We start from the raw sequence: 57,671 nt of genomic DNA on the forward strand, positions 1-57,671 counted from the left end.
TGCCAATAAATGCCATTGCTTTTGTTCGATTCTGCTCACGAGTCAAGTCTGAAAGCAATGCCATGATAGCGGCGGATATGGCTCCTGTACCTTGTAAGGCCCGACCGATAATAATCCCCCAAATAGAGTCGCTTAAGGCAGCAATAATGCTGCCTAAGACAAAAATGAAAAGTCCACCAATGATTAAAGGTTTTCTGCCAATTTTGTCTGAAAGAAGCCCAAATGGGATCTGGAATATTGCCTGGGTCAAACCGTAGATGCCAATGGCAATTCCGATAAGAGCTTCAGTGGCATCACGTAATTCTAAGCCATAGGTTGTCAGAACAGGTAAGACCATGAACATGCCTAACATGCGCAGAGAGAAAACTGAACCTAAGCCCCATGTCGCTCGAAGTTCAAGCGGAGTCATTTTATTATCGTTCATGGATACCTCAAAAAATCTGATATGACATTTCACTTAGGTGAAAACAAACGAACAAGCAGTGTTTGTAACCGAATAAGTTGTCATTGAATAAAGAGATAAAAGAAAGGAAAAAGATGACAGGGTTGACCCTGTCATCTAAATATTACCAGACGTAAGTCAGTAGGTTTTCTGGAGATGCTGATGAATCTACAGACATCATGACGCTTAATGACATGATAGCGACGATAGAAAACAGAAATAACCTACGGGCCCAGATACGGTCATTAGAGGTTTTATAACCTGATAATGCCATACCTAGCCACCAGATACTCACTGCAGTAGCTACGATGAGGTATTTATAACCCGCATAACCACTGATGGTCAGCATCAAAGTGGCAACCATAAAGGCCAGAATATATAGAGTGATGTGGTTTTTCGCGACGGAAATACCTTTAATCACTGGTAATACTGGGATGTTAGCCGCTTGATAATCTTTGAACCGAAAAATAGCAATGGCGTAAGAGTGGGGCATTTGCCACAAGCTGAAGATCAACAACAAGATCAACGCGCCTGTATCAAAATGTCCCGTTACTGCACAGTAACCAATCACGGGAGGTGCTGCACCTGACAAGCTACCAACCAGCGTGCCATAAACAGATTTTCTTTTCATGTAGAGGCTATAAACCCCAACATAAATGATAAACCCGATGAGAGCTAACTGCATTGCTAAGGCATTGGCTGCTACATAGAGCAGCACTATGCCGGCAATACCTAACACTGAGGCGTAAATCAGGCTGATTTTCGGATTGATAAGCCCTTTTACAAGGACCCTTTCTTTCGTTCTTTCCATGATACGGTCGATATCGCGGTCGATATAGTTGTTGAATACACAACCTGATGCGACTACCAGCGATACCCCAACCATCGTTGCAAAGAACAAGGGGTAATCTATTACGCCCTTGGAAGCGAGTAGAAAACCACCAATCACAGAAATTAGATTTCCGAAAATAATTCCTGGTTTGGTCACTTGCAGGTATTGCTTAATCATTCAAATCAACCCTTAATCAACCATCATATTGATGTTCAGGTTGTACATAATCCACAGGGAGCCAACAACAACGATAGCGATGACCAGTAATGTGAATATTAAGGCAACTAGGTTCCAACGCTCTTCAGATGATGTATTCATATGCAGGAAGCAGATGAAATGAACAAAGATCTGAATAACAGCCATAACGACTACTGTTATTAGGATTGTACTGTGTGAAGCAGTACCTTCCATCACCATCCAGAATGGGATCACGGTCAGTATGACTGACAGAACAAAACCAATCATATAGGTTTTGAAACTACCGTGGCTGGCGCCGGAATGAGAAGTATTTGGATGACTCATTACATCGCTCCCATCAGATAAACGACAGTAAATACACAGATCCATACAACGTCAAGGAAGTGCCAGAACAGGCTCAGGCAGTTCAGACGCATACGGTTCACATCAGTTATGCCACGGCGTGAAACTTGAATCATCAGGATGATGATCCAAATTAAACCGAAGGTTACGTGCAGACCGTGAGTAGCAACCAGTGCAAAGAAGGCAGACAGGAATGCACTCGTTTGAGGACCGGCACCTTCTACAATCAGTTTATGGAATTCATAAACTTCCATCGAAACGAAGCCAAGGCCGAGCAGGAAGGTAATGAACAGCCACAGGTTAACCTGTGCAACTTTACCCTTGTTCATGCCCAACATAGCGAAACCGTAGGTGATACTACTAAACAGCAGCAGGAAGGTTTCTACCAATACAAATGGCAGTTCGAAAATTTCTTTACCTGTCGGGCCCTTGTCAGTGCCATTGACCAGCACTGCATAGGTAGCGAACAGACTTGCAAACAGGATCAAGTCACTCATCAGGTAGACCCAGAAGCCAAATACCTTGTTGGCTCCTGTATCGTGGTGCCCATGAGCGTCATGGGCGGCTGTGTTATTAAGGGTTTGAGTCGACATTATTTCACACCTGCCTTTCTCAGTTCTTCGTAACGCTGATTTTCAACTTTCTCGACTTCAGCTACAGGAACGTAATAATCAACGTCTTCGTCAAAGCTTTTCACGATGCAACTGATGATGATGCCAGCGAAGCTTGCAATAGCCATCCACCAGATATGCCATATCAGAGCAAAGCCTAAGGTCAGACAGAAAGCACTGATAATCACACCTGCACTGGTATTTTTAGGCATATGAATTTCTTCATATTTTGCTGGGCGCTTATATTCAGTACCTTTTTCTTTCATATCCCACCACGCATCACGAGTCTGGATGTGTGGAACTTCAGCGAAGTTATAGAATGGAGGTGGGGATGAAGTTGCCCATTCCAGAGTACGGCCACCCCACGGGTCACCAGTCAAATCGCGGTTTTGGTCACGGTCACGGATACTGACGTAGAACTGGATAACCTGACACAGAATACCCAAGGCAATTAAGACAACGCCGCCAGTTGCAACAACCAGCAATGGGTGGAATTCTGGATTGATATCTTGGCTCAGACGACGGGTCATACCCATGAAGCCCAGTGCGTACAGCGGCATAAAGGCAACAAAGAAACCAGTGATCCAGAACCAGAATGCACGAACACCCCATTTTTCATTCAGAGTGAAACCGAATGCTTTCGGGAACCAGTAAGTTGTACCTGCGAAGCAGCCAAATACCACACCGCCAATGATGACGTTATGGAAGTGGGCAATCAGGAACAGACTGTTGTGCAGAACGAAGTTTGCGCCAGGTACTGCTAACAGAACACCAGTCATACCACCAATGGAGAAGGTGACCAAGAAGCCTACAGTCCACAGCATTGGGGTTTTGAATTCAATACGACCATGGTACATGGTGAACAGCCAGTTGAAGATCTTAACCCCAGTTGGGATAGAGATAATCATCGTGGCGATACCAAAGAAGGCGTTGACGTTCGCGCCAGAGCCCATGGTAAAGAAGTGGTGCAACCATACGATGAACGACAGGATGGTAATAACGATTGTCGCCCACACCAGAGAGGTATAACCAAACAGGCGTTTTTTCGAGAAGGTTGCGGTAACTTCAGAGAAGATACCAAAGACAGGCAGAACCAGAATGTAAACTTCAGGATGGCCCCAAGCCCAGATCAGGTTGATGTACATCATCATGTTGCCGCCCATATCGTTGGTAAAGAAATGGGTGCCCAGATAACGATCCAGAGTTAACAACGCAATAGTAACTGTCAGGATTGGGAACGCGGCAATGATCAGAACGTTGGTACACAGTGAAGCCCATGTAAATACAGGGAGTTTCATCATGGACATGCCTGGTGCACGCATGCGCAGGATAGTCACGAAGAAGTTAACACCGGTCAGCAATGTACCTACACCGGAGAGCTGGAGACTCCATATCCAGTAATCGACACCGACTCCCGGGTTGTACTCCAGACCAGATAGAGGCGGGTATGCCAACCAACCAGTTTGAGCAAACTCACCAATTCCCAGAGAGATGTTAATCAGCGCAACACCGACAACAAATAACCAGAAGCTCAAAGAGTTCAGGAATGGAAATGCAACGTCGCGTGCGCCGATTTGCAGAGGAACAACAATGTTCATCAGGCCGACAACGAAAGGCATCGCCATAAAGAAGATCATGATAACGCCGTGAGCGGTGAAGATCTGATCATAATGGTGCGGGGGCAGGAAGCCAGCTTCGCCAGCGGAGGCCAGGGCTTGCTGTCCACGCATCATGATGGCGTCAGCAAAACCACGGAGCATCATTACCATGGCAACAACGATGTACATGACACCAATTTTTTTATGGTCAACGCTGGTTAACCATTCAGTCCAGAGCCATTTCCATTTACGGAAATAAGTCAAGGAACCAACAACTACCAGTCCCCCGAGCAGGATCCCCAACAATGTCACCACAATAATGGGTTCATGTAATGGGATCGCATCCAGTGTTAATTTTCCCCACATGCCTTTATTCCTCAACACCTGAATGAGCCGGCTGACTCATATTCATATTATGATCCGCAGCTTTACCATGTTCTGTTTTGCCGTGACCAGACATACCAAACATACCGGCATGGCCCATGTCACCCATGAATTTGGTGATAGTTTCTTGGAACAGTTTTGGTTTCACGCTTGAGAAGTATTCAACAGGGTTGTTTTGGCTTTGTTCAGCCAATTTATTGAATGCTTGTACAGTATCCAGGGTTTTAGGTGATGCTTTAACTTTCTGCACCCACTCTTCAAAACCTGTGCGATCATCAGTTGCTGTTGCAGTGAATTTCATGCCTGAGAAGCCATGACCACTGTAACTTGCTGAGAATCCATCGTATTTACCTGCTGAGTTAGCAATCAGGTGCAGTTTTGTCTGCATACCTGCCATTGCATAAATCTGACCACCCAACTGTGGGATGAAGAAAGAGTTCATCACAGAGTCTGAGGTGATTTTAAAGTTAATTGGAACATCTTTAGGGAATACAATTTCATTTATAGTTGCGATGCCCTGTTCCGGGTAGATGAACAGCCATTTCCAGTCAAGGGAAATAACTTCAATCGTCACCGGTTTTACATCACTGTCCAATGGCTTATATGGATCGAGCTGATGCGTCGTTTTCCATGTAATAGTTGCCAAAGTGATGATAATCAGGATAGGCACTGTCCAAACGACAAGCTCAATTTTATTTGAGTGTGCCCAGTTTGGACGATAAGTTGCAGATTTATTGGCTTCCCGGTAACGTAAGGCAAAAATGATTGCCATTACAATAGCCGGAATAACAACGATCAGCATCAAGCCAAACGCCGTTAGTATCAGCGTTTTTTGTTCAACGCCGATCGCCCCTTTGGGATTCATCAATACCATATCGCAACCACTTAGCATTAAAGTGGCTGCGAATAGTGATGATAACCCAATAGTTTTTTTGTATTTCATAAGTCTCATTGAGCGACCCCAGATAACAAAAGCTTTATTGTCGTTTCATCAGTGGGGGCATTCTACGGTATGGTTACCGGAGTGTAAACAATTGTAATAGAAGCAGGTTGGCTTGTAGGCTTTTTATGCTAGAGGGATCACATGTGATTCTAAATTTAACAAAACGTTAATTTCGGATAGTTATCTTAACCAAAAAATCAAAATAGACAATTGATTTCAAATAACCCTCTATTTTAAAAAGAAAAACTTTGATTAAAATAAAAGAAAAAACTCTGAAATACGCTTTGTTATCAGTGGGGTAACTATTATTTATTGGTCCTAGTGAGCAGCCTTAGGCTGCCCACTCACTAAACTAGTTGTTAGAAATTATATTTTATACTGTAAACAATACCATCCTGCAAGAAATCTTCTCCCAGTTTGTTATCTGCATAGCGGTATTGAACACCAGTTGTAAATGAAGTATGCGGTGTCCACCATAATCCGATGGCTCCATTAATGCCTTCGCGTCCGCCGTTGCCGTAACGTTTATTGCGATTTAATTCAATTTCATTCCAGTTTGTGACACTGAATTTTTGTTCCCAAAGGTTGAAATCGTATCCTGCAACCCAGCCTACGACATAACCGTTGTTTCCTGAATAGAAAGTTTGGTCAACATAATGCAGTGCGACGAAAGGTTTAAACCACAGGCCAGCAATATTGGCATTGTAACCTAATCCATAGAGTGTATTAACTTCATGGAAGTTTCCACCGTTTGCTTTGCCTGGTAATGAATAGGTTCCGTAAACATGACCATAAAGGTTGAAACCAGTATCACCCAGATAGAAACGGCCTGTTGTCTTGAAAGTGTAACGTTGGTTATCACCAGGTTGAGCTGTTTTACTGTTAAAAGTATTCTCTAAATCAGCGAAACCATATAATTCACCCCAGCTAAATCCTGCTCCCCCTTCCAGTTCTAAGTAAGCAAAATCGTCCTTATGGGAAGTTTGTCCGGTTTTATGAGTGGTATGTTTATTCCAGTCAAGGTAGTTCATGCTGACATTGCCAAACCCCCACTGGTATTCCGCGTTAGCTGAAGCAGAAACTAAGGCTGCGGCAACGGCGGTGAGTGTCAAAATATGTCTTTTCATAAATTCCCTTTATATGGTTTTAAAGTGATTAACGATATTTCGAATAGTTCGAAATAAAATAGGTTCAAATAATAATATTTGTTAGTGTGAATATAAATAATACCGTCTTGAAAAAGATGTCTTTCAAGTCACATAATTGTGGTTTTTATTCTTTTTGTGATATTCATCACCATAAAATTACAACAAAAGACTGAACTTTGTCAGTCTTTTGTTGTAATGCAGAAGTGAAAAAGGGATTGAATGGAAAAATAGGTTAAGTGAATTTACTTTTCTTCAAAGCCAAATAATCCAACATTCCTCCTAAAAGAAGGCCTAGGATTCCAATGATTATACTTAAGGATAATAGTGGGGATACCCAGTCACTGACTTTATGGAGATATAGAATATATTCTGGAGATATGGCGTATATCAGGGAAACTAAATGAATTATGACAAACACTATGCTGCTGATAACTAACCAAACCATGAACATCAGAGCGGCCAATATCATGATAATGAAGGCAGATTTATAAGCGTTCTTGAATAATGTTCGGGGGATAAAGCTATCATTTTTTTGAGTATAAGCCAGTGTCTTACGGCAGGCTAACAATAATACAAGTCCCGGTAATCCAATAACAATAGAAAATAAATAAAACAGTGGCCAACCATATGCTTCTGCAAACCATCCTGCTACCGGGCCAACATACACTCGACCAACTGCTGATAATGCAGAAAGCAAAGCAAACTGTGTTGCCGAAAATGATTTATTACATAAGGTCATCAGAAGGGCGACAAAAGCTGCTGTTCCCATGCCACCACAGATATTTTCCAGAAAAACCACGGCTCCCATTGAGTAGATGTCTTTAGGGGTGATAGCAAGTATCCAATAACCGAAGTTTGATACGGTTTGAAGAATGCCAAAGATCATCAGGGCGCGGAACAGGCTCATCTTATGCATCAAATAACCGCCGTACAATGCCCCAACAATGGTTGCAGCGAGTCCGAGGGTTTTATTGATCATACCGACTTCGGCTGGATTGAAACCAATACCACGAATAAGGAAAGGAGTGCTGAGTGAGATAGCAAAAGCATCAGCCAGTTTGTACAGTATAATCAGCAGCAGGATAAGCCAGGCATTGTTTCGGTTGAAAAAATCAGATAATGGCTCGAACACCGCTTGACTCAATGTTTTTGGCGGTGCTGTATTAAGCTCCGGTTCTTTGGCTGTCAGTGTGGCATAAACGCCAATCAGCATCAGGCCAGCCATAACCCAATACATACTTTGCCAGCCAATATAGGTGGCCAGCAATAAGGCTAATCCACCAGAGACTAGCATGGCCAGCCGATAGCCCAGTACGGAAATAGCGGCACCTGATCCTCGTTCTTCCTGTGACAGCAAGTCGGTTTTATAGGCGTCAAAAATAATATCTTGGGAAGCTGAGAAAAATGCCACAGAAACAGCCAGTGCAGCGAGCCACCATAAATGTTGGGAAGGTTGAAGGAACCCCATGGCCGCAATACTGACGATCAGTAAAAGTTGAGTAACAAGCATCCACCCCCGTCGACGCCCTAAAAAGGAGGGGGTATATCGATCCATTGTGGGTGCCCAGAGAAACTTAAAAACATAGGCTTGACCAACTAAAGTGAAAAAACCGATAGTTCGGATATCGACATTTTCGACAGTCATCCATGCTTGTAACGTTCCAGCTGTGAGCGCAAGAGGTAGACCTGAGGCAAAGCCCAGCAATAGAAGGGTACGATAGTTGCGTAATGCAGATAGGTTGAAATAATGATGGTTAATCATGGGCCTCCCAAAACTTTCTGCATGTCATCTAGCTTTGTCAGAATCAGGCAGAAAGTTTATTTATTATCCTGTTAGTGGACGTTTTGTTTGATGAAGGTACTGATAGAGGCATCTTGAGCCATATCTGCGATCACGTCAGATAAGACTGTGTTAACTGCATCAGAAATTTTTGCGTTTGTCGCTGCTAATGGCCCTTGAACATTGTAGCTGGTACGATAATTTTTAATTTGTTTACTACCGTCTTGTGCATAAGCAATGATGGATATTTCAGCTTTTGCTGAAATATCGTGACGAAGGCTACCTTCTTTCACGTTGGCATAGAGTTGATTCACAATGACTTGCAAATTGGCATTGGCGGGAGAACCAATCATATAGCCGCGAGCTACCATTTGCTTTTCCAGCGCTTCTTGCAATAAAAAACGTAAATCGCGGGAAGGAACTAATGTGACTAATCGCGCATCACGGTTAATTTGGGCTAGGGCTTGAGATTGACGATGATCGGCCCCACTAATACTAATTGTAATCGCTTTCATGGTTGGATCTGTTGGGGGCAGAGTAATTTTTGGCTGAATGGCTAAAGTATTGCCTGAGTCTGCACAACCAGATAATCCAGCTAAAAAGAAAAGCGTAATCAATGGAATAAATATTTTCTTTAGCATTTAGGTTTTCTCAATTCAAGATTCGGATATTCGATATATTAATACTTGGATATATAAGTACTGATAGTATAAACCGCCGTAATCATAGCATCGCCATTGGTAGCGGCATATCCCTGATGATTGAAACACAGAGAGAAATGCTTTACGTAAATTTGATTAAAGGGATTTGGTTATCCCGATGTTATAAATCATGGGAAATAAAATAGAATCAATTACTTGGTTGATAAGTAATCTTTGGTGATTTAGGAGAATGAGATGGTTCGTCAAGAAATAGAAGCAAAATTACAGGCGGCATTTAAGCCTTCTCATCTGGAAGTGATCGATGAAAGTTATCGTCACAATGTGCCAGCGGGTTCTGAAAGCCATTTTAAAATCATTGTGGTAAGCAATGATTTTGTTGAACAAAGAATGCTTAATCGCCACCGCTCAATATATAGTGCCTTGGCTAAAGAACTAGAGGAAGGAGTGCATGCATTGGCGCTTCATACTTATACGGAAAAGGAATGGGCAGAACTGGGAGATACCGTTCTGGCTTCTCCGGAGTGTCGCGGTGGGAGTGCAACGACGTCAATCTTATGATTTTTCGGGATAATCTAATAGATTGTTTGTCTTTATTTTATTAATCTAGCTTTAATTTTGAAAACAGCCTTCGGGCTGTATTTTTGTTTATGTAGCAAGTGCATAAACAATAAAGTGATGTAATCATTGAGCAACGTTTATTGCATATGTCGACGAATCATGCATGCTTTTGTCTGCAATTCTCGACTCATACTGTCTGCGTCGCTATAATGTTCCGTCTAAATTTTTAGAATGGTTTCGGGACGCTTCTGATCACAGGGATTCTCGGTTTTTAAATGCGACCGCCCCGGTTCTTAAAGAGTGCTGCAATTAGCTTGTTTTTAAGCATTGCAGCCATTCTGAAGTTGACCGAGCACTATGATTTTTTTGAGGTAACAAGATGCAAGTTTCTGTTGAAACCACTCAAGGCCTTGGGCGTCGTGTGTCAATCACCGTTCCTGCTGCCGATATCGAAAAAGCAGTTAACAGTGAACTGGTTAATGTAGCAAAGAAAGCCCGTATCGACGGCTTCCGTAAGGGAAAAGTGCCAATGAAGATCGTTCAGCAGCGTTATGGCGCTTCTGTTCTTCAGGATGTTCTGGGTGATTTGATGCAGCGCAATTTCATCAATGCGATCATTGAGCAGAAAATCAATCCAGCAGGCGCACCAAGCTACAAACCTGAACAGTTTAAAGAAGGTGAAGACTTCACTTATGCAGTTGAATTTGAAGTTTATCCAGAAATTGAACTGAAAGGTCTGGAAGAAATCGAAGTTGAAAAACCTGTTGTTGAAGTTAAAGATGCAGACGTTGACAACATGCTGGACACTTTGCGTAAGCAGCAGGCAAATTGGAAAGAAACTGATGAAGCAGCCACTGCTGAAGATCGCGTAACTGTTGATTTCATTGGTTCTATTGATGGTGAAGAGTTCGAAGGCGGTAAATCAACTGATTTCGTTCTGGCAATGGGTCAGGGTCGTATGATCCCAGGTTTTGAAGACGGTGTCGTTGGCCACAAAGCTGGTGAAGAGTTTACCATTGATGTGACATTCCCTGAAGATTACCATGCAGAAAATCTGAAAGGTAAAGCTGCGAAGTTCGTGATCAATCTGAAAAAAATTGAACAGCGTGAACTGCCAGAGTTAACTGAAGAGTTCATCAAGCGTTTTGGTATTGCTGACGGTACTGTTGAAGGTCTGCGTGCTGAAGTTCGCAAGAATATGGAACGTGAACTGAAAAATACTGTTCGTAATAACATCAAAACTCAGGTTCTTGATGGTTTGGTTAAGGCTAACGAAGTTGAAGTTCCTGCGACAGTTGTTGATGGTGAAATCGATGTACTGCGTCGTCAGGCTGCTCAGCGTTTTGGTGGCAACGAACAACAAGCTCTGGAACTGCCACGTGAACTGTTTGAAGAGCAGGCTAAACGCCGCGTTGTTGTTGGTTTGTTGTTAGGCGAAGTTATCAGCAGCAATGAGCTGAAAGTCGAAGAAGAGCGCGTTATCGCGTTGATCGAAGAGATGGCAGCTGCTTACGAAGATCCAAAAGAAGTTGTTGATTACTACAGCAAAAACAAAGAAATGATGAACAATATTCGCAACATTGCTTTAGAAGAGCAGGCTGTGGAACTTGTTTTGAGCAAAGCGAAAGTTTCTGAAAAAGAAACTGGCTTCAATGATCTTATGAACCAAAATCAAATGGCATAAGTTTCATTTATTGATTGCCTGAGATGATAAAATCTCGCTCTCAATAAAGTAAACCCGCAGGCTATGCTTGCGGGTTTTTTATTGTCCTTGAAAAAAACAGATTTAACCTCATATCCTTTCTTACTATTATGTAAGAGCTTACTACTTTTTAGAGGGGGAAAATCCCCTTGTTAGTTAACTTTGGATCATAGTCATCATTGCTTATCTCGAGTAGAATCAGTTATGAATGGCACCAGCGTGAGTTCTATTAGGAGACGGAAATGTCATACAGTGGCAAGCAAGATAAAGATGCACCTAACATGTCTTTGGTGCCGATGGTGGTTGAACAAACGGCGCGTGGAGAACGTGCATTTGATATCTACTCCCGCTTATTAAAAGATCGTATTATTTTTATGACTGGGCCTGTTGAAGATCATATGGCGAACTTGATTGTTGCCCAAATGTTATTCTTGGAAGCAGAAAATCCAGAAAAAGATATTCATTTATATATCAACTCACCGGGTGGGGTTATTACGGCGGGCATGTCTATTTATGACACGATGCAGTTTATCAAACCAGATGTGAGTACTATTTGTATGGGGCAGGCTTGTTCAATGGGGGCATTCCTGCTGACCGCTGGAGCAAAAGGTAAGCGTTTCTGTCTACCAAATTCCAGAGTTATGATTCACCAGCCATTAGGTGGTTTCCAAGGGCAGGCGACTGACATTGAAATCCATGCGCAGGAAATACTCAAAGTTAAAGCTCGTATGAACGAATTGATGGCGAAGCATACCGGGCAATCACTTGAGAAGATTGTTGAGGATACAGAACGTGATCGTTTCTTGTCAGCCGAGGAGGCCGTAGGATACGGACTGGTTGATAGTGTATTCACCCAGCGCAACTAATTATTAATAATTACTTTATTACTCCGATACTAGCGTTTCTTGACGTTGACGCCAAAAACCAGACGGAGTAATAACAGCGTTTTTTCTGTTATGCCGGATAAACGGGATAACAGCTCATAAAGTGAGGTTGACTGATGACAGATAAGCGCAAAGACGGTTCAGGAAAGCTGCTGTATTGCTCTTTCTGCGGGAAAAGCCAACATGAAGTACGGAAATTAATAGCCGGCCCGTCAGTGTATATCTGCGATGATTGTATCGGTTACTGTAATGATATCATTCGCGAAGAAATTAAAGAGGTAGTACCACATCGTGAGCGTAGCGCATTGCCTACTCCTCATGAAATTCGCCAGCATCTGGATGATTACGTCATTGGTCAGGAAGCAGCGAAAAAGGTGTTAGCAGTTGCTGTCTATAACCATTACAAGAGACTACGTAATGGTGACTCCAGTAACGGTGTGGAACTTGGTAAAAGTAATATTCTGTTGGTTGGCCCGACAGGTAGCGGTAAGACGTTGTTAGCAGAGACATTGGCTCGCTATTTAGATGTTCCGTTTACTATGGCTGATGCCACGACATTGACCGAAGCAGGTTATGTTGGGGAAGACGTAGAAAATATTATTCAGAAACTTCTGCAAAAATGTGATTACGATGTGCAGAAAGCACAACGTGGTATCGTATATATTGATGAAATAGATAAAATTTCCCGTAAGTCTGATAACCCTTCAATTACTCGTGATGTATCGGGAGAAGGTGTTCAGCAGGCTCTGTTGAAACTGGTTGAAGGTACTGTGGCTGCAGTTCCACCTCAAGGTGGTCGTAAACATCCACAACAGGAATTTTTGCAAGTTGATACTTCCAAGATCCTGTTTATTTGTGGGGGAGCGTTCGCAGGTTTGGACAAAGTTGTTAGCCAGCGTTTGAATGTCAGTTCAGGTATTGGTTTTAGTGCTACAGTTAAAGGCGAATCGGAGAAAGCAACAGAAGGTGAATTGCTGGCTCAGGTTGAACCGGAAGATTTGATCAAATTTGGGTTAATTCCTGAATTTATTGGTCGTCTTCCAGTCGTGGCATCGCTGACTGAACTCAATGAAGAAGCACTGATTCAAATTCTACAGGAACCGAAAAATGCGCTGACCAAACAGTATCAGGCCCTGTTTAATCTTGAGGGTGTTGAACTTGAGTTCAGAAAAGAAGCATTGACTGCTATAGCGAAAAAAGCAATGGCGCGTAAAACTGGTGCCCGTGGTCTTCGTTCAATTGTTGAAGGAGTCCTGCTGGATACAATGTACGACCTGCCATCAATGGAACACGTAGAGAAAGTTGTCGTTGATAAAACGGTTGTTGAAGATAGTTCCGCACCATTATTGATATATAGCAAGCCGGATGCCCAAGTTTCTGGTGAGTGAGGAAAATAGGGTAGGAAGTGCTGATTATCAATATGCATTGAAAAAACAAAATGAGGGATTCTCCCTCATTTTGTTTTTTGCAGGTATAGGCTATTGAATGTCAGATTCCTGTCCCCATATATTTTGTATTCTTTGAAGTGAAACTCGTGAAAACCGTGTTTCACGAGATTCCTAAAAACTGGCGAAAGCTAAACGAAGAGAGAGCTCTATGAATCCTGAGCGTTCCGAACGCATAGAAATCCCTGTATTGCCTTTGCGCGATGTAGTGGTTTACCCACATATGGTGATCCCTCTGTTTGTTGGGCGTGAGAAGTCGATTCATTGCCTAGAAGCAGCAATGGAGCATGACAAACAAGTCATGTTGGTCGCGCAAAAAGAAGCATCTACTGATGAGCCGGGAGTCAATGATCTTTTCTCCGTAGGTACAGTAGCTTCTGTTTTACAGATGCTAAAATTGCCGGATGGTACAGTAAAAGTTCTGGTTGAAGGTTTGCAGCGTGCCCGTATTACCACGTTGACGGATAATGGCGAATATTTTTATGCGCAAGTTGAATATCTTGAATCCCCTGAAGTTGATGAACGTGAGCAAGAAGTTCTGGTAAGAACAGCTATTAATCAGTTTGAAGGCTATGTCAAACTGAATAAAAAGATCCCACCAGAAGTATTGACATCGTTGCACAGTATTGAAGATGCGGCAAAGTTGGCAGATACCATCGCTGCACATATGCCTTTGAAAATCAATGATAAGCAGGCAGTTTTAGAAATGTCTGATATTATTGAGCGCATTGAATATCTGATTGCAATGATGGAATCAGAAATCGATCTGCTACAGGTAGAAAAACGTATCCGTAATCGCGTTAAAAAACAGATGGAAAAAAGCCAGCGCGAGTATTACCTGAATGAGCAAATGAAAGCGATCCAGAAAGAATTGGGTGAGATGGATGATGCGCCTGATGAACATGAGACGCTAAGACGCAAGATCGAAGACGCGAAAATGCCGAAAGAGGCACGTGAAAAAGCCGAAGCTGAGTTGCAGAAATTAAAAATGATGTCTCCTATGTCAGCTGAAGCAACGGTTGTTCGTAGTTATATTGATTGGATGGTGCAAGTTCCTTGGGTTTCACGTAGCAAGGTAAAAAAAGATTTAGTAAAAGCTCAGGAAGTGCTGGATATAGACCATTATGGTTTGGAACGCGTCAAAGAGCGTATTCTTGAATATCTCGCGGTACAGAGCCGTGTTAGCAAGATCAAGGGGCCAATACTCTGTCTGGTAGGGCCTCCTGGAGTAGGTAAAACCTCATTAGGTCGCTCTATCGCACGCGCAACTGGGCGTAAATATGTGCGTATGGCATTAGGTGGAGTACGTGATGAAGCGGAAATCCGTGGGCATCGCCGCACCTATATTGGCTCGATGCCGGGCAAATTAATCCAGAAAATGTCCAAAATAGGGGTTAAAAATCCACTGTTCTTATTGGATGAAATTGACAAAATGTCATCCGACATGCGTGGCGATCCAGCTTCAGCGTTGTTGGAAGTACTTGATCCTGAACAAAACGTGGCATTTAACGATCATTATCTTGAAGTTGATTATGATCTCTCCGATGTCATGTTCGTGGCAACATCTAACTCTATGAATATCCCGGCTCCATTGCTGGATCGTATGGAAGTCATTCGTCTATCGGGTTATACCGAAGATGAGAAATTAAATATTGCCAAACGTCATTTGTTACCAAAACAGATTGAGCGTAACGCTTTGAAAAAAGGCGAATTGACTATAGATGATGGCGCAATTATTGGCATTATCCGTTACTACACTCGTGAGGCTGGCGTTCGTAGTTTGGAACGTGAAATCTCTAAATTGTGTCGTAAAGCAGTCAAAGCATTATTGATGGATAAGAAACTTAAGCACATCGAAATCAACGCGGAAAATTTGAAAGATTATCTGGGTGTGCAGCGAGTGGATTATGGTCGTGCTGATACAGAAAATCGAGTTGGTCAAGTAACAGGTCTGGCGTGGACAGAAGTCGGTGGTGATTTGCTGACGATTGAAACAGCCAGTGTACCGGGTAAAGGTAAGTTAACTTATACCGGTTCATTGGGTGAAGTGATGCAGGAATCTATCCAAGCGGCATTAACTGTTGTTCGGGCTCGTGCTGATAAGCTGGGGATCAGTTCTGATTTCCATGAAAAACGTGATATTCATGTCCATGTACCGGAAGGTGCGACACCAAAAGATGGCCCAAGTGCGGGGATTGGAATGTGCACGGCATTGGTTTCTTGCCTGACGGGTAATCCAGTTCGTGCTGATGTAGCCATGACGGGGGAAATTACTCTGCGTGGTTTAGTTTTGCCAATCGGTGGCCTAAAAGAGAAACTACTGGCGGCGCATCGTGGGGGAATTAAAACGGTAGTGATCCCAGATGATAATAAGCGAGATTTGGAAGAAATCCCACAGAATGTGATCCAAGATTTGGAGATCCATCCGGTTAAGCGTATAGAAGATGTTTTATCTATCGCTTTGCAAGAATCAGTATTTGGTGCAGAAGTAGTATCACTAAAGTAGTACAAAAATAGTGGGCTAACTCAAGAACTATATATAAAATATAGGTTGGTGAGTAAATTCAGACTTGCCAGCCTTTTTTTGTGTCACTAAGTTAGATTAGTCTGATTATCTGATTATCTGATTATCTGATTATCTGATTATCTGATTAAATATTTTGCTGTTCGATGATTTCTTGCTAATACTGGAAAGGATTAATATGACGGCATAACAGCTGTGTTATCTGTTATAAATCGGTTTTCGTTACTATAGTAAAACTAAAATGGGGATGATAAGAGTGAATAAATCACAACTGATCGATAAAATTGCTGCTGATGTAAACATTTCTAAAGCAGCAGCAGGACGTGTAGTAGATGCATTCATTTCTTCAGTATCTGGTGCATTGAAAGACGGTGATGATGTCGCTTTAGTGGGGTTCGGTACATTTACTGTGCGTGAACGCGCTGCACGTACAGGACGCAACCCTCAGACAGGCAAGGAAATTGAGATTGCAGCAGCAAAAGTACCTTCTTTCCGATCTGGAAAGAGTTTAAAAGATGCTGTTAATAGTTAATGAGCAGAAAACAGGCTCTGGTTTTTTGTTATCGCGGTAAACTTCAACTGACTAGGCCGTGTTGATAGTCTAGAATATAAGCGCATCAATTGATTGGTGCGCTTTTTTTCTCTTAGCGTTTGAATTAGCGTAATATGACAGTTTCTTTTTCACTAAAGCGGAGTTTTACGTCTTTATGATGGACAACCTACGCACGGCGGCGAACGGTCCTGTGCTCAAAATTGTGTTGGCTCTAATTATCCTGACTTTTTTGTTGACTGGTGTAACAGGTTACCTGTCAAGTGAAAGTGGTAGTTATGCTGCCAAAGTGAATGGCCAAACCATTAGTCGTGCTCAGCTGGAGCAGGCATTTTTACAAGAAAAAAATGCTCAGCAGGAGAAGCTGGGAGATAAGTTCTCAACTTTGTTAAGCGATGAACAGAGGCTACAGCAGCTTCGTCGCCATTCATTGGAGAAACTCATTAATGCTACTTTGATTGAGCAATATGTCCATAAGCTGGGTTTATCAGCAAGTGATGAGCAGGTTGCACAGGAGATACGTAATCTACCGTTTCTCCAAATTGATGGTAAATTTGACAACAACAAATATCAGGATTATTTAAACTTGCTTGCCCGTTCAAACATCAGCCCTGATAGTTTTGCGGAACAGATTCGTCAGGAGCTGATTAATCGTCAATTGGAGCAAGTCCTTATCGGTGCAGAAATTGCATTACCGACAGAAATAAAACAGGAAGCAGCACTACTTTTTCAAGAAAGAACAGTACATTTTGCTACCCTTGAGTTGAAATCAATTGAAGCAAAGCAAACTGTGACGGATGAAGAGCTGAAAAATTACTATGATGCAAATAGTAAGCATTTCACTGTGCCAGAAAAAGTTAAAGTCAGTTACATCAAAATGGATGCTGCCAATGAGCTGAAGAACGTAACTGTATCTGACACTGATATTGAAAAGTACTATAAAGACAATTTGTCGCAATACACAAAGCTTGAACAGAAGAAGTATAGCTTTATTCAACTGGCTTCAGATTCTGCTGCTAAATCGATTTTGGATGAGTTAAAGAAAGGGGCTGATTTTAGTCAATTGGCATCAGAAAAATCGACAGACAAATTTTCTGCGCAAAAAGGTGGTGATCTTGGTTGGATGGAAGAAAACTCCTTACCTAATGAGCTTAAATCAGCAAATTTGACACAGAAAGGGCAGCTTTCGGATGTGATCAAATTATCTAATGGATATGCAATCTTCCGTTTGGATGATATTAAACCTCAGGAAGTTAAACCATTGGTGGATATACGTCCTGAAATAGAAAAAATTGTCAAACAGGAAAAAGCAGTTGATGCGTTCTATGCATTACAGAGAAAAGTGAGTGATGCCGCCGCTAATGATAATGAATCTTTGGCAGTAGCAGAAAAAGCGGCAGGTTATCAGGTCGTGACCACTGACTGGTTTGATCGTGAGAATGTTCCCGCTGACATTAATTTCAGCCAAGTTGTTCAGGCCATTTTCTCTGGCAATTTGATTGATGATAAAGGAGCGACAGGAATTAACTCTGATGTCATTTCAGTGGAAGGCGACAGAGCCTTTATAGTGCGTGTTGACGATTTTAAAGCTGAAACAGTCCAGCCGTTTGAACAGGCTAAATCTGAGGTAGCTGAATTGGTGAAACGCCAAAAAGCGGAAAAACAACTTCAGGTTGAAAGTGAAAAACTACTGGCTGCTCTGAAAGAAGGTAAAGGCGAGCAAGCATTGAAAACCGCAGGAATTCAGTTCGCACAACCTACTGTGATAAAAAATCAGTCACAAACCAACCAAGCTACCGATGTGGCATTCACTTTACCGCATCCTAAAGAAGGTAAGCCTGTATATGGGTTAGCTCAAGACGAGCTTGGTAACGCTGTGCTTATCCAATTGGATAAAGTGGTTCCGGGTTCTATTACAGATGAGCAGCTCAAACAATATATGATGGGTTATCAGTATCAGACTGGCGCAAGCATGCTGGAGTCACTAATAATGAACTTACGTAGTGAGGCGGATATTAAGTTCGGTCAAATTGAATAAAATTGCGAAGTTACTCGCATCTGTTTGTGCAAAATCGTAATTGAAAAAGGCCACTTTCGTGGCCTTTCGCATATTTGAAACCTGCCTGTTGTCCAGAAATATTGTTGTGGCAATCTTTCGCTCACCAACAAAATATAGAGGGATTTACATGAAATATTTAAGGATATTATTCAATTCATTCATTATGGCATTGTGTATTAGTACGCCATTATCTCATGCCGCTACAGTAAATGAATCTACTGATAAAATGGTGAAACAACCTATTGGTCAGCATAAAATCACTATTGAGAGCAGTGAGATGAAAGAGGGAGGAGAACAAGTTTCAAGTCAGCAAATACAGGGAAAAGGAGTTCTTAATGTCAATACTGCAAATGCAGAAGAGTTGGCTAAAGAGCTCAATGGTATTGGCGCTAAAAAAGCGCAGGCGATTATTGAATATCGTGAAAAATATGGTCCTTTTACAGCTATAGAACAATTGCAAGAAGTTCAAGGCATTGGTCCTATTTTTATAGAAAAAAATCGAGATAAATTAACTTATTAAGTGTTAGGCCCTCTTGTGTATTCAAAGGAATTTTATCAAGAGGGCTGTGACATTGGTCAAGAATAATTCATCAAACACTATTGTAATTAAATTGTTTTGCTATTGTTACACCTTGTCTGGTCGGATGAGTTTAAAGGAAAAAATAGCAATGAGTACGATTATCAAAGTTAGGGGTTATCATATTGATCTTTTCCAGCATGTGAACAATGCCCGCTATTTAGAGTTTCTGGAAGCTGCCCGCTGGGATTTACTTACTGAAGATGACACGCTGGAATGGTTAAATCATAAAAATATTGGTTTTGTTGTGGTGAATATCAATATTAATTATCGTCATCCTGCTGTAATTACAGATGAACTAGAAGTGAAATCTTCTATGCAGGAATTGCGTAATAAAAGCGGCACATTTTTTCAGGAAATTGTACGTAGGAGCGATAACCAAGTGATTGCTGATGCTTTAACTACATTTGTCTGTATTGATTTGAAAACTCAAAAGGCACTGGTTTTAGAAGGTGAATTGCGTAAAAGAATGGAAGCTTATTAAGAGCTACACAGAATAATCATACTGGATATTCTTTAAGCCATTTTTTAACAGAATGGTGTTTTTTAACAAAATAGTATTGAAGTTGTCGTGTAATATGGCAAAGGAACAAATCTAGTTAGCAAGCAGTGAAGTAAGTAATAAATGAAATAATAGCGATGAAATGAGAGGTTCGACGAACCTCTCACAGATAATGTGAATTAGATAAAACGGTGTGACTAACTTAGATGTGTTTTGGATTTCATTTCTAACATAACGGTCTGGGCATTGCTTAAATAATGATTTAATCCTTTAGCCCTGAGGTGGCAGGCAGCACATTCGCTACATCCATCACCCTGAATGCCATTATAGCAAGTGAGGGTTTGATTGCGGACAAAATCCAATTTTTGGTAATACTCTGCCAATGCCCAAGTTTCCGCTTTGTTTAACCACATTAGAGGAGTTTCGAAACGAATATCGCGAGCAATACCAAGGCTGACTGCTTTGTTGAGGGCTTTGACAAACTCATCACGGCAATCAGGGTATCCCGAAAAATCAGTTTCACAAACGCCAGTAATGACGGCTTCAGCTTCAACCTGATAGGCATAAATTGCCGCCAGAGTTAAAAATAAAATATTACGGCCAGGCACAAATGTACTCGGGAGGCCACTTTTTTCACTTTCACTGAAATCAGGTACGGGAATATTGTCTCTTGTCAAGCTGCTGATTGCGAGCTCATTCAATAAAGTAACATCAAGTACTTTGTGGGCAGCGGCTCCCAATTCTTTGCTTATATGACAAGCTACATCAATTTCAGCACGGTGACGCTGTCCATAATCAAAGGTGACACAGTGAACTTCGTCATATTGACGGAGTGCCTGAATTAAACACGTGGTGGAATCCTGCCCACCACTGAATACAACAACGGCTCGTTTCATGATACCTACCTCTGTAAATTGAAGGAGATATGTTACTCATAACCGTTTAACTTGGGTAGTTGTGTTAGATACTGTGTGACATCACCGATATTATTGCGAACCCACTCTGGGTTGTAATAAGTATCAAGGTAGCGCTCTCCACTATCACAGAGTAATGTCACGATTGCCCCTTGTTGGTTGTTATCGTGCATTTGCTTGGCGAGTTGTAACACTCCCCAAACGTTAGTTCCGGTTGATGCTCCGGTTTTTCTGCCAATTAATTTTTCAAGCCAATAAATGGTAGCAATAGTGGCAGAATCGGGAACTTGGATCATTTCATTGATAACTGTAGGAATAAAAGAAGGTTCTACGCGTGGACGGCCAATGCCTTCTATTTTGCTGCCTGTACTTCCACAAATATCACGGCGGTTCTGATGATAGCAATCGTAGAAGACGGAGTTTTCAGGATCGACAACAATGAGTTTGGTGTTATATCCCTGATAGCGAATATAGCGACCAAGAGTTGCAGATGTACCACCGGTTCCTGCACTCATAACAATATAAGTTGGCTCAGGAAAGGGTTCTAGTTGCATCTGACGGAAAATGCTTTCTGCAATATTATTGTTTCCTCGCCAGTCAGTTGCTCGTTCAGCATAGGTAAACTGATCCATATAATGACCATTAAGCTCTTTTGCCAGACGTTCTGATTCTTGATAAATCAAGGCGGAATGTTCTACAAAATGGCATTTACCGCCATAGAACTCAATTTCTTGAATTTTGCGCTTAGCTGTGCAGGAGGGCATTACTGCAATAAAAGGTAAACCAAGTAAGCGAGCAAAATAAGCCTCTGAAACAGCAGTACTTCCGGATGAAGCTTCAATAATAGGGGTTCCTTCCTTAATCCAACCATTAGTAAGTGCGTAAAGGAATAGGGAACGTGCAAGCCGATGTTTGAGGCTGCCTGTGGGATGAGTGCTCTCATCTTTAAGGTAGAGATGAATGCCCGGAAACATTGGGAGATTAAGGCGAATTAGGTGTGTATCAGCACTGCGTTGATAATCAGCTTGAATAGCTTTTATGGCATTTGTAGCCCATAAAGATGACATAAATTGACCCTGAATAATAATACCGTAATGGCGTATAGATTACCCTTACATTAAGAGAAATAGATTGTTATTTTTCTGCGTTTATCCGTTATATTTGGGAAATATTTCTATAGGATTTAGATATGCTAGACAAAATAGACCGTAAGCTACTGGAACTGCTTCAACAGGACTGTAGTCTATCACTGAATGCACTGGCTGAAGCTGTTAATTTGACTTCGACACCTTGCTGGAAACGCCTCAGACGACTTGAGGATGAAGGTTATATTGTCGGAAAAGTTGCATTGTTAAATGGGGTAAAACTCGGCTTGGGGCTGACAGTGATAGTAATGATTAAAACTCAGCAACACAGCAGTGAATGGTATGAACAGTTTGTCACTTTTATAAAAGAGATGCCAGAAGTCTTAACATTTTATCGAATGGCTGGTGAATATGATTACCTATTGCATGTAGAAGTTATTGATATGAAAAGTTATGATCGTTTCTATAAACGCATGGTTAATGGGGTTTCTGGTTTGATTGATGTCACCTCTAACTTTGCAATGGAAAAGATAAAATATACAACGGCGCTGCCAATACCAGACTCAGTAATATAAAGATCCTTTTTGATCGGTAGGCGCTAACTCTTTCATTTTTTACCTCGGGAATAGGCGTGTGAGATTATTTTCACAATTAAGCTGGTATTTTATTAGTGAATGGCGGCGCTATTTGGGAGCTGTTATTTTTCTCATCATGATTGCGGTGCTGCAGCTCATTCCTCCCCGTTTGGTTGGAGTTATTGTTGATGGCATTAGCTCAAAAACGATGACATCCCGTCAGCTATTAATGTGGCTAGGGATAATGCTGCTTATTGCTTTGGCAATATATGGCCTGCGATATGTTTGGCGTGTATGGTTGTTCGGTGCTTCTTATCGGCTGGCTGTTAAATTGCGTAGTGATTTCTATTTGCGTCTGAGTAGTCAGAATCCTGAGTTTTATTTGCGCCATAGAACAGGCGATCTTATGGCTCGCGCAACAAATGATGTTGACAGAGTTGTTTTTGCTGCTGGTGAGGGAGTACTGACTCTAGTTGATGCTTTAGTCATGGGGTGTGCTGTCCTAATTGTAATGAGTGTGCAGATCAGTTGGCAATTAACATTGTTATCACTGTTGCCTATGCCGATTATGGCCTTAGCAATTAAACATTATGGTAATCAGCTTCATCACCGTTTTAAATCTGCGCAAGGTGCATTTTCTGTCCTGAATAACCATGCACAGGAAAGTTTGACTAGTATCCGTATGATAAAAGCGTTTGGACTGGAGAAGCTGCAATCCAATCAGTTTGAAGAAGTTGCCATTAATGCTGGGCGTAAAAATATGCATGTTGCACGTGTAGATGCACGTTTTGATCCTACCATTTTCGTTACTATCGCTGTTGCAAACCTCTTGGCTGTAGGAGGAGGCAGTTGGATGGTGGTGAATGGTTCCATGACTCTGGGTGAACTGACCAGTTTTGTGATGTATCTGGGATTGATGATCTGGCCAATGCTGGCATTGGCATGGATGTTTAACATTGTTGAAAGAGGAAGCGCCGCTTATACACGTATCCGTAGTTTGTTGCAGGAACCACTGGTAACCGAAGACGGTGCGCTGTCCTTATCTTCAGGTCGGGGGAGCTTGCAGGCAAATATCAACAGATTTACCTACCCCAGAAATGATAAGCCTATTTTGGAAGGTATCCACTTCCAGTTGGAACCAGGGCAGTTATTGGGGCTTTGTGGGCCTACGGGTACAGGGAAAAGTACTTTATTGGCTTTGTTGCAACGGCAGTTTGATGTAACCGATGGAGATATTCTTTTCCAGTCAAAAAATATTTCTACTCTCCGAATGGAAGAATGGCGTGCTCGATTAGCTATTGTCAACCAAACACCTTTTCTGTTTTCGGATACGGTTGTAGGTAATATTGCGTTAGGACGGCCTGATGCAACTCAAGAGCAAATAGAAGAGGTCGCTCGCCTAGCAAGTGTACATGATGATATTTTGCGACTGCCTCAGGGATATCAAACGGAAGTGGGAGAACGTGGAGTGATGCTTTCTGGTGGGCAAAAACAGCGTATATCCATTGCCAGGGCTTTGCTGTTAGATACGGAGATTTTAATCCTTGATGATGCTCTGTCAGCCGTTGATGGGCACACAGAACACCAGATTATGAAAAATCTCAGCCAATGGCGGCAACAGCGTACCATTATTATCAGTGCGCACCGACTGTCGGCATTAACGGAAGCAGATAATATTTTGGTTATGCAGCATGGTACGATTGCACAGCAGGGTCAGCATAAGCAGCTTATCGCTCAGTTTGGTTGGTATTCCGATATGTATCATTACCAACAACTAGAAGCTGCATTGGATGGTGACAATGACTAAAATTCATATGCGTAAGCTATGGCCATCATTAAAGCGCCTGCTCTCTTACAGTAAAAATTACCGCAAGCCGATGTTAATTGCTGTATTGATGTTATGGATTGCTGCACTGGCAGAAGTGAGTGGACCTCTGCTTGTGAGTTATTTTATCGATAATATGGTAGCAACAGGGAACTTACCGCTTGATGTTGTCGGTGGGCTTGCCGCAACCTTCTTGATTTTGCAGTTTATTTCTGCTGCTTTACACTATTATCAAACGTTATTTTTTAATCAGGCATCTGTGGGAGTGGTGCAGAAGCTTCGTACTGATGTAATGAATTCAGCATTACGTCAGCCATTAAGTGCTTTTGATAATCAGCCAGTTGGACAACTGATATCCCGTGTAACAAATGATACTGAGGTAATTAAGGATCTGTTTGTTAATGTGATCCCGACAGTGTTTCGTTGTGTTGCACTGATTGGAGCTATGCTGATAGCCATGTTTGTTTTGAATTGGCGCATGGCATGTGTTGCGATCATGATATTTCCTGCGGTCTTACTTGTAATGGTGATTTATCAGCGTTTCAGCATCCCAATAGTCAGGCGGGTTCGTGGCTACCTGGCTGACATTAATGATGGCTTTAATGAAGCCATTAATGGAATGACTGTGATTCAGCAGTTTCGTCAGCAAGCTCGTTTTGGTGAGAAAATGTTGGCTACCAACCGAGCACATTATCAGGCTCGCATGCAGGCTTTAAGGTTAGATGGCATCTTGTTGAGACCATTATTAAGCTTTTTTTCCGCCGCAATATTGTGTGGTTTACTTTTATTATTTGGGATCAAAGGCACTGGGATTATTGGTGTTGGTGTACTGTATGCCTTTATTAACTATCTTGGGCGGTTGAATGAACCACTGATTGAATTGACCGCACAGCAATCAGTGTTTCAGCAAGCAGTGGTTTCAGGGGAACGAGTTTTCGAACTTATGGATAGCCCGCAGCAGCAATATGGTGATGATTTGCGAGCGCTAGAGAGTGGCAGAATTGACATTGAAAACTTAAATTTTGCCTACCGTAGTGACAAACTTGTCTTGAATGATATCAACCTGCATGTTCCTCCACATGGGTTTGTGGCTTTGGTTGGGCATACAGGGAGTGGGAAAAGCACTCTGGTCAATTTGATTATGGGATACTATCCGTGGCAAGACGGTGAGATTTATCTTGATGGACGCCCAGTGTCTTCGCTTTCTCATACAGTCCTGCGTAATGGGGTGGCAATGGTGCAGCAAGATCCTGTTGTGCTGGCTGCTTCATTCCTCAACAATATCACACTAGGGCGGGATATCAGTGATGAGAAAATATGGGAAGTGCTGGAATTGGTTCAATTAGCTGACTTTGTCCGTAATTTACCAGATGGTTTGAATTCCGTTTTAGGAGAACAAGGAAATACATTGTCCGCGGGTCAAAAACAGCTTTTGGCAATGGCTAGAGTTTTAGTGCAAACGCCACAGATTCTTATTTTGGATGAGGCAACTGCGAATATTGATTCAGGAACAGAACAATCAGTACAGAAAGCGCTGGGAATGATCCGTAAACAGACAACATTGGTGGTGATTGCCCATCGTCTTTCAACCGTTATCGAGGCTGATTCCATATTAGTGCTGCATCGTGGTGCAATTGTTGAACAAGGGCAGCATCAACAGCTACTGGAAAAGCGTGGGCGCTATTATCAAATGTACCAACTCCAGCAAGTTGGCGAAACTTTGAATGAACCAGTGCACATTTAGTGTGCATTTTAGTATGTATATGGGGGGCAGATGTGTTTTCTGCTCCTTTTTTATCCCTTCTTTAGAAATATTTTTCGATAATAAATTGATTACATTTCATTTTTAACTTCTGGCATATCCCTTGCAATTATTCCCTTGTGCCAACGAGGCAAACAAGCGGGGGATATATGAAGTTAATCACTATCATCATAAAGCCATTTAAGCTGGAAGAAGTGCGGGAGGCTCTTGCTGATATAGGTATACAAGGTATGACTATAACAGAAGTAAAGGGCTTTGGACGTCAAAAAGGCCATTCCGAACTTTATCGGGGTGCTGAATACAACGTTAATTTTTTGCCCAAAGTTAAGATTGATATTGCTACCAGTGATGAGCGAGTTGAAGAAATTATCCATATTGTTCAACAGACTGCTTTCACAGGGAAGATGGGGGATGGAAAAATATTTCTCTTTGAATTACAGCATGTTGTCCGGATCAGGACGGGCGAAATAAATGATTTAGCACTATAAATGGAGGAATGAAAAATGAATAAAAAATTTTTATCTATGGCGTTTATTGCGACCAGTTTTCCTTCATTTGCTTTTGCTACGGAAAACAAGCTCGATAAAGCAGATACGGTATTCATGTTGATAAATACGGTACTTGTACTTTTTATGACTATACCCGGTATTGCCTTGTTTTATGGGGGCTTACTACGCCGCAAAAATGTTTTGTCACTGATGTCACAGGTTATTGTCAGCTTTTCATTGGTTTGTGTGCTCTGGGTTATTTACGGGTATAGCATGACTTTTGGAATAGGTAATTCTTTTTGGGGTGGCTTTGATCAGGTCATGTTGAAAAATATATCTATAAATGATCTAAATGGTGGTTTTTATCAGTTGATTCATGTTGTTTTCCAAGGTGCATTTGCGTGTATTACTGTTGCTTTGGTTGTAGGGGCTTTATGTGAAAGAGTTCGTTTTTCAGCCTTGCTGATTTTTAGTGCATTGTGGTTGACAGCATCCTATATTCCCATGGCCCATATGGTGTGGGGAGGTGGTTGGCTTGCTAAGGATGGAGCTTTGGATTTTGCTGGTGGGACTGTTGTTCACATCAATGCGGCAGTAGCAGGGCTAGTTGGTGCTTACTTACTTGGAAAGCGTTCAGGCTTTGGGCGGGAAGCATTTAAACCTCATGACTTATCGATGACTTTTATTGGAACAGCGATCCTTTACATTGGTTGGTTTGGCTTTAATGTGGGATCTGCGGGAACAGTGAATGGTGTCTCAGCATTAGCTCTAGTGAATACGGTGGTAGCAACGGCAGGAGCGGTATTGTCATGGGTTTTCTCTGAGTGGTTGTTTCGCCAGAAACCTTCGCTTTTAGGGGCATGTTCCGGATGTATTTCTGGTTTAGTGGTCATTACGCCTGCTGCTGCAACAGTTGGAATTGGTGGAGCATTGGTAATGGGGCTGATTGCAGGCATTACAGGCTTATGGGGTGTGGTCATATTGAAGAAATGGTTGCGTGTTGATGATGTTTGTGATGTTTTCGGGATACACGGAGTATGCGGCATCGTTGGTTGTGTGTTGACTAGTATTTTTACTTCATCCACTTTAGGTGGAACAGGCTTTCCCGAAGGAATGACAATGCTAAGACAGTTTGGCATTCAGGTTATTAGTATATTGGTCTGTATAGCTTGGTCATCAATAGCGGCTTATATTTCATTTAAGATCGCGGATAAATTGGTTGGGTTACGCATTAGTATTGAAGCAGAAAGGGAAGGACTTGATATTACTTCACATGGTGAAAGCGCTTATAACTAAGCATTTTTACTTGTTTGAAAATAGGCGTGCCGTGCCGTATTAACAGAAAGGTCAGTAATAAAAATTCTAGTAACAAAAAATCAGTAATGGGATAACAGTAAGAGAGTTGTTCTGATTTCTGTTATTACGGCATACGGTATTGATTCAATTCATTATAGCTTTCGGATTACTCCCTCCTGAACAGCAGAAGCGATAAGCACACCTGAACGGTTATAGATATACCCACGAACAAAACCACGGGCACCTGATGCTGATGGACTTTCGATTGAATAAAGTAACCAATCATCCATACTAAAAGGGCGGTGATACCACATTGAGTGGTCAATTGTGGCTATTTGCATATTTTTTTCCATAAACTCTTCTACACCATGAGGCTGTAATGCTGTGGGTAGAAAATTGAAATCTGATGCATAGCCCAGCAAACAATGATGAATGAATGGATCTTCTGGCATTTTTCCATTGCTACGGAACCAAACATAACGCACGGGGACTTGGGATGAATGATTGGGTAGCTTTTGAAGGGGAACAAGCCTCATTTCCAACGGTGCTACGGAAAAAGTTTTTTTTAATTGAGTAGAGAGTGAGTTAGCCATTTTTTTCACAATTTCCTCTTGGGACTCTAACTCTTCGGGAGGGGGGATCAGAGGCATGGTATTTTGGTGTTTAAAACTTACTTCATGCCCTTGAAAGGAAGCCGTCATATAAAAAATAGGACGACCATTTTGTATTGCGCTGACACGGCGGGCACTGAAACTTTTTCCATCACGTAATATTTCAACATCATATACAATGGGTTTATGGCTATCACCTGGGCGTAGAAAATAGCTATGGAAAGAGTGAATCATTCTATCATTCGCGACGGTTTGTTTTGCTGCATATAGAGCTTGACCTATTACTTGTCCGCCGAAAACCTGAGGAAATCCTAAGTCTTCACTTTGTCCTCGGTAAATTCCTTCTTCTATTTTTTCTAGGTGTATCAAGTTAATTAAGTATTGTAATGCTTGGCTCATAACATGCCTTTAGTGTTTAAAAGCGTTTGAAAAGTATAGACGAAAGATTATGGATAATAAGTTTTTTATTTAATCGAAAGTAAATGGGGGCATTGTAAATGAAATTATCCTTGTGTTTTTATTTTAGATGTGAATTATTACTGTTAATTTTATCAATGCTTATCAAATAATGCGAATGTATTGTTTTGGCAGTTTGTGTGTTGATTTATATGGTTATTTTTTCTTTTAAGTAATAGAAAATAGGGAAGCGGATATTTGGCTTGGTTATGGCACTGAAATTATGTGATATTTATATGATAAAACAATAATTCATTAATATTATTAAATATATTTATTGTTGCATTTGTTTGCTGTATGTTATGCCCTCTCGTCTACTATGGGCTATTAACTTGGAAAAGTTGAAGAGAATTTCAGGTGTAAAAAAATGCTAAATGTATTTCACTAAGCAAAATCATTAAATAGTAGAATGAAGAAAGATCAGGTAGTAGATGTAGAAATTTTCAGTGCCAAGATTTTGGTTTTGATGGTTTTTACAACGTTACGATTAATAAATCAGCATTCAAATGCTGTTCCCTTGCTATTTCATAATGTTTGAAAGATAATGACCACCGCTTCGAAATTTGAAGCTAATGTCAATGGGGGCTCTGTTGGTTCTCCCGCAACACTAACTTGTTAACTTGGTCAGGTCTGGAAAGAAGCAGCCATAGCAAGGGATGTGTGTGCCGGGATGTCGCTGGCAGAGCCCTCACCAGTTTCAAATTCATCATCAGGTTATTAGCCGATAATAGCTACCGGCTTATTCACTTTCTATCTGAACACTACAGCTTAGCGGACAAACTTCCAAACAGATGATGGGATTTTATCATAAAGTTTATTCATAGTAAGTTCAGCTAAACGGTGGTCAGCCGCGGAGTAGAACAACTCAAGTTCATCATCCGAAAGCTCGTATTTATTTTTTTCAATTACACGTTCCAGTGTTTCAATAGAAGTGCATTTTCTCAAACGCATCAGATAGTCAGTTTTAGTCATAGTCGCTTTATCTTCTTGGGAATAAAAAATAGTTAGAAATATATTTATTAGGTTTTGCTTAAAGAAGCATTCAAATCATGTAACAGAATCTTAGTTAACTGTTCATTTCATTTGTTTTTTGCCATTTTATAAGTTCAATAAAACTTATATTATTACTTTCAAACAAATTATATGTTTCATCTGGATAGTCATCAATTAAGATACTTAGAATGTAGTTGTCTGAGTATTTAATTTTAAAGCTCCAGACAAAAGCTGCAATGTGTTCAATCAACTTGTTTAGTTTTAAGCTTTTCTCAGAGGCCAAATCGTGAATCCAATGATTATCAGTGCGACTCAGGACAGAAAACGCCTCATGAATTAAATTTCACATAAGTATTTTAATTCAGCAACATCATGTCTTCTTGGTGGATATTCGTCCATAATCACCTCCGTAAATGACATATGGCTTATTTGACCTAAGGTTTATAAATGAGCTTATACATGCTAATTATTATAGTCATTCTTTTAGAATAGAGCCTATCAAAACATGATTATTATTTATTAATATTAAAGCTCTGTTTTACGTTCCTGCCAACTGGGTTTTTAAAAATAGCTAATTTACACTTAATTATGGCAAAAACACTTAGTTCTGGCAAAGCTCAGTTTCTGGCAAGTGCTAGCATTCTACTACGTAGGATAGCCATATCTACATATTTTGTTAAAGATATATAGAATTATACTAAGACAGTAGATGTTGTAGCAATAGCACAGGAGTCATTATAGGCGATTATATTACGACTTTCAAAATCAATATAGTGCCATTATTACATATGTGACCACCAAGATGGAACATTTTTTACCATTAACAGTGTGATCAAGAGAAAAATAAGGAAAGTTGCTAACTTATCTTCTGTTTATTATAAAAAACATAAAGATGTTACTTTTTTAAACATAACCTGTCTTTCATAAGTATTTATTTTAATTAGACTATGGATTAATTTTAACGCAGATATTGTAATTCGTTGTTTGGAGAGTTTTTTATCCATTTTAAAAGGCCACATGAGTGGCCTTTTGTAGTTAAATTTAGCGAGGGGTTGAGATATGTTCAATCTCCTCATTTTTCTTTGAGAACCGCCGCTTAATGACAACGAAAAATACAGGGACAAAATAAATTGCTAATGATGTAGCAGCAATCATACCACCCAATACTCCCGTTCCCACGGCATTTTGTGCACCTGAACCTGCGCCATTGCTCAGTACCAGAGGCATAACTCCAAGCATAAAGGCTAAAGAAGTCATCAGGATTGGGCGCAAACGCATTCTAGCAGCATCGAGAGTTGCCTCTATTAATCCTTTTCCTTCTTTCTCTATCAAATCTTTGGCGAACTCTACGATAAGGATGGCATTTTTTGCTGACAACCCGATGGTAGTCAATAAACCAACCTTAAAGTAAACATCATTATCCAGTCCACGCATTGATGTTGCCAGTAATGCACCGATAATCCCCAGAGGGACGACTAACATGACCGAGAACGGAATAGACCAGCTTTCATATAATGCTGCCAGACAAAGGAATACAACGATCAATGACAGTGCATACAGAGCTGGAGCCTGATTACCGGACAGACGTTCTTGATAAGACATTCCAGTCCAGTCATAGCCAATTCCAGGAGGTAACTGTGATGCTAGTTGCTCCATAAGAGCCATTGCATCACCAGTACTTTGTCCATCAGCTGCTTCACCCACAATTTCCATAGAAGGGAGACCATTATAACGTTCCAGACGCGGCGAACCATAAACCCACGGTTCCTTTGATGCATCTATGAACGCAGAAAACGGTACCATTTGACCACGGTAGTTACGGACATACAATTTACTGATATCGCTTGGCAACATACGGAAAGGAGCATCCGCTTGAATATAGACTTTTTTGACACGACCTCGGTCGATAAAGTCATTGATGTAAGCACCACCAAACATCGTACTCAAAGTTGAGTTGATATTGGTCATAGATACACCCAGTGCTTCTGCTTTTTCCTTATCGATATTAATGCGATATTGCTGTGTATCATTTTGCCCATTGGGGCGAACACTCGTCAGCATGTCTGGATGTTGTGCAATCATACCAAGCAATTGGTTGCGTGCTGCTGTCAGTGCTTCATGTCCCAGATTTCCTTTATCAATCAATTGGAAATCAAAACCGGTGGCAGAACCCAACTCTACAATTGAAGGAATATTAAACGCAAAGACGATACCTTCCTTGATTTGAGCAAAATTAGCGTTTGCTCGATCAACAATGGCTGGCACCTTGTCTTTCTGATCTTTACGTTGCTCCCAATCTTTTAAGCTGATAAATGCCAGGCCAGTATTTTGCCCTTGACCACCAAAACCAAAGCCATTAACTGTAAACACAGATTTAACAACATCTTTTTCTTTGGTATAGAAGTAGTCATTAATTTGATTCAATACCTTTTGTGTTTGTTCCTGAGTTGAGCCAGAGGGTAATTGAACCATTGCTAATAAAACACCCTGATCTTCTTCTGGCAGGAAAGAGGAGGGCAGATTTTTAAATATCCAGCCCATGCCAGCGATCAATATGACATAGATCACCAAGTAGCGCCCTGTTCCACGTAACATCCGACCGATACTATCAGTGTAGTGATGTGTGCTCTTTTCAAACAGGCGGTTAAACCAGCCAAAGAATCCTGTATGAGTTCCATGGCTGCCTTTGGCAACAGGTTTGAGCATCGTCGCGCACAGCGCAGGAGTCAGGATTAAGGCCACCAGAACAGACAGTATCATTGCTGAAACGATAGTGATTGAGAACTGGCGGTAAATCGCTCCTGTTGCACCTCCGAAGAATGCCATTGGTACAAATACAGCGGAAAGTACTAGCGCAATACCGACCAGAGCACTTTGTATCTGCCCCATAGATTTTTTGGTGGCTTCTTTCGGTGATAGTCCCTCTTCCTGCATGACTCGTTCGACGTTTTCCACCACAACAATGGCATCATCCACGAGCAGACCTATGGCAAGTACCATGGCAAACATGGTTAATGTATTGATGGAATAGCCAAATGCAGCAAGGATGGCAAATGTACCAAGCAGTACAACCGGAACCGCAATAGTTGGGATTAAGGTGGCCCGGAAGTTTTGCAGGAACAGGTACATGACGATAAACACCAACAGGATGGCTTCTGCTAATGTTTTTACCACTTCGAAAATAGAAATTTTGACGAATGGCGTGGTGTCATATGGATAAACAACCGTCAACCCTCGAGGGAAGAAAGGTTCCATCTCAGTCAGTGCTTCTTTGACTGCTTTGGAGGTATTCAATGCATTGGCACCAGTTGCCAGTTTGATACCAACTCCCGCTGAGGGGTTGCCGTTAAAGCGACCAATGATACTATAATTTTCTGCGCCCAATTCAATGGTAGCAACATCATGCAAGCGAATTTGTGAACCATCAGGATTCATACGCAGCAAAATATTGCCGAATTCTTCTGTTGAATTCAGACGAGTTTGTGCGATTATCGACGCATTTAAACGCTGCCCTGGAACAGGTGGCGTTCCTCCTAATTGCCCGGCTGCAACCTGATTGTTTTGTGCCTTGATTGCACTAATAATATCCTGAGTAGATATTTTATAGTTGAGCAATTTGTCAGGATCGAGCCAAATACGCATGGCATACTGTGTGCCGAAGAGTGTTGTTTCACCTACGCCAGTAACACGGCTCAAGTTATCTTTGACACTGGCCCCGACATAATCGGCGATGTCATCTTGAGTCATGGAACCGTCTTGAGAGATGAAACCGGCCACCATCAAAAATGAGCTGGTGGTTTTATCAACACTGACACCTTGTTGCTGAACTTCTTGAGGCAACAGTGGCATCGCCAATTGCAGTTTATTTTGAACCTGAACTTGCGCGACATCTGGATTTGTATTCGCTTCAAAGGTCAGCGTGATATTCATATATCCTGCAGAATCGCTACTAGAAGACATATACACTAGATTATCGATACCGTTCATATTCTGTTCAATAATCTGTGTTACAGTATTTTGTACTGTTGTGGCGTCAGCTCCAGGGTAAACTGCTGAAATAGAAATGGCGGGTGGAGCAATTGCGGGGTATTGCTCCACGGGTAATTTCATGATTGCCAGCAGGCCAGATAGCATGGTGATGATCGCTATTACCCATGCAAAAATTGGCCGTTCGATAAAAAACTTAGGCATGAATCACCGACTCCTTATTGAGGCTTTTTTGCAGACTCATCTTGATTAGCCGTAGGCTTGGCGTTCAGATCTGTTTCCGTTGGCTTAACCGTTATTCCCGGCGCTATTTTCTGCAATCCTGTGACGATTACTCTATCCCCAGTTTTCAGGCCATCTGCTATCAGCCATTTGTCACCGATTGCCTGAGTAGCATTGATATTGCGCAATTCTACTTTGTTATCTTTATCCACAATCATTGTGGTTGCCTGACCACGAGGTGTTCTGGTAATAGCTTGCTGAGGAACCAAAATCGCATTTTTGCGCACACCTTCTTCCAACTTAGTGCGGACAAACATACCCGGGAGTAATTCTTCATTCGGGTTTGGGAACACGGCTCGCATCGTGATAGAGCCGGTTGTTTCGTCAACCGTCACGTCAGAAAACTCCAGGTAACCTTCTTGACTGTATTCTTGCCCTGAGTCAGTTATTAGGCGGATTTTGGTTTTTTTACTCTCCTTTTGAACAGTTCCTTTTGCAATTTCATTTTTGAATCGCAGGTAGTCGTCACTGGATTGAGTGATGTCAACATAGATAGGGTCTAACTGCTGAACAATCGTTAGGGCTGTTGGCTGACCCGCAGAAACCAGTGCTCCTTCTGTGACGGTGGACTTACCCGCCCGCCCAGAAATAGGAGATGTCACTTTGGTGTATGCCAGGTTGATTCTGGAACTCTCCAATACTGCCTTAGAGGACTCAACATCTGCTTTTGCCTGAGCATAATCTGAATTTGCTTTATCAAATTCCTGCTTACTCACATATTGTGTGCCCAGCAAGGATTGATAACGTTCAACAGTTAAGCGGGAAACGTTCTCGTTAGCTTGTGATCTGGCCAGACTTGCTTTGGCTTTACTATACTCTGTTTGATAAGTTGCTGAATCTATTTGGTATAACGACTCCCCAGCAGCAACATCACTTCCTTCTTTATAGTTACGTTTCAGTATGATACCGCCGACTTGAGGACGAACCTCAGCCACACGATAAGCCGATGTACGGCCCGGTAATTCTGTGATAACCGTTAGAGGTTCTGCCTTCAGCGTTACGATACCAACTTCAGGAACATGCTGACCAGCGACCCCTTGCTGTGTATTTTTATTGTCATTACATCCTGAAAGAATGAAATTGCCTGAAATTACCAGTAATGTGGCCAGAGGCAAAACTCCCCTGTTCTTTCGCATAAGTAAACCTCAATTTTTCAATATTGATTCTCTAATCTAACAAGTGAAATCATTACTTCATTGATTAAGGGTGCTATAGTACAAACATACATGAATGTATGTAAATCAGCCTCAGTAAAAAACAAAGTTTATGGCACTAAAATGGCACGAAAAACTAAACAGCAAGCAAATCAAACGCGTCAGAAGATCATAGAAGCTGCGATAAAGACTTTCTCTAAGAGAGGTATTTCAGCTACTTCACTATCCGATATCGCAATTGCCGCAGGTGTAACGCGCGGAGCAATTTACTGGCATTTTAAAAATAAAACGGATCTACTTTCTATTGTTTGCAGAATGCCAGAGCATAAAATAGACGAGCTAGAGAAAGAGTATCAATCAAAATATCCGGATAATCCACTTATTGCTTTGAGATCTTTATTGATTTCTATGTTACGAATGGTGATTGACGATTCTCAAATCCGCCAATTAATGGAAATTTTTTTCCATAAATGTGAATTCGTCGGAGAAATGTCTTCGTTAGTAGAGGAAATTAGGGAAATATGTATTTCCGATTACAAGAAGATTGAAAAAATGTTGGCTGATTGCATTCAATCAGGAGAACTGCCTTATGACCTTGATCTTAGGCGTTCTGCTATTATGTTGAGAGCATTGATGACGGGATTACTGGATAATTGGTCATTCTCACCGGACAGTTTTAATATTCAAGAACAGTCTGCTCATTTGGTGGATAGTTTCATAGATACACTAAAATATAGCTACCATTTGCGGAACAACAAAGAAAACGAGTCTTGAATACAGAAGCAAATGTCATGGAATCCATTCTGATTATTGCCAATGGAGCAGCATATGATAATGAGTCCCTTTTTAACGCGTTGAGATTATCCATTGCTCTTAAAGAACAGGAGTCCCACAGTGAACTGAGATTGTTCTTAATGTCTGATGCTGTGGTTGCTGGCTTGGCCGGGCAGACACCCAAAGAGAGCTATAATTTAAAACAGATGTTAGAAATTTTGACGGTACAAGATGTCGACGTTAAATTGTGTAAAACTTGTACTGACGCTTGGGGGTTAGTGAACTATTCCATTTTCTGCAAATGCTGCCTTCAATAGCGATATTCCAACCCGCAATAATATTCAAAATCAGCTTAAGATCCTGATAGGACGTAAGGAACATACGGTTGGAGAAAAGGTAGCAATAGCTGATTTGGAAAAAGCACTTTCTTTCTTTGATAGCATTTAATCAGCTGGAAGTTTACTTGCACAATGGGCAGGGGGGATTCTTTGCAAGAAATACAGAAGCCATTGAACGGTGGTAACAATCATCCAGATGAAAAACTTTCCTCTGGTGACAGGCCATTCTTGCCTTAAGCCATTTTCTATTCTGTCTTTTGTTTAAGCTGTTTTTTGCTTAGATATGTAGTTAGATATGTAGTTAGATATGTAATCTGAGGGATAAGTGTTAATCCTGCTTATTCCTCAGACTGCAGGGCCTGTTTTTCCAATTTTTCTTGAAGATCATGTTTGACGATATCTAATGCTGCCAATGCGATAGCAGGACAAACTTCGTTACATTCAAACAGATAAATAAGATCTACGGCGAGTTGCACTTCCGGCGGCGCTTGTTCCAGAGTCATAATTGGTTATTCCTTTGTGATTAATCTGAATTTTCTTGCTTTTCTATCGATTTCTCGATCCGCATTAATGCCTGACGACAACGGGCGAGTCTGCCCGCTAAAGCTGCGGTTTCTCTTTGCAGTTTATGCTGGTTGGTAAGTGTCATTTGTTTGCTTAACTGTAATTCTCTGTCATCGATCATTGCAATTAATCGACGCTCATAATCCTGATGTTCTGCCAGACGTTGGTAAAGATCCCGTTCTTGTGAGCGGCGCTCAAATTTATCTTCCTGTTTTCGCAGCGATTGAGTGGATATTTCGCGTTTAAGTGCCTCAATTTGTGTCACTAAACGCTCGGCAAGGAATTTCACTTGCTCAATACGGGAATCGCTTACACAGACTTTTAATTGTTCCATATTTTGTCTGATTTCTTGCATATATCCACCGAGTTTATTGCTGTTGTGGTGGAATAGTGCTTGATCAAAACGAGCGGTGGAAAAAGGGATGTCTGGCAGTAAAGCGAGATCTTTTTCCAGAATACTGACTTGTTTTTCAAGCGCACTTAATAAATTTTGTATACCCATCAGCATCTCGTTATCATTAATAATCTGTTTGTCAAAGCCCATTTTAATTGGCTTAGCATATTCGGTTGTAATGACACCGAATGTGGTAGGTGTGAAACTTGACTTAATTCAATAAAATATAAGCAGACAACTTGTCTTGCAGTTGCTTTTTTTCGGTAGTTTGAATAGATTTTACCGTTTTCTTTATTATAACCTGGCTGGCATCAATTATGACCGCTAACGCACAAACACTGCAATTAATTAAAGATAGTATCGAAACAATCCCTGATTACCCAAAGGCGGGAATACTTTTTCGTGACATTACCACATTGCTTGATAATCCAGCAGCCTACCAAGCTACAATAGATTTATTGGTGACTCATTATCAGGATAAGGGCATCACGAAGATTGTTGGTACTGAAGCACGTGGTTTCTTATTCGGAGCTCCTGTTGCATTGCGTCTGGGGGTTGGTTTCGTTCCTGTTCGTAAAAAAGGTAAATTACCGCGTGAAACACTGAGCGAAACTTACGATCTGGAATATGGCACAGATACCCTGGAAATTCATAAAAGCAGCATCAATGAAGGGGACAAAGTTCTGGTTATTGATGATCTGCTTGCAACTGGTGGCACCATTGACGCGACCGTGCGCTTGATTCGTCGTTTGAGTGGTCAAGTTTCCGAAGCTGCATTTATCATTGGGTTACCGGATTTAGGTGGTACTGAGCGCTTGAAAAAACAAGGCGTTGATTGCTACACGCTCGTTGAATTTCCCGGCCACTGATTATTTTGTTTTTTTGCATTAATGATACATCAGCCTCGCCGTTAATGGTGAGGCTGTGCTAGCATGATAGGCAGTCATGTTCAATTTCTTCGGTATTCATGAGCTATCAGGTACTCGCCCGTAAGTGGCGCCCACAAATATTTTCTGATGTGATTGGTCAGCAACATGTGCTGACTGCGTTGGCTAATGGTCTTGCACACCAACGCCTCCATCACGCTTATCTTTTCTCCGGCACTCGTGGTGTTGGGAAAACTACTATTGCACGTCTGTTGGCAAAAGGACTTAATTGCGAAATAGGTATAACAAAGACTCCGTGTGGTCAGTGTGCGAACTGTCTTGAAATTGAACAGGGCCGGTTTGTTGATCTGATTGAAATCGATGCGGCTTCCCGCACAAAAGTAGAAGATACCCGCGAGTTATTGGACAATGTCCAGTATGCGCCCGCTCGAGGGCGTTTCAAAGTTTACCTTATTGATGAAGTTCATATGCTTTCTCGCCATAGTTTCAATGCATTATTGAAAACATTGGAAGAGCCTCCAGAGCATGTGAAATTCCTTTTGGCAACGACAGATCCACAGAAACTGCCAGTGACTATTCTTTCACGCTGTTTGCAATTTCACTTGAAAATACTTGATGTGAATCAAATCAGTAGTCAATTGGAGTATATCCTTAATGCAGAGCAAATAGAGAGCGATGCCCGCGCTCGTCAACTTCTTGCCCGTGCTGCGGATGGCAGCATGCGTGATGCCTTGAGTTTAACGGATCAAGCCATTGCTCTTGGTGGAGGAAAGCTAACATCGGATATTGTTAGCCAGATGTTGGGAACGCTGGATGATGATCAACCATTGGCGGTGATTGAATCGTTGGTGCGTGCAGATGGTCAACAAATGATGGCTCTGGTGGAACAAGTGGCCTCTCGCGGTGTGGATTGGGAAAATCTGCTGGTTGAAACATTATCGCTGTTGCATCGCATTGCCATGCTCCAGTTATTGCCTCAGCAACCTGAAAGCGAGCCTTCTTCAACGGAAGGGCGGTTGCGTTTGTTGGCAAGATCAATCTCTCCGACTGATTTGCAGCTTTATTATCAAGCGTTGCTGGTAGGGCGCAAAGAGCTTCCTTATGCACCAGAACGGCGGATGGGAGTGGAAATGGCATTATTGCGAGCCTTAGCCTTTCATCCAAAAACTGTCATTGAGGAAACGCCACCACCTACTGTGGAAAATCTCGTATCGCCAATTGAAGTCGCGTCTATAGCACAACCTTTGGCTCAGCTTTCCTCAGGTCATCTGTCCTCAAATAATGTAGGAAACGAACGTCCTGAGCAAAAAATGTCTCAGCCACTGGGCAATGAGTCCTCTGCAAACAGCCCAACAGCGAAACTATTGCAAGCGAGAAATTCGCTGACTCGCCAAGGAAATACACTACCAAAAAAGCCTGAGCCGGCAGAGTCTGCGAAGGCTAAGCCGGTAAGTTCGGCGCTAGAGCGACTGGCGGCGGTGGCAGAGCAACGGCCTCAATCTTATATCCCTAAGACACTGGAAACTAAGCCAGTAAAGAAAGACGCTTATCGCTGGCGGGCAACTAATGTTGAGGTAGAAAAGCCGCGCTCAACTGCGACACCAAAAGCGATCAAAGCGGCGCTGGAGGATGAGAAGACAACAGAATTGGTAGAAAAGCTGACCATTGAATCGAAACAAAGGGATTCATGGGCTGCGGAAATCGATAAACTGCATATTCCTAAATTGATTCAGCAGGTAGCACTGAATGCGTTTAAAGAACAGATTGATGAAAATCGTCTTTGTCTGCATTTACGTTCAAAGCAACGCCATCTTAATTCAGCATCGGCTCAGAAAGCATTGACCGAAGCATTAAGTGAGTTGTATGGAAAACCTATTGAACTCAATATTATTGAAGATGATAATCCTGCGGTAAAAACGCCGCTGGAGTGGCGACAAGCCATTTATGAAGAAAAATTGGCACAAGCGCGTCAATCCATTATTTCGGATAGAACGATTCAAACACTTCAGCAACTATTTGATGCAGAATTGGATGAAGAAAGTATCCGGCCTGTTTAACTACCATAGTGTATTTTTATGCTATGGCTATAGCGAAGAGAGAGAATTATGTTTGGTAAAGGTGGTTTGGGTAATTTGATGAAACAGGCCCAGCAGATGCAAGACAAAATGCAGAAAATGCAGGAAGAAATTGCAAGTCTGGAAGTTACAGGTGAATCTGGTGCAGGACTGGTAAAAATCACTATTAATGGCGCACATAACTGCCGTCGTGTTGAAATCGATCCAAGTTTGATGGATGACGACAAAGATATGTTGGAAGATCTGATCGCTGCGGCATTCAATGATGCAGCTCGCCGCATTGAAGAAACCCAGAAAGAAAAAATGGCTAGTGTTTCCAGCGGAATGCAATTACCGCCTGGATTTAAGATGCCATTCTAATGCAAACCAGTCCTCTTCTTGAATCTCTGATGGAATCCCTGCGCTGTTTGCCCGGCGTAGGCCCCAAATCTGCGCAGCGGATGGCATTCCATCTATTGCAGAGAGATCGTAGTGGTGGAATGCGATTGGCGCAGGCACTAACGCGAGCCATGTCTGAAATTGGTCACTGTCGGGATTGCCGGACATTCACGGAGCAGGAACAATGCACTATTTGCGCTAACCCCCGTCGTCAGCAGAATGGTCAGATCTGTGTAGTAGAAAGCCCAGCGGATATTCATGCCATCGAACAAACTGGTCAGTTTGCGGGGCGTTATTTTGTCCTAATGGGGCATTTATCGCCGTTGGATGGCATTGGGCCAATGGATATTGGTTTGGATCGTTTAGAAGAACGCCTATCTTCTGAAACCTTGTCAGAAATCATTCTGGCAACCAACCCAACTGTCGAAGGAGAGGTAACGGCAAACTATATTGCAGAAATATGCTTTCAATATGGTGTAACAGCCAGTCGAATTGCTCATGGTGTCCCTGTGGGGGGGGAGCTTGAAATGGTGGATGGAACAACGCTATCTCATTCGCTGGCTGGTCGTCAAAAAATCACTGATTTGTGATTTATCTCCCAAATTAAGATAAGTGACACCAATGGATGGTGCTGATTATACCGCCATCCATAGTTGATTTACTCGCTCATCAAACTAATTTTACATTCTTCTTGTTGTCTTAACTTGAAACTCTCCGTATCTATCCCCATTTGATTACCATCGTCCGATTTTACATATCTGAACTGGATTTAGATTGAGGTAATAAATGAGCATGAAAGGTCAGGAAACCCGTGGATTTCAGTCTGAAGTCAAGCAACTGTTGCAGTTGATGATCCATTCTCTCTATTCCAACAAAGAAATTTTTCTTCGTGAACTGATTTCAAACGCATCTGATGCTGCTGACAAATTGCGTTTCCGTGCATTGTCCGCGTCTGAACTGTATGAAAATGATGGTGAGTTGCGTGTTCGTTTGGCTGTTGATAATGAACAGAAAACCATCACCATCAGCGATAATGGTATCGGCATGTCCCGTGATGAAGTGATTGATAATCTGGGAACGATTGCAAAATCTGGTACTAAAGCATTTCTTGAATCCATTGGTTCTGATCAGGCAAAAGACAGCCAATTGATTGGTCAATTCGGTGTTGGTTTCTACTCTGCATTTATCGTTGCAGACAAAGTTACTGTACGTACTCGTGCAGCAGGAACACCAGTTGAACAAGGTGTGTTCTGGGAATCAACAGGAGAAGGTGATTACACCATTGCTGATATCGAAAAATCAGAGCGTGGTACAGAAATCACTCTACATCTACGTGATGAAGAAAGCGAATTCCTCAATGACTGGCGTCTGCGTTCTATCATTGGTAAATATTCTGATCACATTGCTTTGCCGGTTGAAATTGAAACCCAAACTAAAAACGAAGAAGACGACTCGGTTACCGTCACATGGGAAAAAATCAACAAGGCCCAAGCCTTGTGGACTCGTAGTAAAGCTGAAATCAGTGATGAAGAGTATCAAGAGTTTTATAAACATATCTCCCATGACTTTACAGATTCTCTGATTTGGAGTCATAACCGTGTTGAAGGTAAGCAAGAATACACCAGCCTGCTATATATTCCTTCCCAAGCACCGTGGGACATGTGGAACCGTGAACATAAGCATGGTCTGAAACTATATGTACAGCGTGTGTTCATCATGGATGAAGCTGAGCAGTTCATGCCAAATTACCTGCGTTTTGTCCGTGGTCTGATTGATTCGAACGACCTGCCATTGAACGTTTCCCGTGAAATTTTGCAAGATAGTACAATCACACGTAATCTGCGCAGTGCGCTGACTAAACGTGTATTGCAAATGTTGGATAAACTGGCAAAAGACGACGCAGAAAAATATCAGACCTTCTGGCAGCAGTTCGGCTTGGTGATGAAAGAAGGGCCTGCCGAAGATAGCGCAAATAAAGAAGCCATTGCTAAATTACTGCGCTTTGCTACGACTCACAATGATGACTCCGCTCAAACAGTTTCTCTGGAAGATTACGTTAGCCGCATGGCAGAAGGGCAGGAGAAGATTTATTTCATTACTGCGGATAGTTATGCTGCGGCGAAGAATAGCCCACACTTGGAGCTGTTCCGCAAGAAAGGCATTGAGGTTCTGTTGCTGTCCGACCGTATTGATGAGTGGATGATGAGCTACTTAACAGAATTTGATGGCAAATCACTCCAATCTGTCAGCAAAGCTGATGAGTCCCTCGACAAACTAGCGGATGAAAACAAAGCTGAGCAGGAAGAAGAAGACAAAAAACTGGAGCCATTTGTTGAGCGCGTGAAGGCTCTATTGGGCGAGCGAGTAAAAGAAGTTAAGCTAACTCATCGTCTGACAGATACTCCGGCTATCGTAACAACCGATGCCAATGCAATGAGTACTCAAATGGCGAAATTGTTTGCGGCTGCAGGTCAGTCTGCACCAGAAGTAAGCTATAACTTTGAGTTGAATCCTGAACACGTTCTGGTTAAGAAAGCAGCTGGTGTTGATGATGATGTTCAATTTGCTGATTGGGTAGAATTGTTGCTGGATCAAGCATTGTTTGCTGAACGTGGCACATTGGATGATCCAAACCAATTTATTCGTCGAATGAATCAATTATTATTAGCTGAAAAAGCTTAAGCTTATTGAAATAATGATAAAAAACCACGCTTCAACGAAAATAGAGCGTGGTTTATTTTTTGGTGAATGCGAAAACGTTTACCTGTTTTCTTGAGCCACCCCTATTCAAATGGTATGGTGGTACGTTTTTTTTAAAATACGAAAAGCAAATAGCAAGGGGATTTACGCAATGCGTATTATTCTGCTGGGCGCACCAGGCGCCGGTAAGGGGACTCAGGCACAATTTATCATGGAGAAATATGGGATCCCCCAAATTTCGACTGGTGACATGCTGCGTGCCGCAGTAAAAGCTGGCAGCGAATTGGGTTTACAAGCAAAAGAGTTGATGGATAATGGCCTGCTGGTGACTGATGAGTTGGTCATTGCTTTGGTTAAAGAGCGCATCAAACAAGATGATTGTCACAATGGCTTCTTGTTGGATGGGTTCCCGCGTACCATTCCTCAGGCTGATGCCATGAAAGAAGCGGGTATCAAAGTCGATTATGTTCTGGAATTTGATGTTCCTGATGAAATCATCGTTGAACGTATTATTGGTCGTCGTGTGCATGCGCCATCCGGTCGTGTTTATCACATCAAATTCAATCCACCGAAAGTGGAAAACAAAGATGATGCTACTGGCGAAGAACTGACTATCCGTAAAGATGATCAGGAAGATACGGTTCGTAAACGTCTGGTCGAATACCATACACAAACTGCACCTTTGGTTTCTTACTACCAGAAAGAAGCACAGACTAGTAACACAGAATACTTCAAACTTGATGGTACTCGTCAAGTAGCGGAAGTTAGCGCAGAACTAGCTAACATTCTGGGCGAATGATTTAGTGTATCCTTGAATGATTATCCCCTTCATATTTCAGGCAAAGAGCTGAAATATGAAGGGGATACATCTCGAATTGTTAGAAACAGGTAGTTTGCTACCGTCTGGCTTTTTGTAGTTTGCACATCTGTATGAGAAATTCACTCCATGAAATGTTACATGTGACTATCATTCATGTTTTATACTGGATTGTCAGTCATTTTAATGGGGCTATGAGGAATGAGTAGCAAGAAGTATGGTGTTCTATTGGTGAACCTTGGTACACCTGATGCGCCAACACCAGCAGCAATAAGATGCTATCTGGCAAAGTTTCTGAGTGACAGAAGAGTCGTTGATCTCCCTCCATTTATTTGGAAACCTATATTGAATGGTTTTATTCTTCCTTTTCGTTCTTCTCGTGTTGCTAAGCTTTATCAAGAAATTTGGATGGAAGAAGGTTCTCCTTTATTAGTTTATAGCCACCGTCAGCAGAAATTGCTGGGGGAAAAGCTGTTGAACGAAAAGTTGGTGGATATCCCTGTTGTTTTGGGAATGACTTACGGCTCCCCCTCTTTGCCTCAGGCAGTAGATAGTTTACTGCAACAAGGCATTGATGATCTCATTATATTGCCACTTTATCCTCAATACTCCAGTACAACTTCGGCAGCGGTTTTTGACAGTATCAGTAAAATATTGCGGGGATACCGGACAATTCCTACCTTATATTTTGTCCGTAGTTATGCCACACATCCTGCCTATATTGCAGCATTAAAGGAAACCATTGAGCAGAGCTTTGAAAAACATGGTCAGCCTGATCGCTTAATTATTTCCTATCATGGTATTCCTGAACGTTTGGCAGAGATGGGGGATATTTATCCACAAGATTGTCAGGCTACGACCGAACTGTTGAGACAGGCACTGGATTATCCAACAGATAAAATTATGATGACATATCAGTCGCGTTTTGGTCGCTTACCGTGGTTATCTCCTTATACAGATAAAACAATGGCATTATTGCCAAGTCAGGGTGTGGAACATGTTCAAGTAGTGTGCCCGGGGTTTGCGTCAGATTGCTTGGAAACATTGGAAGAGATTGAGCAACAGAATAAAATTATCTTTTTGGGTGCTGGTGGGAAAAAGTTTGAATATATCTCCGCACTTAATGATAATGAAGCCCACATTTCGTTGCTTGCACAATTGGTAACTAATGTTATGAAATAACTTGCAACTGCTTGTTATGGACATTATCACACATAGTGAATGGCAGGCATTGATAGTTATATGATTTTTAAGGATGTGGTTTTTAAGGGTACGGTTTTTAAACCAATGAGTACGGTAAGCGGGAGAAAGGGCTTGCGTATCAATGAAAATCAAAATTATTTGGATTGGACACATAGATAATGAGTAATAAACCTATTAAGCACCCCGATTTTTACGAAGAGCATTCAAATTATTATCATCCAGCAAAGGAAGATGAAATTGATTTGTTTGAACTATTCTCTGTGCTCTTCCAATCAAAATATTTGATCATTGCGATCTCTTTCGTTTTTGCAATTATTGGTTTCGGTATTGCATCATTTTTACCCCAAAAATGGACCAGTACAGCTGCCGTGGTGCAACCAGGGCTGGAAGAATTTCAGCCATTAAAAAATGTGTTAACAGATTTGCAGGTTCTGAATCTTGAGCCAAAATTGACCGAAGAGTCGTTATATAAACGATTTATCGAAAACTATAACTCACGTGTATTGCGTGAAGAATATTTGGTTAGTACAGATTACTTTAAGGCCTTACCAGCTAAGAATCATGAGGGATCCGGCCTAGAGCAAAGAAAATTGATCGAGCAAATAGTCAATAAAAACATTTCCATATCTTTACCTAAAAAAGATAAAGATAACGATATTGATGAAGCGATTCTCTCTTCCAGTGCTGATAATGCAAAAGATGCTTACAATCTATTAAATGGCTATATCAAATTTGTCTCTTCAGTGGTTCGTGATCAAGTGAAAGATGAGCTGAATGATATGGTTTATCAGAAATTGGCGTACTCGAAAAAGCTTTATGCTCTCGATTTGTTTCGTGCCGACAATTTGCGTAATGTGGATATTGAGCGATTGAAGTATGCGATTTCTATTGCTAATTCTGCCGGCGTCAAAAAACCTGTATCGAATGGTGGAGCTATGATCAAGGATGATCCGGATTATTCGATCGCATTGGGTTCTGATGCATTGCAACGTAAGTTACAGATTACTGAAGAAATCACTGATCCAGCTAAAATTGATGCAGATATGCGTAACCGCCAGTTATATATCAAAAGCCTGGAAAAAGTGAATATTGATAAGGTTGATTTCGTACCATTCAAGTATATGCAGGAACCTTACGAACCAACTTCAAAAGACTCACCTAAGCGTTTGCTGATTTTGATTGGAGCAGGTTTCATTGGATTTATTTTATCCATCATGTATATTCTGATGCGCCACATGGTACGTAGTCGTCAGAAACAAGAGGCTTAATATTATTTAAAGCTCAATATCTATTCTTCGTTATAGATCGTGTTCTGATAGCTGATGTTTCGACAGTCAATGCTGTAATAGCATTGGCTGTCTTTATTTTTGTCGCCGTGTTTTTGTTTTGCTCCGGTATTGTAACAGATGGTATTGTGCTAATATGCCGCATGTTTTGGCTCTATATCAGCAATTAATTATGAAATTCCCTGGTAAACGTAAATCTAAACACTATTTTCCTGTCAGTTTAAGAGATCCTCTGCTCCAACCTATCAAAGAGATGATGGATACTGAAAATAATCGAGCCTATATTGTTGGCATTGATCAGACACTGGTTGATATCGAAGCCAAAGTTGATGAAGATTTTATCCAACGTTATAACCTGAGCCAGGGACACTCTTTAGTCATTGAAGATGATGTGGCCGAGGCACTCTACAAAGAACTGACAGACAAGAATCTAATCAGCCATGAATTTGCAGGGGGAACGATCGGTAACACCTTGCACAATTATTCTGTTCTGGCTGACGATAAATCTGTATTGCTTGGCACCATGTGTCATAACATCCAAATAGGAAGTTATGCGTATTGCTATCTTTGTAATACATCCAGCCGTATGGATTTAAATCACCTTCAGGGTGTTGATGGTTCAATCGGTCGCTGTTTTACCTTAGTGACGGAAAATGGTGAAAGAACGTTTGCTATCAGCCCTGGTTTAATGAATCAGCTTCATCCAGAAAGTATTCCTGAACACATTATTGCGGAAGCATCAGCTTTGGTCATCACCGCTTATCTAGTGCGCTGTAAACCGGGTGAGCCAATGCCGGAAGCGACGATGAAAGCTATTGAGTATGCAAAGAAATATAACGTACCTGTTGTATTGACGTTAGGAACAAAATACGTCATTGCTGATGATCCACAATGGTGGCGTGATTTTCTGGCTGAAAATATTTCTGTTGTTGCAATGAATGAAGATGAAGCTCATGAACTGACAGGTTTCAGTGATCCTCTGTTAGCGGCTGACAAGGCGCTAGATTGGGTGGATTTGGTCTTGTGTACCGCTGGACCTGCTGGATTGTATATGGCGGGTTACACTGAGGAGGAGTACCATCGCCAAACGACACATCCATTGTTGCCTGGTGCGATTGCGGAATTTAACCGTTATGAATTCAGTCGTGCGATGCGTAAAATGGATTGTCAGAATCCAATGCGCGTCTATTCCCATATTGAACCTTATATGGGAGGACCTGAAAAAATCATGAATACCAATGGTGCTGGAGATGGTGCATTATCTGCATTACTGCATGATATTACTGCTAATAGTTATCATCGAATGAATGTGCCGAACTCCAGTAAGCATATGCGTTCTTACTTAACCTATTCTTCTTTGGCTCAGGTATGCAAGTACGCTAACAGAGTGAGTTATCAGGTATTAAGTCAGCATTCTCCTCGCCTGACCCGAGGGTTGCCGGAGAAAGAGGATAGTCTGGAAGAGTCTTACTGGGAGCGTTGATTCTGGTAACCTGAAATTATGGTAATCTGAAATATTGCCTTAACTGTTTTTATTGGATTTACTGGAATATCCCCATAATTTGGGGATATTCCTTAGTTGCAAGTTGCATTTATGCTGGAGCCGTTGGTGAAGGTAATGATGACGGTTTTATCGGGCAACTTTCCTCATATTCAGGCAGTGCATCAGCCATTGCTCGTGCTATCTCATGTTCACCAATGATGATATGGCTAGTGCCACGCTCTTTAATGTAGGTGACTTTATCATCATAATGGGCTCGAACAATTATATTGATATCTGGCCTGATTTCTCTGGCATTCGCGACAATTTCACCCGCTTCGTAACCATTGGGGATTGTCAGAAATAACGTACAAGCGCAGTCAAGCCGTGCCAGAGCCATGATCTCTTTATTGGCAGCGTTACCTATTATTGCGCTGATACCCATTTCGCCTATTTCTTCAAATCGGGCACGTGTATCTTCAATGACCACAACTGGGAAGTTTCTTTCTTGTAAACGTTGGCAAAGTTGGCGACCCACTCGACCATAGCCTACTACAATAGCATGACCACAAATATTGACAGGGATTTGGGTTTCTTCTTCCAGTGTTTCTTCGAGTAATTGTTCTTCGATGGTTTCTGTTTTTTCCAAATAGCGATCCAGTAAACTGAATAGAAGAGGATTCAACATGATTGAAATGATGGCGCTAGCCAATACAAGATTACGGGCTTCTCCATTCAAGAACCCTAGAGTGACACCGAGTCCCGCGAGAATGAAGGCAAACTCACCAATTTGGGCAAGACTGACAGAGATAGTTAGAGCTGTACGGCGTGAATGCCCAAACATTTTGACCAGTATCATGGCAGCCAAAGATTTGCCAATAATAATAATGGTAAGAGTTCCTAAAATAGCCAGAGGCTGCTGGAGCAGAACCATAGGATCAAATAGCATTCCAACGGAAACAAAGAAAAGAACCGCGAAAGCGTCTCGCAAGGGCAAAGTGTCTTGAGCTGCCCGGTGGCTCAATTCTGATTCATTCAGTACCATACCCGCGAAGAATGCCCCGAGAGCAAATGAAGCATCAAATAGTGACGCAGCACCATAAGCAACACCTAATGCAATGGCAAGTACAGCCAGTGTGAATAATTCACGGGAGCCTGTTCCTGCCGTTTTTGCCAGTAACCAAGGTATGACCCGTCGTCCGACGAAAATCATCAATAAAATAAAAGCAATGACTTTTCCAATTGTGATAGATAGCTTTAATAGTAATTGACCAAAGTTTGCATTCTGGTTGTCCAGAATACCCGCTACTGCTGGGAGTAACACCAACGCCAGTACCATTGCCAGATCTTCAACAATTAACCAACCAATGGCAATTTGTCCTCTTTGGCTATCAATGAGTTGTCGTTCTTCTAATGACCTGAGCAATACCACTGTGCTGGCGGTGGACAGACAAAGACCAAAAACAATGCCGCTCAATAATTCCCAGCCAAGTAGTGCCGATAAACCTGCGCCCAATAAAGTTGCGACTGCAATTTGAGCGATCGCACCAGGAATGGCAATGGATTTAACGGCTAACAAATCTTTAAGTGAAAAATGTAGACCGACACCAAACATCAATAAAATCACGCCAATCTCTGAAAGTTCTGGAGCCAAAGACGTATCGGCAATGAAACCTGGTGTAAAGGGACCCGCTAGTACACCTGCTACAAGGTATCCTACCAGAGGTGAGATTTTCAGACGTTGTGCAAGCATGCCAAGTAGATAGGCGAGAACAAAGCCGCCAACAATGGTCGTGATAAGAGGTGTCGAATGCTCCATCAAGGCTCCTTCTGGGTAGCGGATATAATAAATTGTATAGTTACATGAAGTAATAATATACTTTATAAGTAATTAGCGATAAGACTGCTAAAAAGCACCTTGATCGATGAAAATGAGAATGATCTATATAAATGGTATTTTAATGTAATTTTATGTAGATATTATCATTATTTACGCTTGTTTACAAAAGGTGTATGATGTAAGAATTGTAATTATTATACATTGATTTTATTATTTTTTTTGTTTTTATTTTCCATATTTGGTAGTAATAGAGTAAAAATACCAATAAGTGGTAAAAAAGCACAGGTTTTGTAAACCAATTCTATACTGGTCTTATCCGCGACATAGCCAAGTACAGCAGCCCCAAGACCTCCCATACCAAAGGCCAGACCAAAGAATAAACCTGCGATCATGCCTGTTTTACCGGGAATGAGTTCCTGAGCATAAACTAAAATAGCAGAAAATGCGGACGCCAATATTATGCCGATAATAACCGTTAGTATGCTTGTCCAAAATAAGGTTGCATAAGGTAACATCAGGGTGAAAGGCGCAACGCCAAGAATTGAACCCCAAATGACATATTTCCTGCCTATCCTATCCCCAACAGGCCCCCCAATCAGAGTGCCTGCCGCTACAGAAAATAAAAAGACAAATAGGTGGATTTGGGCGTTTTGCACTGACACGCCAAATTTCTGTATTAAGTAAAATGTATAGTAGCTACTGATACTGGTTAGGTAAAAGTATTTGGAGAAAATCAATAATAAAAGTATAGCAAAAGAATTTATGACAGTTTTTCTAGGTAGGTTTGGTAGGGAAGTAGCTCGAGAAGACAAGGGAGTTATGGCTTGATGTTGCATCTTATACCATTGGCTGACTTGCAAAAGAATTACGATAGCCAATAATGCTGCCAGAGAAAACCAACCGACGTTTCCCTTGCCGTATGGAGCAATGAAAATAGCTGCCAGTAATGGTCCCAGTGAACTTCCTAAATTTCCTCCTACTTGAAATAATGATTGTGCCAGTCCGTGGCACCCACCTGAAGCCATGCGTGCGACTCGTGATGATTCTGGATGAAAAACAGATGAACCTATACCGACTAGGGCGGCAGCTATTAAAATAATTGAAAAACTTTCAGCATAAGCGAGTAGAAGTAAACCAGATAAAGTAAATCCCATACCGATAGGCAATGAATAGGGCTGCGGGTATTTATCTGTATACCAACCGATGAGGGGTTGCAATAGAGATGCTGTTATCTGATAAGTCAAAGTTATCATACCAATCTGAATGAAACTGAGCGTAAATTCAGATTGCAGAAGTGGATAAATCGCCAGAATCAACGATTGAATCATATCATTCAGCATATGGGATAAGCTGATGGTGCCAAGAATTGAAAAAACTGTCCGATGTGTTTTTGTTGATGAGGTCGGCAAAGGAGCTATTTTACTTTTTTCACTCATATTTATTCGCTTCTCAATATTTTTATAGGGTAAAATTTAATCAATTAGTTTGATTTCTGTTTAATTTTTTACACCATAATAAATCTTCGATAGCTAACAAAAATTTTAATCATATCGGTATAATTTGACTGCTATCTCAAAAAGGTGAAAGAAGGCATTATTTAATGACACAATTATGTAATCCTGATCAGAAAAATGTGGTATGTATGCCATTTTTCACACCCTATTTGGGGACTATAACCAATAGAATTTTAAATAACATGGAGATACCCCATGAAACTATCGTTTAAAGCATCAGTATGTGCCTTTGCTGTTTCTCTGTCATTAGTACCATTAATTGCAAACGCTTGGGAAAAAGATAAAACCTATGACATTACAATTTTGCATACTAACGATCATCACGGTCATTTTTGGCATAATGATCATGGTGAGTATGGTTTGGCAGCCCAAAAAACGGTAGTAGATTCCATTCGGCAGGAGGTTGCGAAGAAAGGAGGCAGCGTATTGTTATTGTCTGGTGGTGACATTAACACAGGCGTACCGGAGTCAGATATGCAAGATGCTGAGCCAGATTTTAAGGGCATGAATCTTGTAGGGTATGACGCAATGGCATTGGGGAATCACGAATTTGATAAGCCATTGAATATCTTGAAACAGCAACAAAAATGGGTAAATTTCCCATTTTTATCTGCCAATATTTATCAAACCAGCACAGGCAAGCGTTTATTTAAGCCATATGTCATGTTTGATAAGCAAGGTGTGAAAATTGCAGTTCTTGGCCTGACAACTGATGATACAGTGAAAATAGGCAATCCAGCTAATTTTCCAGATGTTGAATTCCGCGTTCCTGCTGAAGAAGCCAAAAAAGTTATTGAAGAGCTGAAAAAGAATGAAAAACCAGATGTGATTATTGCGGCAACCCATATGGGGCACTATAACGATGGTTATCATGGTACTAATGCACCAGGAGATGTTGAAATGGCGCGCAGTTTGCCTGCGGGTTATTTGGATATGATTGTGGGTGGTCACTCACAAGATCCGGTATGTATGTCGGCAGAAAATAAAAACTATAAACAAGTGGATTATGTTCCGGGCACACCTTGTTCTCCAGATCGCCAAAATGGTACTTGGATTGTTCAAGCCCATGAATGGGGGAAATACGTGGGCCGTGCTGATTTTCAATTCCGTAATGGTGAATTCAAGCTGGTTCATTACCAGTTGATCCCCATCAACCTAAAGAAAAAAGTGACAAAAGAAGATGGCAGCACGGAACGTGTTTACTATACGCATGAAATTCAGCAAAGCCCTGAGATGCTTAAATTGCTGACGCCTTATCAAGATAAGGGCAGCCGAAAACTTAATGTGAAAGTGGGTTTTGTAGATAACAAATTGGAAGGTGATCGCAGTAAAGTACGTTTCGTTCAAACAAATATGGCACATCTTGTATTGGCTGCTCAAATGGAACGAACAAATGCTGACTTTGCCGTGATGAGTGGTGGCGGAATTCGTGATTCAATTGAACCGGGTGATATTACTTACAAAGATGTCCTGAAAGTTCATCCATTTGCTAACCAGCTGGTTTATGTGGATTTCAAAGGTAGCGAAGTTCTGCCATATTTGAAGGCTGTTGCAAATATGGAAAAGGATTCTGGTGCTTATGGACAATTCTATAATGTTAGTTTTGTAATGGATGGTAAAAATATCCGTGATGTAAAAATTGGCGGTAACCCATTAGATCCAAATAAAACTTATCGTATGGCAACTTTGAATTTCAATGCGATCGGAGGAGATGGTTATCCACGGATTGATAATTTGCCTGGTTACGTTGATACAGGTTTCATCGATGCTGAGGTACTGAAAGGGTATATTGAGAAACATTCTCCATTGAAAACCTCTGATTATGAGCCGAAAGGTGAAATTTCACATAAGCAATAACAACTAGTTAATAGATTGTTGTTAGTTACCCGTATAAAAAGACCATCTGAAAATCAGATGGTCTTTTACTTAACTATCTGTAAGGATGATTATACATAACCTAAATCGGGATGGTTGAAACGGAAACATAATTTAATTATTAAATAAGTTAATTGAAATGGTAATTAATAATTTTATCGCTGTGATAAAAGTATATCGGTATTATTTATTACAAGGCTCTGCTTTAAAAAACGGAGCCAGCTCGAAAAAATTAGTGAGAGTTGCGATTTAGTTTCAAATTTTAGCAATGTCAGCAAACGAACAGTTAAGTAGTTGGCATAAATCTGTGGGGGACAATTCAATATCTAATCCACGTTTGCCTCCAGAAATAAATAAAGTTAGCAAATTTTGAGCCTGACTATCAATAATGGTAGGCAGACGTTTTTTCTGTCCTAACGGGCTAATGCCCCCCACTAAATAACCCGTTACCTTTTGTGCCTGCTGAGGTTCGGCCATATCTGCTTTTTTTGCCTTAAAAACTTTGGCTACTTTTTTCAAATCGAGTTGTCCGGAAACAGGTGTAACGGCGACAACAAGGTTTTTAGGATCGCTATTCAATGAAACCAATAGCGTCTTAAAAACTTGTTTGGCATCTAAACCGAGTTTTTTAATCACTTCATCACCGAAATTATGTTCATTCACATCATGTTCATAAGGGTGGAGTTTGAAATTTATTTTTTGTTTTTCCAGCAAAACAATAGCGGGAGTCATATTTGTACCTATAGCTGTCTATTTGTAACTATTTATCGGTAATGATTTTTTCAAAATGAAGCAGATGAATATGTTGTTATTCCTGAGGCCTTACCAGCATTTGCCCTAAATTGTTTTCTCCATGAAGATGCAATGCTCCTACAGCAACCAAATATTTCCCTGCTGGTAAGTTATGTAATTGCTCACTCCATTGGCGGTTTCTTTCAGTCATTAAGGTTTGGTAAATTTCTTCGCAGAATGTCATCGGTAGTACCTGATTTTGTTTCTCAGGTCTGTAATTCATCCACCAACTAATCATAGTCTGTAACGCACGCGCATTGGTGTGCCAATGGGTGATAGTATCTTCCAACAAAGAAAACCCTCCATTTGGCAGATTGATGAGAAGGTCGACTTGCGCATCGGTTCCTTCCAACTCAATGATGGTTTTATTGATAGTTTTTGCACTGTTCAGTAATTGGCAATCGATACCATATTGAGGACGCAATCCCAAATACTGGGCTTGGGCAGCCTGTAATATCAATGCAACTTGCCATGAGGGTAATGGGTCCAGCAGTGTGACAGGATGTTGGATTTCTCGGCAATAACGCTGTAAACAGTCAAAATGCTCGGGAGATAAACGTTGTGATAGCTCAATCTGCTCCGGAAACGTTTCTTTGAAGGGAGAATCAACTTGAGTGATATCTGCCTCGACAATAAGAGCGTCCACTTGCTCCAGTTGTTCCAACAATATTTCAGAAAGTGGGTACATGTTTTTTGTACCCATATGAATACTGCCAACAATATGCAATTGTTTGTTTTTATTTAAAGTGATGTCGAAAGCAGGATAGGGATAATGCCTTTGGGAATTGAGTCCCAATATCTTACTGAAATATGTCATTAATTTTCCCATGCTGCATACTCCAATAGTTGGCATTGAGCGGTATGCTAACCTGTTAATGGTTAACAAGAAAGAGGGAAAAGTGCGGGATGAAAAGCTAAACGGAATATATTTAGCTTTTCATGGATGCGATATAACTGCCTGAATGTTATGTCAGGATTTAGGTTTGAAACGCAATAAGCGATTGGCGTTACTCACGACAGTAATTGAAGACAATGCCATGGCTGCACCGGCAACTACAGGGTTTAATAAAGTCCCGGTAAGAGGGTACAAAATACCGGCTGCAATTGGGATGCCCAAGGTATTGTAGACAAATGCACCAAATAGGTTTTGTTTCATATTACGCAATGTGCCTCGGGATAATTCAACTGCATCAGCAACTCCGTGCAGGCTATGGCGCATAAGGGTAATGGTTGCGGTTTCTATGGCAATATCACTGCCACTTCCCATTGCGATGCCAACATCCGCTTGTGCCAATGCAGGTGCATCATTAATGCCATCACCGATCATCGCCACTTTCCTGCCTTCTGATTGAAGTGATTGAATGGCTGCTGCTTTGCCATCAGGTAAAACACCCGCAATAACGTGGTCAATGCCTGCTTCTTTAGCGATAGCATTCGCTGTAGTGGGGTTATCTCCTGTCAACATGACCAAATGATAGCCTTGGTTATGTAAGCGAAGCAGGGCAGAAACAGTATCTTGACGCAAGGGATCGCGGATAGAAAACAGGGCAGCGATTTTCCCATTGGCTGACAGAATAACAGGAGTTATGCCTTTTTCTGCCTGTGCCACCATTAATGGCTTTAATTCCGTTGTATCAATCTGATGTTGCTCAAGTAATTTTTGATTACCTAATAACAGGGTAATATCCCCAATTTCCCCCTTAACACCTAGTCCTGCGAGTGTGCGGAATGTTTGCACTTCTGGTAATTTTTGTCCTTCAAATTTCATTAAAATGGCTTTTGCCAGAGGATGATTTGAGCCACTTTCCAATGCACCAGCCCATATCAATACTTGTTCTTCGGTGAAACCATTGAAGGTATGGATCTCAGTCACTTGTGGCATACCTTCAGTTAAGGTGCCGGTTTTATCAAAGACAATGGTATCCAGTTGGCTGGCATGTTGCAGAGCATCAGCATCACGCACTAATACGCCTAATTCGGCGGCTCGTCCCACTCCAGAAATGATGGACATAGGAGTTGCCAGCCCAAGAGCACAAGGACAGGCGATAATTAAGACTGTAGTCATGATGACCAGCGCGTACATGATTTGTGGGGCAGGACCGATAAAATACCAGAGCGCGCCAGCAATCGGAGCGATAGCAACAACGATAGGCACAAATATTGATGATATTTTGTCTGCCAATTGACCAATTTCAGGTTTACTGCTTTGTGCCTGACGAACTAATTTGATGATGCGCGCTAATGTCGTTTGGCTACCAACCGCATTGGCTTTAAACAGTACCGTACCATCTTGAACTACAGTGCCAGCATGGACGGTATCGCCGATAGATTTTTGTTGAGGAATGGGTTCACCTGTCAGCATGGCTTCATCCAGCCAAACTGTACCCTGAATAATTTCACCATCGACCGGAACACGATCTCCTGTTGTCAGGCGCAATATCATATCGGGCATAACATCTGCCAATGGCAGTGTTTTTTCGCCTTCAGCGGTAACCACTCGTGCTATTGGCGGTGTTAAGTCCAACAATCGCTCAAGAGCTTTGGAAGAGCGTTGACGGGCACGTTGTTCTAATGCATGGCCGAGGTTGATCAAACCAATGATCATGGCACTGGCTTCATAATAAAGATGACGGGCTTGGGGAGGAAAAATCTCTGGCCACAAATTCACACTAATTGAATAAAGCCATGCTGCTCCCGTACCCAGAGCGACGAGGGTATCCATTGTCGCACTGCCATTTCTTAGGCTTTGCCACGCATTACGATAAAAATGTCCGCCGGCAAATACCATTACAACCAGTGTCATCAAACCAATAGTTAGCCAAATAGTGTGGTTTGAAGGTGTAAGTATCATATTATCACCTATCATTCCCCACACCATGACAGGTATCCCAACGACTAACGCAAGGGCTGATTGCCAGCGAAAGCGCCGCATATTAGCTTGTGCCACTTGCTGTTGGCGCTCACGGCGTTCAGCTTCATCCTGAATGACTTCCGCACTATAACCAGCCTTGATAACTGCTTCAATTAAGGTGTTTGGTGATACATGGCCTGTGACTAATGCGCTTCTTTCCGCGAGATTGACTCTGGCATGTTCCACGCCATCAACAGATTGCAGCGCTTTTTGTACCTTGCTGACACAGCTTGCACAGCTCATGCCATCTAGCAAAAGCTGAATGCTGTCATCATTGCTGTCATTAACACTTGCATTATTTTTGTTGCTGTGCTCAACAGGGGCTGTCTCTACCGGAGTCGAATGGGTTGCCGCTGCCAGAGACTCCGGAGTCTGTGCCAGCGGCTTATTTTTTGGGAAATCTACCTCCGCTGCTAATTCGGCGTGGTATCCGGCTTGTTCAACCGCATGAATTAACGCACTGCTCTCTGCTTTGCCATAGATTTTTGCTGTTTGGGTATCAACTTCAGTGGCGATAACACCTTCCACGGTTTCTAATGCTTTTTGTGTCTTACCTGCACATTTCATGCAGCTTAAACCTGACAACCGCAATTCAATATCAGGTTGAGTGGCAACAGTGGCTTTATAATTTTCGGCAACAATGGTGGCAATCAATTCATCAGATGAAACATTAC

At 41.6% G+C, this 57,671-nt stretch carries 47 protein-coding genes, 1 other RNA gene and 2 pseudogenes (2 of these 50 running past the window's edge); 27 read left to right on the forward strand and 23 right to left on the reverse strand.

Going from position 1 to position 57,671, the window contains the following annotated elements:
• From PSI23_RS00465 to PSI23_RS00505, 9 genes are all read right to left on the reverse strand, one after another.
• A protein-coding gene (locus tag PSI23_RS00465; protein ID WP_273553213.1) for an MFS transporter crosses the window boundary here: on the reverse strand, nucleotides 1-424 show its 5' portion. 944 nt of this gene lie to the left of the window's left edge; only the first 424 of its 1,368 coding nucleotides appear in the window; the start codon lies at nucleotides 422-424; its stop codon lies off the left edge, out of view.
• A gap of 142 nt (nucleotides 425-566) precedes the next feature.
• Nucleotides 567-1,451 (reverse strand): heme o synthase, encoded by an 885-nt coding sequence (cyoE, locus tag PSI23_RS00470; protein ID WP_273553214.1) that lies wholly within the window; start codon nucleotides 1,449-1,451, stop codon nucleotides 567-569.
• A 12-nt stretch (nucleotides 1,452-1,463) separates the two neighbouring features.
• Entirely contained in the window at nucleotides 1,464-1,796 is a 333-nt protein-coding gene (locus PSI23_RS00475) for a cytochrome o ubiquinol oxidase subunit IV (protein WP_273553215.1), read from the reverse strand.
• Nucleotides 1,796-2,407 carry a cytochrome o ubiquinol oxidase subunit III gene (locus tag PSI23_RS00480; RefSeq protein ID WP_273553216.1) on the reverse strand — a complete coding sequence of 204 codons (612 nt, stop codon included), beginning with the start codon at nucleotides 2,405-2,407 and terminating at the stop codon, nucleotides 1,796-1,798. The genes PSI23_RS00475 and PSI23_RS00480 overlap by 1 nt, the downstream gene beginning before the upstream one ends.
• Nucleotides 2,407-4,389 carry a cytochrome o ubiquinol oxidase subunit I gene (gene cyoB, locus PSI23_RS00485; protein WP_273553217.1) on the reverse strand — a complete coding sequence of 661 codons (1,983 nt, stop codon included), beginning with the start codon at nucleotides 4,387-4,389 and terminating at the stop codon, nucleotides 2,407-2,409. Before cyoB ends, PSI23_RS00480 begins: the two co-directional genes overlap by 1 nt.
• A 4-nt stretch (nucleotides 4,390-4,393) precedes the next feature.
• The gene (cyoA, locus tag PSI23_RS00490; RefSeq protein ID WP_273553218.1) at nucleotides 4,394-5,359 is read right to left on the reverse strand and encodes a cytochrome o ubiquinol oxidase subunit II; all 966 of its coding nucleotides are present in this window, start codon (nucleotides 5,357-5,359) and stop codon (nucleotides 4,394-4,396) included.
• Nucleotides 5,360-5,709: 350 nt separating this feature from the next.
• The gene (locus PSI23_RS00495; protein WP_273553219.1) at nucleotides 5,710-6,477 is read right to left on the reverse strand and encodes a nucleoside-specific channel-forming Tsx family protein; all 768 of its coding nucleotides are present in this window, start codon (nucleotides 6,475-6,477) and stop codon (nucleotides 5,710-5,712) included.
• A gap of 253 nt (nucleotides 6,478-6,730) precedes the next feature.
• Complete coding sequence (ampG, locus tag PSI23_RS00500; RefSeq protein ID WP_373567263.1) at nucleotides 6,731-8,257, reverse strand: muropeptide MFS transporter AmpG; 1,527 nt, start codon at nucleotides 8,255-8,257, stop codon at nucleotides 6,731-6,733.
• 74 nt (nucleotides 8,258-8,331) lie between these two features.
• Nucleotides 8,332-8,919: a lipoprotein gene (locus PSI23_RS00505; RefSeq protein ID WP_273553221.1), complete on the reverse strand. Its 588-nt coding sequence runs from the start codon at nucleotides 8,917-8,919 to the stop codon at nucleotides 8,332-8,334.
• Nucleotides 8,920-9,174: 255 nt separating this feature from the next.
• Here PSI23_RS00505 and bolA point away from each other — a divergent pair, with 255 nt between their 5' ends.
• The 9 genes from bolA (at nucleotide 9,175) to PSI23_RS00550 (ending at nucleotide 19,723) form a co-directional block, all read left to right on the forward strand.
• Nucleotides 9,175-9,498 carry a transcriptional regulator BolA gene (bolA, locus tag PSI23_RS00510; protein WP_273553222.1) on the forward strand — a complete coding sequence of 108 codons (324 nt, stop codon included), beginning with the start codon at nucleotides 9,175-9,177 and terminating at the stop codon, nucleotides 9,496-9,498.
• 379 nt (nucleotides 9,499-9,877) lie between these two features.
• Nucleotides 9,878-11,182, forward strand: a complete 1,305-nt coding sequence (gene tig / locus PSI23_RS00515; RefSeq protein ID WP_273553223.1) for a trigger factor — start codon at nucleotides 9,878-9,880, stop codon at nucleotides 11,180-11,182.
• A gap of 260 nt (nucleotides 11,183-11,442) precedes the next feature.
• Nucleotides 11,443-12,066 (forward strand): ATP-dependent Clp endopeptidase proteolytic subunit ClpP, encoded by a 624-nt coding sequence (gene clpP / locus PSI23_RS00520; RefSeq protein ID WP_273553224.1) that lies wholly within the window; start codon nucleotides 11,443-11,445, stop codon nucleotides 12,064-12,066.
• A 134-nt stretch (nucleotides 12,067-12,200) separates the two neighbouring features.
• Complete coding sequence (gene clpX, locus PSI23_RS00525; RefSeq protein WP_273553225.1) at nucleotides 12,201-13,472, forward strand: ATP-dependent protease ATP-binding subunit ClpX; 1,272 nt, start codon at nucleotides 12,201-12,203, stop codon at nucleotides 13,470-13,472.
• Between the two features lie 208 nt (nucleotides 13,473-13,680).
• The gene (lon, locus tag PSI23_RS00530) at nucleotides 13,681-16,035 is read left to right on the forward strand and encodes an endopeptidase La (RefSeq protein WP_273553226.1); all 2,355 of its coding nucleotides are present in this window, start codon (nucleotides 13,681-13,683) and stop codon (nucleotides 16,033-16,035) included.
• A 274-nt stretch (nucleotides 16,036-16,309) separates the two neighbouring features.
• Nucleotides 16,310-16,585: a nucleoid-associated protein HU-beta gene (hupB, locus tag PSI23_RS00535; protein WP_444876142.1), complete on the forward strand. Its 276-nt coding sequence runs from the start codon at nucleotides 16,310-16,312 to the stop codon at nucleotides 16,583-16,585.
• 175 nt (nucleotides 16,586-16,760) lie between these two features.
• Nucleotides 16,761-18,641, forward strand: coding sequence for a peptidylprolyl isomerase (ppiD, locus tag PSI23_RS00540; RefSeq protein WP_273553227.1), 1,881 nt, complete (start codon nucleotides 16,761-16,763; stop codon nucleotides 18,639-18,641).
• Nucleotides 18,642-18,789: 148 nt separating this feature from the next.
• Nucleotides 18,790-19,182, forward strand: a complete 393-nt coding sequence (locus tag PSI23_RS00545) for a ComEA family DNA-binding protein (protein WP_273553228.1) — start codon at nucleotides 18,790-18,792, stop codon at nucleotides 19,180-19,182.
• 148 nt (nucleotides 19,183-19,330) lie between these two features.
• Nucleotides 19,331-19,723: an acyl-CoA thioesterase gene (locus tag PSI23_RS00550; RefSeq protein WP_273553229.1), complete on the forward strand. Its 393-nt coding sequence runs from the start codon at nucleotides 19,331-19,333 to the stop codon at nucleotides 19,721-19,723.
• Nucleotides 19,724-19,938: 215 nt separating this feature from the next.
• On the opposite strand, the gene queC is transcribed toward PSI23_RS00550, so the two are convergent.
• Both queC and PSI23_RS00560 read right to left on the reverse strand, forming a co-directional pair.
• Nucleotides 19,939-20,637, reverse strand: a complete 699-nt coding sequence (queC, locus tag PSI23_RS00555) for a 7-cyano-7-deazaguanine synthase QueC (RefSeq protein ID WP_273553230.1) — start codon at nucleotides 20,635-20,637, stop codon at nucleotides 19,939-19,941.
• A gap of 32 nt (nucleotides 20,638-20,669) precedes the next feature.
• Nucleotides 20,670-21,722, reverse strand: coding sequence for a PLP-dependent cysteine synthase family protein (locus PSI23_RS00560; RefSeq protein WP_273553231.1), 1,053 nt, complete (start codon nucleotides 21,720-21,722; stop codon nucleotides 20,670-20,672).
• A 122-nt stretch (nucleotides 21,723-21,844) separates the two neighbouring features.
• Between PSI23_RS00560 and PSI23_RS00565 the strand changes: the two genes are divergently transcribed.
• From PSI23_RS00565 to amtB, 5 genes are all read left to right on the forward strand, one after another.
• Entirely contained in the window at nucleotides 21,845-22,315 is a 471-nt protein-coding gene (locus PSI23_RS00565; protein ID WP_273553232.1) for an Lrp/AsnC family transcriptional regulator, read from the forward strand.
• A 58-nt stretch (nucleotides 22,316-22,373) separates the two neighbouring features.
• Complete coding sequence (locus tag PSI23_RS00570) at nucleotides 22,374-24,122, forward strand: SmdA family multidrug ABC transporter permease/ATP-binding protein (RefSeq protein WP_273553233.1); 1,749 nt, start codon at nucleotides 22,374-22,376, stop codon at nucleotides 24,120-24,122.
• Nucleotides 24,115-25,884 (forward strand): SmdB family multidrug efflux ABC transporter permease/ATP-binding protein, encoded by a 1,770-nt coding sequence (locus tag PSI23_RS00575; protein WP_273553234.1) that lies wholly within the window; start codon nucleotides 24,115-24,117, stop codon nucleotides 25,882-25,884. Before PSI23_RS00570 ends, PSI23_RS00575 begins: the two co-directional genes overlap by 8 nt.
• Before the next feature lie 167 nt (nucleotides 25,885-26,051).
• Nucleotides 26,052-26,390 (forward strand): P-II family nitrogen regulator, encoded by a 339-nt coding sequence (glnK, locus tag PSI23_RS00580; protein WP_273553235.1) that lies wholly within the window; start codon nucleotides 26,052-26,054, stop codon nucleotides 26,388-26,390.
• A 15-nt stretch (nucleotides 26,391-26,405) separates the two neighbouring features.
• Complete coding sequence (gene amtB, locus PSI23_RS00585; protein ID WP_373567253.1) at nucleotides 26,406-27,686, forward strand: ammonium transporter AmtB; 1,281 nt, start codon at nucleotides 26,406-26,408, stop codon at nucleotides 27,684-27,686.
• A 152-nt stretch (nucleotides 27,687-27,838) separates the two neighbouring features.
• Here the strand turns inward: amtB and tesB are convergent, their stop codons facing one another.
• Nucleotides 27,839-28,696: an acyl-CoA thioesterase II gene (gene tesB / locus PSI23_RS00590; protein ID WP_273553236.1), complete on the reverse strand. Its 858-nt coding sequence runs from the start codon at nucleotides 28,694-28,696 to the stop codon at nucleotides 27,839-27,841.
• Nucleotides 28,697-29,341: 645 nt separating this feature from the next.
• Between tesB and ffs the strand changes: the two genes are divergently transcribed.
• Nucleotides 29,342-29,438, forward strand: an RNA gene (gene ffs / locus PSI23_RS00595) — signal recognition particle sRNA small type.
• A gap of 83 nt (nucleotides 29,439-29,521) precedes the next feature.
• Here the strand turns inward: ffs and hha are convergent.
• The 4 genes and pseudogenes from hha to PSI23_RS00615 all read right to left on the reverse strand — a co-directional run bounded on the left by hha (nucleotide 29,522) and on the right by PSI23_RS00615 (nucleotide 35,151).
• Complete coding sequence (gene hha / locus PSI23_RS00600) at nucleotides 29,522-29,725, reverse strand: hemolysin expression-modulating protein Hha (protein ID WP_010845060.1); 204 nt, start codon at nucleotides 29,723-29,725, stop codon at nucleotides 29,522-29,524.
• 47 nt (nucleotides 29,726-29,772) lie between these two features.
• Nucleotides 29,773-30,145: pseudogene (tomB, locus tag PSI23_RS00605) on the reverse strand (Hha toxicity modulator TomB).
• Between the two features lie 642 nt (nucleotides 30,146-30,787).
• Nucleotides 30,788-33,937 carry an efflux RND transporter permease subunit gene (locus tag PSI23_RS00610; RefSeq protein ID WP_273553237.1) on the reverse strand — a complete coding sequence of 1,050 codons (3,150 nt, stop codon included), beginning with the start codon at nucleotides 33,935-33,937 and terminating at the stop codon, nucleotides 30,788-30,790.
• 14 nt (nucleotides 33,938-33,951) lie between these two features.
• The gene (locus tag PSI23_RS00615) at nucleotides 33,952-35,151 is read right to left on the reverse strand and encodes an efflux RND transporter periplasmic adaptor subunit (protein WP_273553238.1); all 1,200 of its coding nucleotides are present in this window, start codon (nucleotides 35,149-35,151) and stop codon (nucleotides 33,952-33,954) included.
• 141 nt (nucleotides 35,152-35,292) lie between these two features.
• Between PSI23_RS00615 and acrR the strand changes: the two genes are divergently transcribed.
• Nucleotides 35,293-35,943 (forward strand): multidrug efflux transporter transcriptional repressor AcrR, encoded by a 651-nt coding sequence (gene acrR / locus PSI23_RS00620; RefSeq protein ID WP_273553239.1) that lies wholly within the window; start codon nucleotides 35,293-35,295, stop codon nucleotides 35,941-35,943.
• 17 nt (nucleotides 35,944-35,960) lie between these two features.
• Nucleotides 35,961-36,221 (forward strand): annotated as a pseudogene (locus tag PSI23_RS00625) (DsrE/DsrF/TusD sulfur relay family protein); the annotation flags it as partial.
• Nucleotides 36,222-36,619: 398 nt separating this feature from the next.
• On the opposite strand, the gene rsmS reads toward PSI23_RS00625, so the two are convergent.
• Together rsmS and priC are read right to left on the reverse strand one after the other, a co-directional pair.
• On the reverse strand, nucleotides 36,620-36,784 hold the full coding sequence (gene rsmS, locus PSI23_RS00630; protein WP_273553240.1) for a pleiotropic regulatory protein RsmS: 165 nt from the start codon (nucleotides 36,782-36,784) through the stop codon (nucleotides 36,620-36,622).
• A gap of 20 nt (nucleotides 36,785-36,804) precedes the next feature.
• On the reverse strand, nucleotides 36,805-37,347 hold the full coding sequence (priC, locus tag PSI23_RS00635; RefSeq protein WP_273553241.1) for a primosomal replication protein PriC: 543 nt from the start codon (nucleotides 37,345-37,347) through the stop codon (nucleotides 36,805-36,807).
• Between the two features lie 209 nt (nucleotides 37,348-37,556).
• Between priC and apt the strand changes: the two genes are divergently transcribed.
• The 9 genes from apt to PSI23_RS00680 all read left to right on the forward strand — a co-directional run bounded on the left by apt (nucleotide 37,557) and on the right by PSI23_RS00680 (nucleotide 48,068).
• A complete protein-coding gene (gene apt, locus PSI23_RS00640; RefSeq protein WP_273553242.1) occupies nucleotides 37,557-38,108 on the forward strand; it encodes an adenine phosphoribosyltransferase in 552 nt (183 codons plus the stop codon).
• A gap of 98 nt (nucleotides 38,109-38,206) precedes the next feature.
• A complete protein-coding gene (dnaX, locus tag PSI23_RS00645) occupies nucleotides 38,207-40,183 on the forward strand; it encodes a DNA polymerase III subunit gamma/tau (protein ID WP_273553243.1) in 1,977 nt (658 codons plus the stop codon).
• A gap of 48 nt (nucleotides 40,184-40,231) precedes the next feature.
• A complete protein-coding gene (locus PSI23_RS00650; protein ID WP_273553244.1) occupies nucleotides 40,232-40,561 on the forward strand; it encodes a YbaB/EbfC family nucleoid-associated protein in 330 nt (109 codons plus the stop codon).
• Complete coding sequence (gene recR / locus PSI23_RS00655; RefSeq protein WP_273553245.1) at nucleotides 40,561-41,169, forward strand: recombination mediator RecR; 609 nt, start codon at nucleotides 40,561-40,563, stop codon at nucleotides 41,167-41,169. Before PSI23_RS00650 ends, recR begins: the two co-directional genes overlap by 1 nt.
• Before the next feature lie 202 nt (nucleotides 41,170-41,371).
• Nucleotides 41,372-43,261 carry a molecular chaperone HtpG gene (gene htpG / locus PSI23_RS00660; RefSeq protein ID WP_273553287.1) on the forward strand — a complete coding sequence of 630 codons (1,890 nt, stop codon included), beginning with the start codon at nucleotides 41,372-41,374 and terminating at the stop codon, nucleotides 43,259-43,261.
• 169 nt (nucleotides 43,262-43,430) lie between these two features.
• On the forward strand, nucleotides 43,431-44,078 hold the full coding sequence (gene adk, locus PSI23_RS00665; protein ID WP_273553246.1) for an adenylate kinase: 648 nt from the start codon (nucleotides 43,431-43,433) through the stop codon (nucleotides 44,076-44,078).
• 219 nt (nucleotides 44,079-44,297) lie between these two features.
• Nucleotides 44,298-45,278: a ferrochelatase gene (hemH, locus tag PSI23_RS00670; RefSeq protein WP_273553247.1), complete on the forward strand. Its 981-nt coding sequence runs from the start codon at nucleotides 44,298-44,300 to the stop codon at nucleotides 45,276-45,278.
• A 179-nt stretch (nucleotides 45,279-45,457) separates the two neighbouring features.
• Nucleotides 45,458-46,567, forward strand: a complete 1,110-nt coding sequence (gene wzz(fepE), locus PSI23_RS00675; protein ID WP_273553248.1) for an LPS O-antigen length regulator Wzz(fepE) — start codon at nucleotides 45,458-45,460, stop codon at nucleotides 46,565-46,567.
• A 190-nt stretch (nucleotides 46,568-46,757) separates the two neighbouring features.
• The gene (locus PSI23_RS00680) at nucleotides 46,758-48,068 is read left to right on the forward strand and encodes an inosine/guanosine kinase (protein ID WP_273553249.1); all 1,311 of its coding nucleotides are present in this window, start codon (nucleotides 46,758-46,760) and stop codon (nucleotides 48,066-48,068) included.
• Nucleotides 48,069-48,177: 109 nt separating this feature from the next.
• Here PSI23_RS00680 and ybaL read toward each other — a convergent pair whose 3' ends face one another.
• Both ybaL and PSI23_RS00690 read right to left on the reverse strand, forming a co-directional pair.
• Nucleotides 48,178-49,884: a YbaL family putative K(+) efflux transporter gene (gene ybaL, locus PSI23_RS00685; RefSeq protein WP_273553250.1), complete on the reverse strand. Its 1,707-nt coding sequence runs from the start codon at nucleotides 49,882-49,884 to the stop codon at nucleotides 48,178-48,180.
• Nucleotides 49,885-50,099: 215 nt separating this feature from the next.
• Nucleotides 50,100-51,341, reverse strand: a complete 1,242-nt coding sequence (locus tag PSI23_RS00690; RefSeq protein WP_273553251.1) for an MFS transporter — start codon at nucleotides 51,339-51,341, stop codon at nucleotides 50,100-50,102.
• 273 nt (nucleotides 51,342-51,614) lie between these two features.
• Here PSI23_RS00690 and ushA point away from each other — a divergent pair, with 273 nt between their 5' ends.
• The gene (gene ushA / locus PSI23_RS00695; protein ID WP_273553252.1) at nucleotides 51,615-53,276 is read left to right on the forward strand and encodes a bifunctional UDP-sugar hydrolase/5'-nucleotidase UshA; all 1,662 of its coding nucleotides are present in this window, start codon (nucleotides 51,615-51,617) and stop codon (nucleotides 53,274-53,276) included.
• 273 nt (nucleotides 53,277-53,549) lie between these two features.
• Here ushA and ybaK read toward each other — a convergent pair whose 3' ends face one another.
• From ybaK to copA, 3 genes are all read right to left on the reverse strand, one after another.
• A complete protein-coding gene (gene ybaK, locus PSI23_RS00700; protein ID WP_273553253.1) occupies nucleotides 53,550-54,026 on the reverse strand; it encodes a Cys-tRNA(Pro)/Cys-tRNA(Cys) deacylase YbaK in 477 nt (158 codons plus the stop codon).
• Nucleotides 54,027-54,102: 76 nt separating this feature from the next.
• The gene (locus tag PSI23_RS00705) at nucleotides 54,103-54,915 is read right to left on the reverse strand and encodes a TraB/GumN family protein (protein WP_273553254.1); all 813 of its coding nucleotides are present in this window, start codon (nucleotides 54,913-54,915) and stop codon (nucleotides 54,103-54,105) included.
• 141 nt (nucleotides 54,916-55,056) lie between these two features.
• Nucleotides 55,057-57,671, reverse strand: partial view of a copper-exporting P-type ATPase CopA gene (copA, locus tag PSI23_RS00710; RefSeq protein WP_273553255.1) — the 3' portion only. It continues 133 nt past the right edge of the window; only the last 2,615 of its 2,748 coding nucleotides appear in the window; its start codon lies off the right edge, out of view; the stop codon is at nucleotides 55,057-55,059.

Source organism: Xenorhabdus yunnanensis (assembly GCF_028598805.1).
GTDB classification, from domain to species: domain Bacteria; phylum Pseudomonadota; class Gammaproteobacteria; order Enterobacterales; family Enterobacteriaceae; genus Xenorhabdus; species Xenorhabdus yunnanensis.

Bases quoted from the DNA above. Each gene is read 5' to 3' on its own strand.
- PSI23_RS00610 (WP_273553237.1), bottom strand. From the start codon at position 33,937: ATGCCTAAGTTTTTTATCGAACGGCCAATTTTTGCATGGGTAATAGCG.
- PSI23_RS00650 (WP_273553244.1), top strand. From the start codon at position 40,232: ATGTTTGGTAAAGGTGGTTTGGGTAATTTGATGAAACAGGCCCAGCAG.
- PSI23_RS00565 (WP_273553232.1), top strand. From the start codon at position 21,845: ATGCTAGACAAAATAGACCGTAAGCTACTGGAACTGCTTCAACAGGAC.
- queC (WP_273553230.1), bottom strand. From the start codon at position 20,637: ATGAAACGAGCCGTTGTTGTATTCAGTGGTGGGCAGGATTCCACCACG.
- apt (WP_273553242.1), top strand. From the start codon at position 37,557: ATGACCGCTAACGCACAAACACTGCAATTAATTAAAGATAGTATCGAA.
- rsmS (WP_273553240.1), bottom strand. From the start codon at position 36,784: ATGACTCTGGAACAAGCGCCGCCGGAAGTGCAACTCGCCGTAGATCTT.
- PSI23_RS00690 (WP_273553251.1), bottom strand. From the start codon at position 51,341: ATGAGTGAAAAAAGTAAAATAGCTCCTTTGCCGACCTCATCAACAAAA.
- ppiD (WP_273553227.1), top strand. From the start codon at position 16,761: ATGATGGACAACCTACGCACGGCGGCGAACGGTCCTGTGCTCAAAATT.
- PSI23_RS00480 (WP_273553216.1), bottom strand. From the start codon at position 2,407: ATGTCGACTCAAACCCTTAATAACACAGCCGCCCATGACGCTCATGGG.
- PSI23_RS00560 (WP_273553231.1), bottom strand. From the start codon at position 21,722: ATGTCATCTTTATGGGCTACAAATGCCATAAAAGCTATTCAAGCTGAT.
- PSI23_RS00475 (WP_273553215.1), bottom strand. From the start codon at position 1,796: ATGAGTCATCCAAATACTTCTCATTCCGGCGCCAGCCACGGTAGTTTC.
- glnK (WP_273553235.1), top strand. From the start codon at position 26,052: ATGAAGTTAATCACTATCATCATAAAGCCATTTAAGCTGGAAGAAGTG.
- PSI23_RS00550 (WP_273553229.1), top strand. From the start codon at position 19,331: ATGAGTACGATTATCAAAGTTAGGGGTTATCATATTGATCTTTTCCAG.
- clpP (WP_273553224.1), top strand. From the start codon at position 11,443: ATGTCATACAGTGGCAAGCAAGATAAAGATGCACCTAACATGTCTTTG.
- recR (WP_273553245.1), top strand. From the start codon at position 40,561: ATGCAAACCAGTCCTCTTCTTGAATCTCTGATGGAATCCCTGCGCTGT.
- PSI23_RS00615 (WP_273553238.1), bottom strand. From the start codon at position 35,151: ATGCGAAAGAACAGGGGAGTTTTGCCTCTGGCCACATTACTGGTAATT.
- PSI23_RS00680 (WP_273553249.1), top strand. From the start codon at position 46,758: ATGAAATTCCCTGGTAAACGTAAATCTAAACACTATTTTCCTGTCAGT.
- bolA (WP_273553222.1), top strand. From the start codon at position 9,175: ATGGTTCGTCAAGAAATAGAAGCAAAATTACAGGCGGCATTTAAGCCT.
- ybaK (WP_273553253.1), bottom strand. From the start codon at position 54,026: ATGACTCCCGCTATTGTTTTGCTGGAAAAACAAAAAATAAATTTCAAA.
- acrR (WP_273553239.1), top strand. From the start codon at position 35,293: ATGGCACGAAAAACTAAACAGCAAGCAAATCAAACGCGTCAGAAGATC.
- priC (WP_273553241.1), bottom strand. From the start codon at position 37,347: ATGGGTATACAAAATTTATTAAGTGCGCTTGAAAAACAAGTCAGTATT.
- PSI23_RS00545 (WP_273553228.1), top strand. From the start codon at position 18,790: ATGAAATATTTAAGGATATTATTCAATTCATTCATTATGGCATTGTGT.
- PSI23_RS00575 (WP_273553234.1), top strand. From the start codon at position 24,115: ATGACTAAAATTCATATGCGTAAGCTATGGCCATCATTAAAGCGCCTG.
- amtB (WP_373567253.1), top strand. From the start codon at position 26,406: ATGAATAAAAAATTTTTATCTATGGCGTTTATTGCGACCAGTTTTCCT.
- dnaX (WP_273553243.1), top strand. From the start codon at position 38,207: ATGAGCTATCAGGTACTCGCCCGTAAGTGGCGCCCACAAATATTTTCT.
- ybaL (WP_273553250.1), bottom strand. From the start codon at position 49,884: ATGGAGCATTCGACACCTCTTATCACGACCATTGTTGGCGGCTTTGTT.
- lon (WP_273553226.1), top strand. From the start codon at position 13,681: ATGAATCCTGAGCGTTCCGAACGCATAGAAATCCCTGTATTGCCTTTG.
- hemH (WP_273553247.1), top strand. From the start codon at position 44,298: ATGAGTAGCAAGAAGTATGGTGTTCTATTGGTGAACCTTGGTACACCT.
- clpX (WP_273553225.1), top strand. From the start codon at position 12,201: ATGACAGATAAGCGCAAAGACGGTTCAGGAAAGCTGCTGTATTGCTCT.
- hha (WP_010845060.1), bottom strand. From the start codon at position 29,725: ATGACTAAAACTGACTATCTGATGCGTTTGAGAAAATGCACTTCTATT.
- cyoB (WP_273553217.1), bottom strand. From the start codon at position 4,389: ATGTGGGGAAAATTAACACTGGATGCGATCCCATTACATGAACCCATT.
- cyoE (WP_273553214.1), bottom strand. From the start codon at position 1,451: ATGATTAAGCAATACCTGCAAGTGACCAAACCAGGAATTATTTTCGGA.
- cyoA (WP_273553218.1), bottom strand. From the start codon at position 5,359: ATGAGACTTATGAAATACAAAAAAACTATTGGGTTATCATCACTATTC.
- tig (WP_273553223.1), top strand. From the start codon at position 9,878: ATGCAAGTTTCTGTTGAAACCACTCAAGGCCTTGGGCGTCGTGTGTCA.
- tesB (WP_273553236.1), bottom strand. From the start codon at position 28,696: ATGAGCCAAGCATTACAATACTTAATTAACTTGATACACCTAGAAAAA.
- PSI23_RS00495 (WP_273553219.1), bottom strand. From the start codon at position 6,477: ATGAAAAGACATATTTTGACACTCACCGCCGTTGCCGCAGCCTTAGTT.
- PSI23_RS00505 (WP_273553221.1), bottom strand. From the start codon at position 8,919: ATGCTAAAGAAAATATTTATTCCATTGATTACGCTTTTCTTTTTAGCT.
- PSI23_RS00705 (WP_273553254.1), bottom strand. From the start codon at position 54,915: ATGGGAAAATTAATGACATATTTCAGTAAGATATTGGGACTCAATTCC.
- ushA (WP_273553252.1), top strand. From the start codon at position 51,615: ATGAAACTATCGTTTAAAGCATCAGTATGTGCCTTTGCTGTTTCTCTG.
- htpG (WP_273553287.1), top strand. From the start codon at position 41,372: ATGAAAGGTCAGGAAACCCGTGGATTTCAGTCTGAAGTCAAGCAACTG.
- adk (WP_273553246.1), top strand. From the start codon at position 43,431: ATGCGTATTATTCTGCTGGGCGCACCAGGCGCCGGTAAGGGGACTCAG.